We start from the raw sequence: 56538 nt of genomic DNA, 5'->3' as shown, positions 1-56538 counted from the left end.
TGGGATAATTGCCTTCTATATCCATTAGAATATAGAGCGCGTGAAAACAGGGGGCTATCAATGCGAAAATCAACCACAAGCACTTGTATCGCAGGCAGCCTGCACGCGCTGGCGATGGTGGTCTTCGTGCCCGCGAGCGAGGCCCAGGCCCAGGCCCAGGCAGACGGCGGCGGCGAGATCATCGTCAACGGCGTGCTTCCTTCCGAGGACGATACTTACCGCACTCGCAAGGTGGCAGTCGGTCCGCTGGGCGAGAAGTCCCCGCTCGACACACCCTATTCGATCAGCGTCGTCCCTGTGAACCTGGCCGAAAGCCAGCAACTCCAGAATGTGCGCGAACTCTTCCGCTACATCCCCTCGGTGCAGGGCGAGAACATCCGCCCGCAATCGCGCGGGATGCAGGCCGGCGTCGTCCAGAACACGCGCATCGACGGCCTCAACATCGCCGCGACCACGGACTATGCCATCGAGCAGTTCGACCGGATCGAAGTGCTGAACGGGCTCGCCGGTGCGCTTTACGGCCCGGCGAGCCCCGCTGGAACATTCAACTACGTGTTCAAGCGGCCTACCGACCAGTCCTTGAGCGCGTTCAAGCTAGGCTACACCAGCAGCGGAAACGTGCTGGCCCATGTCGATCTCAGCCGCCGGGCAGGCCCCGACGGGTTGTTCGGCGCACGCATTAATCTGCTTTCGCAGGAGGGCGAGACTTACGCCGACGCCAGCAACCTGCGCCGTAAGCTGGCCAGCGCCTCGTTCGACCTGCGCCCCGCGCCGGCCACCCGCATCGAGGTGAACACCAGCTATTACCGCTACACCGCAACGGGCTTTCCCGGCACGTTCTCGCTGGCGCGCGGGGTCAGCTTCGCCAGCATTCCACCCAATCCCAAACGCGCAGGCTATGGCTACAAGTGGGCCGGGGACGACAACGAGACATTTATCGCCAGTGGCCGCCTGTTCCAGAATCTGGGCAGTGACTGGCAACTGAGCGGCGGGGTCCTGTACATGACCAACGACCGTGCCTCGACAGTACCCACACTGACCATCCTCAACAGCGCGGGCGACTACCGCGCGACCACGGTGAACACCACATTCAGCCTCGACCGGGTGTTGAGCAACAACGCCACCCTGCGCGGCAAGCTGGACCTGGCCGGCATCCGCAATGAAGTGTTCGTCGGCACAACCGGTTTCCTGTGGAAGCGCTACACACCGTTCCAGACCGGCGCGATCACGCTGGGCAGCGGCAACCTGGCGAACCCTGCCAGCTTTGACCAGCCCGTGCTGCCGGACTTCAAGGACCGCTTCCACGCACAGACCACGCGGCAGCAGGCGATCACGTTCGGCGATACGATCAGCTTTAATGACACGGTATCGGTCCTGCTTGCCGCTAGCCAGAACTGGATCAGCGCGCGCAACATCAACCGTACCGGCACCGTCACATCGCGCTACAAGGACAACGGGCTGAGCCCCACCGCCAGTCTCATCGTCAAGCCGCGCGCCAACATGACCGCCTACGTCACCTATGCCAGCAGCCTGCAACAGGGTGATGCTGCCCCCGCTGCTGCCGCCAATGCCGGCGAGGGGCTTTCCCCCTATCGCAGCAAACAATGGGAGGCAGGCTACAAGCTCGACCTTGGCCGCCTGGCCCTGGCTCTGGCCGCCTACCAGATAGAGCGGCCCTATGCCTTCACGGGCCCGGACAACATCTACCGCGAGCAGGGCCGCCAGCGTAACCGCGGCGTGGAACTTACCGCAAACGGCCGCATCACCGACGACCTCAACCTGTTTGGAGGGGTATCCGTGCTCGATCCCAAGCTGTTCGACACCGGATCGGCGCTGACCAGCGATAAGCAAATCCTAGGCCTGCCCAAGCTGGCGTTCAACCTGCTGGGCGAATACCGCCTGCCGATGCTGCCGGAAGTGACGCTTAGCGCCGACGTTAGCCACGTCAGCGAGCGTCCCGGCAACTACAGCAATACCGATTTCGTCGATGGGTATACGCTGGTCGACCTTGGCATCCGTTACCAGACGCACATCAACGGGCAGGACCTCGCCCTGCGCCTGAGCGTCAACAACCTGTTCAACCAGCATTACTGGGCCAATATCACTCCCACCGGGCAGAACGGCTACAACAGCACTGACGATGGCACCGGCACGCTGGGCGCGCCGCGCTCGGTGCGCGTGCAGATGCAGGTGGCGCTGTGATGTCCGTCCGCATCGCAGCACTTGCGCTGATCGCGGTGGCAAGCACCATCCCGAACGTCGCGGTGGCGCAAAGCCCCGCGCCGGTCCTCACCGTCTATGCGGCCGGCAGCACCACCGGGGTTCTGGGCGCGATGCTGAGGCGCTTCGAGGCCGAGACCGGGCAGCATGTCGATCTCCAGACCGGCCCTGCCGGCCTGATGCGCGAGAAGATCGAGGCGGGTGAGCGCGCCGATCTGTTCGTTTCCGCCAACATGACTCATCCGCAACGCCTCCATGCCCAGGGCAAGGCGAGCGCGGCGGCGGTGTTCGCCCGCAACCGGCTGTGCGTCTACGCCTTGCCCGCCGTCGGCATGACGAGCGCCAACGTGCTCGACCGCCTTCTCGATCCAAAAGTGCGCATCGGCACATCCACGCCCAAGGCAGATCCCGGCGGCGACTATGCCCAAGAACTGTTCGATAAGGCCGACAGCGTTCGTCCCGGCGCCACTGCGGTGCTCAGGGCCAAGGCGCAGGCGGTCGTCGGCGGCACCGTTACCCCCGCGCCAAGCAAGGCGACCAGCCAGGGCGAGGCCATGCTGGAACGCGGCACCGACGTTTCGATCGGCTATTGCAGCTCGCGCAAGACCACCCCCGACCCCAGCGTGGACAAAGCGGAACTTCCGCCCGAATTAGCGATCAAGGCCGACTACGGCATGGTCGTGGTGACGACCTCGCACGATCCGCTGCGCGAGGCGGCGGCTGGCAAGCTGGCGCTGTATCTGCTATCCCCGGAAAGCCAGACCCTGCTTGCAGCATACGGCTTTGGCGCTCGCTAGGCGTTTAGTCCCAGCATCTGGCGGTTCGAGTTGACGGTGAACCGTTTGGTTTTTGCCGTTTAGATTTTGGTGAAGGGTGTGAGGCCGCCCAGTGTCTTGAGCCAGCGGGCAAAGTTCTAGACGGCCATGAAGTCGGCAAGATGCGTCCGAGGTTGGTCGTGGCTCTCGTAGTGGAAGCGCTTGACGGTCGCCTCTTTGATGGTCCGGTTCATCCGCTGAATTGAATCCTCCATGTTCAGCTGGTCTTGGCTCAAAACACGCACTCTGTCCTCTTGTAGCTCAGTCAGCGAGCGCAGCTTGTCGTTCCATTCTCGTTCCTATGTGGCGGCAACCAAGCGGTTGTTGGGATCGACCAGCATGAACCGGCGCTGCGCCAGTCCGGCATCGATCCCGGCACGCTCTACAGCGCGGAGCCGGAGGTCATCCGCTTCGCCGTTGCGATGCGCGATCTCTTTCCTGATATCTACCGCCAACTCCACGGGCGCCGGCGTCATTTCTGCCGCGATCGACTGACAGGGGGGCTCGCAGCGGGATGCGGAAGAGCGACTGCACAGATACCGAATTTCCACCTGGCCGCGCCGGTTGCACACCGGGCTCTCATATGGCTTCCGCAACGCCCGCATATAACCTGCCCTTGCACCAGGGCCGCGCCTTCGCGGGGGCGGTGAGGCGCACGCGGTCTGATAGGCTCGACCATCGGTTTCGAAGAGCCTTAGGTTGTGTTGAAATTGATCCCTACCGATGTCGCCGGGGTGGGCATCCGGGATGCAGGCAAGCCAATTCTTGGCGTCACGTTTGCGGAGCTGCTGCTTCCGATCGACGGACCGGCGGCAAAGATGCTGTCATAGGCATAAAACCTGCGGAGCAAGGATTGTGCAGAGTTCGCATGGTGGTCGGTACGGTCAGCGGTTGGAAGACCACCTGCTTGCTGCTGCGTACCCGACATGGGAAGAGGACGCCGATACGATCCTCAAAAACGTTTCGAAGAGGTGGGTGATCATCGCTTGAATTTGGGCGTCAGGATCGAGGATAACATCGCGTAACCGGGCCTTGATGAAATGCAACCCGGCTTCGCTCATGGTGACGAACCTGTCCCATAAAGCTTTTTTCTATTCTAACGAAAGGATCGCACCATCGAACCCTAGGGTCCGTTCACATACAGTAACAACGACCGATACTGCGGCAGACACGACAAGGTAAGCGGGACGCCGGCCTACAAGTCGATGCCGGTCGTGTGGCGGGCGTGTTGGCCAAAGCGGAATGAACGGTCAGCCGTGAACTCGCTGGGCGGCGAACCGTCGGGCCGTCCTTAGGGGAGCTCCGGTCCGAGTTCAGGGTCGGTTGCGAGAGCGTCGCAAACGAACTCCCCTTAAGGGGGCCCTCCAGCGACGTCACACGCCGATGGAGGGCAGCCGATCGGCAGCTCAGAGCTTGCGGGTCAGTTCCGGCACAATCTCGAAGAGGTCGCCGACGAGGCCCAGATCCGCGACCTGGAAGATGGGCGCATCCTCGTCCTTGTTGATGGCGACGATAATCTTCGAGTCCTTCATGCCGGCGAGGTGCTGGATGGCCCCCGAGATGCCAACCGCCACGTAGACCTCCGGAGCGACTATTTTGCCGGTCTGACCGACCTGAGAATCGTTCGGCACATATCCCGCATCGACGGCGGCCCGGCTGGCACCGACACCCGCGCCCAGCCTGTCGGCCAAAGGCTCAATCAGTTCCGCGAATTTCTCGCCGGAGCCAAGCGCACGCCCGCCCGCGACGATGACCCGCGCGCTCGTCAGTTCGGGACGGTTCGACGCGGCGATCTCCTGCCCGATGAACGAGGACAGTCCCTTGTCGCCGGACGTGGGAACAGCCTCGACCGCTCCACTACCGCCTTCGCGAGGAGCCTTCTCGAACGCGGTGGTGCGAACGGTGACGACCTTCTTCACGTCAGACGATCGGACGGTGGCAATGGCGTTGCCCGCGTAGATCGGCCGCGTGAACGTGTCCTGAGCCTCCACGGACAGGATGTCGCTGATCTGCATAACGTCCAGCAGGGCCGCCACGCGTGGTGCGATCGCCTTGCCCCCGGTGGTGGCCGGCGCGACGAAGGCGTCGTGACTGGCCATGAGCTGGACCACGAGCGGTGCGACGTTTTCCACCAGTTGATGAGCATAAGCCGCATCGTCGGCCATATGCACCTTATCGACGCCGAAGATCCCGGCCGCTTCCTGCGCAACGCCCTGGACGTCCTGACCGACCAGCAGCAGATGGACGTCGCCTAGTTTCGATGCGGCGGTAACCGCCGAAAGAGTGGCATCCTTGACGGAGTTGCCGTCGTGCTCGACCCAGACTAGCGTTTTCACTTCGCGACTCCCATAGCATGCAGCTTCATGACAAGTTCGTCGACGTCGGCGACCTTCACCCCGCTTGCGCGAGCTGGCGGTTCGACCACGCGAAGCGTCTCAAGGCGAGGCGAGAGATCCAGACCGAAATCGTCAGCGCTCCTCTGCGCCAGCGGCTTGGACTTGGCCTTCATGATATTGGGGAGGGAGGCGTACCGTGGCTCGTTTAGGCGCAGGTCGGCCGTTATGATCGCAGGCAGGCAATAGCGGTCCGTCTCAAGCCCGCCGTCGATCTCGCGTGTCACTGTCACGCAGTCGCCGGCGAGCTCGACATGCGACGCGGACGTCGCCTGCCCCCATCCGAGAAGTCCTGCCAGCATCTGCCCCGTCTGGCTGTTGTCGTCGTCGATCGCCTGTTTGCCGAGGATCACCAGCTGCGGCTGCTCCTCGTCGACGATCGCCCTCAGGACCTTCGCTACGCCAAGTGGTTCCACCTTCCGGTCGCTCGTGACCAGAATCGCTCGGTCCGCGCCCATGGCGAGCGCTGTGCGCAGCGTCTCCTGCGCCTTCACCTCGCCTACCGAAACGACAACCACCTCGGTCGCCAGCCCCTTCTCCTTTAGCCGGATCGCCTCCTCAACTGCGATCTCGTCGAACGGGTTCATGCTCATCTTGACGTTCGTGAGTTCAACCCCTGCTCCGTCAGCTTTGATGCGCGGTTTGACGTTGTAGTCAAGCACACGCTTGATCGGTACCAGCATCTTCATCAGCTTCCCTCCCGGTCGATCGGACATTCGCCTAACGAGTTACGACCGCGCTTAATTATACGCAAGAAGAATTAATGGTGGGTAGGTCCTATCGAAGAGCGAGGCGAAGGTCTGAGCTCTGTCTCAGTGAGAAGGCCCACCTTCGGTCAGCTCGCCGGGCGACGCATGGAGAATGCCGCCTCAGGTGCGATCTCAAAGTAGTTGGCGGCGTAGCCAGCCCGCAGCACGATGCCGGCTCCAGCCGTGTCGAACAGGCCGTTGTGCAGGAACGCGGAGTTGATGTGGACGCCCACGATCTCACCGATAGTGAGCCAGGCGCCCGCCGGCGCTCCCGACGAATCCGTGAGCGGATGCACGTCGATGAGGCGGCACTCCAGAGCCGCCGGCGCCTCCGCGACACGGGGACACTCGATGACCGTGCAGGCGGCCGCTTCGAGGCCCGCTACTTCGAACTCGTTTGTCGAAGGCGCCGCCGAGCGCGATGTCTCGTTCATTGCATCGGCGTGGCGGCGTGTGACCAGATTGCAGGCGAACACGCCCGTGTCTCGGATGTTGGCTAGGGTATCCTTTTCACCGATACTGGAGAAGCCTACGATCGGCGGTTTGTCGCCCAGCATGGAGAAGAAGCTGTAGGGCGCGAGGTTGGCCGCCCCTAAGGCCGATCGGGTAGATATCCACCCGATCGGCCTCGGTCCCAGAATCGCGCGCAACGGGTCCCTGGGGAGACCATGCCCTGCGCGAGGTTCATAGAAGTGCCAGTCGCTCATGTCGTTACGTCCTGCTTCGACCTGACTTTCATTTGGTCACGGAGCCGGGCTTCCGCCTCGCGGCGAGGATGTCGGTGAACCGCCGCCGGACGCCTAGGGCATAGAACGACGACTGCTCGCTCCTACTTCGCGCCCGTGCCTGCGAGATACGCGATGACCGCCCTACGGTCGCCATCCTTGGCAAGACCGCCGAACGCCATCGCCGTGCCCGGATACGCCGCCATCGGGTCCTTCAAGAAGGCGTCCAGCTTCTCGGGAGTCCAGCTGCCGTTCGCCTTCGCCAACGCTTCCGAGTAGGGATAACCCGCCACGCTTCCGATCTTGCGCCCCACCACCCCGGCGAGATTGGGTCCCGCCGGTGACGGCGCGCCGGTCTCGGCCGAATGGCAAACCGCACAGTTAGTGAAGATCTTCTTTCCAGCCTGGACCCGCATCGGGCTCTGCGCCAGTGCGGAATAGTCGGTGGACGTCGTTTGCGTCGCGGCGGAGCCGCCACCCTGTCCGCTCCCGCTTGCCGGCTGCTTCGAACAGGCTGCGAGCGCGGCGAGGCTCATAATAGCGAATACCGCCCACACGCCGGAGTTCGGCGAGGTGTCATCCATTTTTGTTCGTCTCCTTTTCGAGCATCGCGGTTAGTTCGCGACAGGCTCGGATGCCGCTTTCGACGGCTCCATCGATATAGGCGTGCCAGCCATCGGCAGTGCCAGAGCCGGCAAAGAATAGCCGCCCTTCCGGCTTCGCCATGTCCTTGTACTTGCGGAACCAGCCGGCGCGGTATGCTGGCCACGCTTGCTTTGAGAAGGGATCCTTAACCCAATTGTAGGGAGCGATGTCGGTGATCTCGACTCCGGGATGGATCTTGCGCAGTTCGGCGTTGACCGCATCCTGATCATTGATGTCGATGAGCGATTGGCGACCGAGCGTCGCCTTCAGAATCGTGCCAATCTCCGGGTCGGATTCCTCAGTCTGGATGGCACTGAGCGGGTTGGGATCGTCGCAGAAGGTGAAGGTGTTGCCAAGGTTCTGCTTGATCCGCATGTACATAGTTGCGCCGTCGCAAAGATCGCCGTTTTTGATGAACGCCTGCTTTTCCGCGGAGAGGCCCGGCTTGAACTCAATATCGGGATAGACCTGGGTTGGAAGCGTGAATATGGCCGCCTTGGCTTCGATTGACTGGCCGTCAGCCGTTCTCAGTGTCACGCCGCCCGCTGTCGTCTCCACCTGCTTTACGACCGTGCCGAGCCTGACATCAGCTTTGCTGTCGTCGAGTATCGCCTTGGCGAGGGCCGCAGTGCCGCCTCGGGCAATATGCCAGTGTTTCTCGGAGTCCGTGAAGGTATAGGGGTCCCACGCGGCCGCGGCAAACATCTTGACGTAGCTCATGTAGCTGAACGTGTTCGTGGAAGAGCCCGCGTACAGCACCAGTTCCGCATTCAGGGACGCGCGTTGGATTGGGTCTAGATCCAGCTTCGCCATTCGTTCGGCAGCCGATATTATGTCGAGCTTCGCCACTTCCGCGTTGGAGAACGGCGCGAAGGGTTGCGGAAAGAGCGTCTTGGCATCGGCGCAAAACTTGTCGAACGCGTCATTGTATCCAATGTCGAAGCGCTCGGGCGCAACATCGTGGACCTTTCCGTCGGCAGTCATGACGTATGCCTTGTCGAGATCGCGCAAGGGGACCTCCTCGAACCCGAAGCCATACCGCTGCATCTCGGCGAAAACGTGCGGCTGGACCCAATGGACCGAGGAGCCGCCGAGCTCGATCTGTCGCCCGAGGAAAGTGCTCGTAAACGTCCGTCCGCCGATCCGCGGACGCGCCTCCAACACCACCACCCGCCAGCCCTTGGCCGCCAACTCGCGCGCAGCCGTGATTCCAGCGTAGCCGGCCCCTACGACGGCGACGTCGTAGGGGCCTTTGTCCTTTCCGTCGCGCGCCTCCCGGTTCGGGTTTTCCTTGGCGCAGCTCGCCAAGGCGATAGCACCGGCGGCCGCGGCCCCGAACCTCATCAGCGAGCGCCGATTGATCCGGCCGCCCGTCGCCGTACCCTCATCCCCGTCCATCGTAATCGTCATAGTCATTCGTCTCCTCTCCGCCCCCGATCCCCCGTTGGGGATCACGCGGCGGGGTTAATCACCTGAAGCCGGGTGTACTCGTTCACGCCTTCGAGTCCTCCTTCCGACCCGAGACCGGACTGCTTGACGCCTCCGAACGGAATTTCGGGATGGATCGCGGTGTGCTGATTGATCCAGACGCTACCGGCCGTGATGCCACGGGCGAGTTCGCGTGCACGATCCAGATCACGGGTCCAGATGGACGCGCCCAGGCCGTACGCTCCAAGATTAGCGCGTGCGACCGCATCGGCCTCGTCGGTGAAGCGCAGGAGCGGAACGACCGGACCGAACTGCTCGTCAGTCACCAGAGGGGCGTTGTCCGCCAAATCGGCGATGACGGTCGGCTCGATGAAGTAGCCAGGCCGATTGGCTACATGGCCTCCAGTAAGCACTGTGCCGGATGCCGCCGCCTCCTCGATCATGCCGCGGACCTTATCGAATTGCATCTTGTTTTGCACCGGTCCGAGGGTCACGCCGTCCTCATCGCCGGCACCCATTTTAATCTCGCGTGTCGCAGCGACGAACCGGTCGCGAAAGTCGTCGTACACTTCGGCGGCTACATAGAGACGCTTGGGTGCAGCACAGACCTGACCGGCGTTCAGGAACACGGTAGCGGCCAGACCCCTCGCGGTAGCCTCCAGATCTGCGTCGGCAAGAACAATCGCCGGATCGTTGCCACCGAGTTCCAGCGTCACCCGCTTCATATCGTCGGCGGCGCTGCGCATCACTGCCTTCCCCGTATTAGTGGAGCCAGTGAACGACACCTTCGCTACATCCGGGTGGCCGGCTAGACGAGCACCAAGATCGTTGGCGTCGGCCACGATGTTGAAGACGCCGCGCGGAAAAACGTCAGCTGCCAGACGACCGAGTTCCAGTGTCGTCAGCGGAGTCGACGGCGCGGGCTTCAGCACCACCGTGTTACCGGTGATGAGGGCAGGCGCGTACTTGTTGCTCGCCAAGATCATCGGGAAGTTCCAGGGGGTGATCGCGGCCACCACTCCAAGCGGACGCCGCTCGACCTCGTAGGGTCCCGTGGGATGATCGCGAACTTCGGCCTGAAGCTCGACGTCCGCGTAGAACCGGATGCCACGCACAGTCGCATCGACCTCGTAGCGCGCCTCGCCCCATGGCTTGCCCTGCTCACGTACGAGCAGGCTCGCGAATGCGTCCGCTTCCTCGTCCAGTCGCCGTGCGAACTCGATCAGGCACTTGCGACGTTCGGACCAGGATGTTGCCGCCCATTCGGGGAAGGCGCTGACCGCGGCCTGCACCGCCTCGTCGATCTGCGCGCCGTCGGCCACGTAGACATCCGCGAACGGCTCTCCGGTCGATGGATCGATCACCGGGATCGTGCGGGGCCCTTCGACGAGCTGCCCGTCGATAAGCATCTTATAAGCGGTCATTGCTGATCCTGTCGCTCTATGTGGAATGGAGAAGTGGCGGATGCGGGCCTTCCCTTCGGGATGTGCGCCACGCATGTGACCTCGACGCGGATCGCCGCGCTGATGAAACCCGCGACCTGCACCCCTGCGACGGAAGGCCCGTCGCAATCGCGGTAGAACTCCTTCCGGTGCGGAAATAGGCGCTCGGAGTACTCTTCGCCTGTGCAGGAATAGTAGATGGTCTCGCTGACGACGTCCGCCGCCGATCCCCCGTGAGCAGCAAGTATCCTGCCCATTTGTTCGTAGACGACCTTGAACTGCAGCGCGGCATCGTCGTGGTGCAGTTCGTTACCCGATGCGTCCACTGCGGTGAGACCGCCTATGAACACGAGGTCGCCGGCGCGGACGGCGATCGACATGCAGTAATCGCGTTCCATCGCTGGCAGGAGGTGAAATGAGGTCGAAGGCATGTGCGGTTCGCTTCCGAGTTCAGTGGGCCGGGTGCGGCGGCGGCGACGCTACGCGGGCCTGACGGGTCGAGGACACTAGCAGTGCGGCGAGCAACGCCGGCAGCGGCGTGACGATAAAGACCGCAGTCAGTGACGCGCGCGCGAGCACCAGAGTGCCGATCGCAGGACCAACCGACTGGGCGGCCACGTTTACCACGTAGATCATCCGCGTGTAGCGATGGCTCGGATCGTTCTCCGCGGTCATCGACATGTAAAACGCCAGTCCCATGCACCACGCGGATGCGTAGATCGCGAAGGCGACGGTGAAGAAAGCGGTGGAGTGCGCGAGGTATATGCCAAGGATCGACGAAAGGAAGACGACCGTCGTTATACCTATCCATCGCAGATGGCGCCCGCTCTCCCCGAAGATCGTCGGAATCAGGCTGCCCAACCCCGAGAAGATGTAGCCGAACGCCATGGCGTTCGCAACGGATCCTTGATCGAGCCCGTTGGCGAGGCCGATCCGCTCTATGAAGGCGTAAATCACGTTGACGCTGACACCAAAGAGAAGAAGTCCCAGCAAGGCGACGCGGCCGGCATTGCGAGCACCGCCTTTCATCTGTGGCACGTCCTCCGGCAGGGCAGGCTCCGAAGGACCATCGAGGTCCAGCGGAAGCAGCAGGGCCAAAACGGCACCGAGACCGAGCCAAAGCGCTCCCGAACCCAAGGCCGCAGCATCTCCGAACTGCGCTCGCAGGGCCTCCAGCAGCCAGATCGCGACGGCTGAAAGCGTCATGCCAAGAGCCAGCCCGGCTCCGTAGGCCCGTACCGGGACAGCAGCCTGAGCGAGCACGCAGGCGGTAACCGTCGTGATAAGGACTACGCCGAAACCAGCGACGAAGCGTATGAAGCATAGGACAAGATAACCGTCGGCGAAGGCCGTCAATACGTTGCCGAGGGTGGCGACGAGCGACGCTGCGACGATGATTGTCCGCCACCGCGCTCGAGGCATGAGGAAGAAGCCGGCAATCGCACCAAGCACGCCCCCGGCTTGATCTACCGATTGCACGAGACCTGCCTGACTCAGGGTCAGGCCGAGATGATCGACGTACAGTCCGATAAAGAAAGGCGCGATGTCGATTAGGATGAGCGAGAAGCCATACAGCACGCAAGCGACGACGATGGCGCGCCCGGAAACCGCGCTGGCGGCTCGGGCGGAGGTCCCGCGAGGCGACTGGCTCACCGCCGCGCTCACGAAAGCGGTTTCAGCTCGAGGGCGCGATGCGCGGAACGGCGCCCAACTCGGCTCATCGCACCCGGACAAACGGATGCGGAGTTCGGCTTCAACGAAAATGAAACGAATCTCTCCAAGCTCATGCCCGTCCTCTTCATAGATGCGCGGCTTCGTAGTTGCTTGAGCCCCGAGCTCCAGTGCCGTCAGTGATGCGCACGGATCGCCATCGGGAGTCGCGCGGCGGCTACCTTGACCATAGTCCGGCCAGATCACTGAGCAACATATTTATTCGTCAGATGCACATTTTTCAACGGCGCTCTATCTTCTTCAAGCGGGCCGGTGCCAATTCTTCGGACGGCTTCTACTTTTTCTCCAATTGGACGGAGAGGGCTGCACCGCATTGGCACATCAAGGGAAATCTGGCGATTGCCGCCCCAGCCGCTTTCGAATCGAATAATTATACGTAATGATAATTGTTGACCAGTTTAAAAAGCTCTCATAGCACTGATCATCCGCCCGGATCGCAGCCGGCCTGGACAGCCCTGAGCGAAACATCGCGGGCTGTCGTGGAAGTTGGTGGTGACACCAGCTCCCAGGAAGCGGGAGGACGTCACAGGAACAATTTTAAGGGGAGAACTTTCCATGCATGTTCAATACACTCCGCGTCTTTCGCTGGCGGCGCTCGCGACCGCTCTATGCGCTGCTTGGCCGATCGCCGCGCAAGCCCAGAGCGCCTTACCGCCCGTTCCGGCAGCGCCAACGACCATGCCGGATGGCCAAGCTCCAATGGACGCCCAGACCGCCGATGCGGCTCAGCAACGCCCTGATGGCGCGGACAACGGCGACATCGTCGTCACGGCGACTCGGCGCGCGCAGCGTATCCAGGACGTGCCGATCGCGATCTCGGCGCTCGGAGCTGAAGCGATCCAGGAACGTCAGGTTACCCAAGTCTCGGATATCATCAAACTGTCACCCAACTCACAGGTGAGCTATCCCTACGGCGAGGGCGGGCCACCGAACTTCGTTATCCGCGGCATTTCGTCGACCGACTATTCCCCGAACCAGAGCAAGCCGATCGCGATCTACATCGACGAAGGCATCCGCAATCTGCAGGCCTTCGAGTCGATGCCGGTTTTCGACGTGGAACGGGTGGAGGTCCTTCGCGGTCCGCAGGGAACTCTTTACGGGAAGAATGCGACCGGTGGGGCCGTCAACATCGTGACGATTAAGCCCGGCTTCACATCAGAAGGCTACCTGACCGGAAGCTACGGCAACTTCGATCGGGTACGGCTGCAGGGCGCGGTCCAGACGCCCTTGATCAAAGACGTGCTTTCGTTGCGGGTCGCCGGGCTGTATGTCCACGACACCGGCACCTTCCGCAACCTCGCGCCTGGAGCCGGCGACCTCAATCAGACTGACCTCTTCGCGATTCGCGGCGCAGTGCAGTTCGAGCCCGCACCGGATTTCGAGGCGACGCTGCGCTACAACCACGTCAAGAGCGGGGGGCGGAACTACGCACCGATCGCCGCGAACATCGACTTTAACGACCCCGCCATCCTGTTCCCGGGCAACAATCTGGGTAGCCTGCCGGGTTCCAACAGAAACGGGCTCGGCTTCTTCGAGAACTCGCTCACCCGAACGCCGAAGCGCGACATCCGCATCGACGGGGTCAACCTCGTCATGAAGTGGGATGCCACGGACACCATCACGTTCAACTCCGTCACGACATACGACTGGGGCAAGTGGGTGGACGTCGTCGACTCGGACGGTCTTGAGATCGCCGTCGAGAGCCCCTTCGTCACGCGCGGCAAGAATCTGAAGCAGTTCGTTCAGGAACTCCGCGTCGCCACGTCGTTCGTTGGGCCGTTCAACGTTCAGGCGGGCGCGCTATACACGTGGGACAGCGCGGACGCTGGGTTCGACTTCCGTCTGTTCACCGATCCGGGATGCGGCGCGGCATGCAGCCTGGGGCTGACCCCGACGGGGCGGGGTCTCACCCAGACGAACGATTTCCTGCAGAAGCGCGACAGCTACTCGGCCTACGTCCGTGCCGAACTCAAGCTCGCCCGGACGGTCACCGTTACCGGTGGCGTACGGTTCAGCAGGGACAAGGTTGCGGTCAATCGCTACAACGCATTCTTGGGCGACACTGCCGATACCTTCGCCGTCAATACGATTGCGAACGTTTCCGACCGGCGGACCTTCAACAACACCAGCTTCGAGGCGGGCATCAATTGGAAGCCCTCAGAACAGGTCCTGCTCTACGCTTCGATGCGTGAGGGATACCGGACGGGCGCAGTGAACGCCCAAGCGTTCAGCGACCCCTCCGAGGTCAACTTCGCTCCGCCGGAAACGGCGCGGACGTTCGAGGCGGGCTTCAAATCGACTCTGCTCGATCGAGCTCTGACGGTCAACGGCTCGGTCTTCCAAACTGACTACAAGAATCAGCAGGTTATCGTGCCGGAAGGCCTGCTGCTTCCCCTCCGCTCGATTAGTAATGCGCGAGTCCGCGGGTTCGAAGGCGAGATCACTGCCAAACCGATCGACCGCGTCACGCTCGGCGTCGGCGTGGGCGTGCTCGACCCGACATACGGAGATGATGCGGTAGTCACTGGCACCAGCGGAGTCGTGGTCGCCGGAAACCAGATCGCGAACGCGGCGAAGTTCAGCCTTAACCTCAACGCCAACGTCGTGCTTCTTAAGCTGCAGGACGCGACCGTGGAGCTGAACGGCGACGGCGTCTACACGTCGCGTGTCTTCTACGACAATGCCGAAGCCCTGTCGCAGGGTGGCTATTGGCTGGCGAACGCCCGGGTTGCGTATAATGCCGATCGCTTCTCCGTAGGCGCTGGAGTTAAGAACCTGTTCAATGAGAAGTACGTCTCCTACGGGCTTCAGCTGAGAGCGCTGGGCTTCGACTTCCTTCAGAGGGGCGTTCCGCGGATGTACAGCGCCGATGTGACCTTCCGCTTCTAAAGGCCTTCATTCGATCCGGCATCCATGGCGCGGACCAGTAGCAATTGGTCCGCGCCTTTTTTTGAGCCCGCTCGATCGTCGGGAATCCGTGCCCTGATATCACAGCGGTTTTTCGCAGGCGGCTTGCGGAAGCGCAACGTCCTCGAAAGCCGGGCGGCGGATGGAATTGCCGATCCTCAATGCCGTTTGGACCTCGGCGCTATTTTTTTTGCAGCCTTTCCGAAGGTCATTTCTCGGGGGGAAAGCTTCCCGTCACGCGACGCGTCCAGCGTCTTGGGCGGTTTCGCAACCAGTTCCTTGAGGGTCACGAAGCCATCGTGATTTCGATCGAGCTTCCTGAAGTTCGCCATCGGCATGCTCTGCAGTCGCCACTCCGTACTGGAAATCCGCCCGTCCCGATCGGCGTCCATCTTCGCGAGGAGACTCTTTCCATTGATCGGTGACGGCGACGGCGGACCATTGGCGAACGCGCCGGTTTCGGTCGTCGCGCAGAGAAGCAGGCAGATCACCAGCCGACCTAGTGCTGAGATTTGAGTATTTGTCATGACTTCCGCTCCAGTTCTTTCTGCCTCAACGCTTCAGAAGCGCTTGCGGACCAAGGAAATTGATCGAACAAAAATCTACGATCGAGTGGGTCGTGGCTGAGAGTCCGAAGCGGACTCCTGAAGAATCGAGGCGCGCTCGATGATCTGGCTCGAAGTCGGCGGTCGCCTTCCGATCGGCGATCAACCATTACCGAGGATCCCTTCCCGCCATCTATTCTGCAATCGAATAATTCATTGACGCCTGCTGTGGCGCGTGCTCAAGATCGCATCCTAAAACTGCGAGAGAGCTGGGCAAAACAGCCGACTCTGGAGATGGAGATCGTTCACCACGCAACCGGTCTCATCGACGGTCAGAACGGCCACCGAAGCAGGCGATGCGCCGAACGCAACGACAGGAGACGGTTCGATGACGGGATTGATGGGATCGGACAAGGCGCTACGGCAACGCTCTGCCATGCCGTTTCTTATCTCCAACAGACGAATGGTCCGGTCGCTATGAAGGTGAATCTCAAGATCAATGGTGCGCTGACGACAGTCGAGGTCGATGACGACACTCCTCTGCTCTGGGTGCTGCGCGACACGCTCAAGATGAAGGGCACGAAGTACGGCTGCGGTATCGGCCAATGCGGTGCATGCACTGTGATCGCCGACTTCCAGGCGACCCGCTCCTGTTCCCTTGCTGCGTCAGCGGCCGTCGGACTCGACATCACGACGATCGAGGGCCTTTCCCGCGACGCTGACCAGTTCGTCCAGAAGGCCTGGCAGGATCTGCGGGTCCCACAGTGTGGGTACTGCCAGTCCGGCATGATCATGGCAGTGACCGCTCTCCTTTCGAAGTCAAGCGATCCGACCGACGACGAGATCGATCGGGAAATCACCAACATCTGTCGTTGCGGCACCTATGAACGCATACGTGCGGCGATCCATGCCGCGGCCAACAATCGGATCTGATGACGGCATGCAAACCGATCGGCGCAACTTGCTGAAGTCCATGGCGGCGGTCTCGGCCGGCGTCGTTTTTCCCGTGGCGATGTCGGGCTGTCGAGTGGCCGACTACGGCCCAGCCACCCCGGTTGAACTCATTTCCTGGGTCGTCATCGAGCCGAACAATACCGTTCGGATCCGGATACCTCAGAGCGACATCGGCCAAGGCGTCATCACAACGCTATCGCAGGTGCTCGCGGAGGAGATGGATCTCGACTGGTCGCTCGTCCGACCGGAATTCTTTGATCCGCTGACCAACCTGAAGCGCGGCAACGTCTATGTCTACACTTGCACCGAGAGCAGCTGGTCCGCGGACAGGCTGTTCGATCCGATGCGTATGGCGGGCGCGCAGATCCGGCAGATGATGCTGATCGCTGCCTCGCGCCGTTCGGGGATCGCGATCGAGGACCTGCGGACAGAAAACAGCGGCGTCGTTTTCCCAGGCGGTGCGCGCCATAGCTACGCGGAGCTCGCTCTCCTCGCCTCCCATACCACGCCACCCGAGCCGGCAAAGGTTAAGCTCAAGGCGGCGGCCGATTACCGTCTCATCGGCAAACCAGTCAAGCGTCTGGATCTGAAGCAGAAGACGAACGGCACGCTCCAGTACGGCATCGACGTCGATCTGCCAAGCATGCTCTACGCAGCCGTGCGGCAATCGCCGGTGTACGGAGGCAAACTCGTTTCTTGGGATGAGACCGCGATCGCCAAAATGCCTGGCGTTGTGAAGGTGGTACGCATAGCAGGCGGCTCGAGCGGACTGAACGGGCCGATCGCCGACGGCGGCGAGGACTACGGCATGGACGACGCGGTAGCGGTTGTTGCGGACAGCTTTTGGCGCGCCCGCAAGGCCCTGCTGGCCCTTCCCATCGAGTGGGATGAGGGCCCTTTTGCTAATGCAAGCAGCGAGGCCATCATGGCGGACCTCACGCGGCGCGTCGGTCAGACGCAGCCGGTGGTGCGCGAGGCCGGCGACTACGCTGCGGCCATCGGCCGGGCAGCTCAGGTGCTCGAGGCGGACTACTCCTACCCTTTCATGGACGCGATGCCGCTAGAGCCGATAAACTGCACCGCATGGCTGCGTCCGGAGGGGCTGCAGGTGTGGGCTTCCACGCAGTTCGCCCAGGACGCTCACCGCCTCGCCGCGGTCACGGCGGGGCTTCCTCCGGAGAGGGTCCAGTTCAACCTGCCGTACACCGGGGGAGCCTTCGGCCGACGGTGCCAGAACGAGTACGTTTCGCAAGGAGTGCAAATCGCCAAGGCGATCCCCGGCAGGCCGATCAAGCTCATCTGGACGCGGGAGGAGATGATGGCCCGTGGCTATCCGCCGCCGATTACGGTTTCGCGGTTCAAGGCGGGATTGGACGAGAATGGCAAGGTCATCGCGTGGTTCAACCGCGTCGTGAGCGGGACGGCTCCCGACCAGAGCTACGGCCCCGCCCGCCTACCGCACTACGTGCCGAACCTCCAGATAGAATATGCCCGGATCAAGACGCCGCAGCCGTTTGGCTGGATGCGTGGCGTGGCGTTCACCCAGCACGTCTGGATGAACCAAGGCTTCCAGGACGAACTGGCCGTGGCCGCTGGACGGGATCGGGTCGACCTCTACATGGAGCTACTCGACGAGACGACGGTTCCGGCCGACCTGAAGGATCGGGGCGTCGCCGTGAACCGCATCCGCAACATGAGGGACGCTTTGAACCGGGTCACAAAGATCGCGGGCTGGGGAGAGCGGTTGCCTCGGGGTCGCGGCCGCGGAATCTCCGTCAACGATTTCAGCTACTGGGTGACGTACCGGACCGGAACAGCGGCAGCGGTCGTCGACGTGACGCTTGACGGCAAGGGTGCATTAAGGGTGGATCGTGTTTTCGTGGTGCTGAACTGCGGACGGATTCTCAATCCGGAGGTCGTGCGGGGTCAGGTGGAGGGCAGTATCTTCTGGGCGATCACGACCGCCCTCTACGGTAAAATCACCCTGAAGGACGGCCGCGTGGTCGAGCGCAACTTCCAAGACCACAACGTGGCCCGGCTGGCGACCGCCTGCAGAAACATCCATATCGAGCTCGTCCAAAGCGACGAGCATCCCGCCGGTGTTGGCGAAGATGCGGTCCCGATCGTGATGACCGCGATGCTGAATGCAATCTTCGACGCTGGCGGGCCCCGGATACGCTCGCTACCACTCAGCGATCACGATCTTTCCTTCGTCTAGCGCGGATCGACATTCAGCGTAACCAGATCATTGCGGCGGCGAGGTGTATGAAACCGGCGAAGTGGATGGTGCGGCGGTCGTATCGGGTGGCGAAGCGGCGGAAATGTTTGAGGCGGCCGAAACATCGCTCGATGCGGTTGCGCAGTTTGTAGGTCATCGCGTCGTGGGGGATGGCAACCTTTCGGGAACGGTTCGAAGGGATGACCGCTTCGGCTCCCATCCCTGCGATAACAGCGCGTAAGGCGTTGCTATCATAGGCTTTGTCGGCAAGCACGGCATCGCCGTTCTGACCGAGGAGGAGGGCCGGTGCCTGGGTGATGTCGCCGGTCTGGCCGGGCGTGATGATGAAGCGCAGCGGCCGGCCGAGGGTGTCGGCCAGCATGTGGACCTTGGTCGTCAGTCCGCCTCGGGAACGCCCCAGCGCCTGATCGCACGCCCCCCTTTTCCGGTCGCCGCCTGCTGGTGCGCGCGAACGATCGTGCTGTCGATCATCAGATACTGGTTGTCGCGGTCCGCCGTCAGCGCATCGAACACCCGCTGCCAGACGCCGGCATGGCACCAACGGCTGAAGCGCCGATGCACCGTCTTCCACTTGCCATAGCGCTCCGGCAGGTCGCACCAATGCGCACCCGACCGCAGCACCCACAAACAACCGTTTACGAACAATCGGTTATCCGATCCCGTCCGGCCAGGATCGGCTGCCTTGCCCGGCAACAGGGGTGCAATCCTCCCCCACTGGGCGTCATTCAGTTCATACCGTTTGGCTGCCATCACCCGCTCCGCGCCTCAACACGGATGCCTATGAATCAGCGATCAGCCCGCTTGGGAATCCTGAATGTCGATCCGGCCTAGGGCTACGTACCTGTCAGCCTCGTCATAAGGTCCGAAGGCAAACGTATGCATGCTTAGTCAACGCGGCCCATTCGAAGATTCAGGCTGCTCGGACCACTAGCATGATCGGGACACATCGCCCGCTTCGTTCGTAAAGGGCGTCCGCCTCCGAACGGATAACCGGTGCGCTCCGACACCTCGCACCCTTCAGTCGACATTCGAGGCGACAAGGATCGCGGCCGCTCGGAGACCCTATCGACGATCGACAAGCCCGGCGCCGTCATGGCGGTAGCGTCCTTGTTGCTCTTCGCCGCTGTCAGAGCCAGCACCACAGGTGAGAGAGTATGCGCCAATTGGATGGCGTTTCAACGGCGGCTTCTACATTACCCTCTGCAAGAGCGGCGGAGATGCCTTTACGAGACTCTGGGGGCCCATGGTCGGTACGCGATCCGATTCCGGCTCGCTCGCGGTGAGAACCTCGTTGTAAGCAAGGGATGGCGGGCTGGCTCGGCAAACTGTCAAGTCGTTTACCGGGCCGAGAGATTCGAACCTGGAACGAACGGCTACCTGCAGTTGTACGGGTGGACGATTAATTCCTTGGTGGAAACCTACGTCATGGAAAGCTGGGCCAGGCAATTCACGCCGCAAAGGCGGCTCGGCAGAACCGCTCGGGACGGTGAAAAGCGATGGCGGCACCTACACGATCTATAGCACCCGAACTATCGAGCAGCCGCCCATCGATTGTACTGCGACCTTTCATCAGTACTGGAGCGTTCGGCAGCAGCGGCAGTTCTAACGTCGTCGTTCTCCTAATCCAACGCTTGCGCGGCCTGCTGGACGTAGCCACTCTCCAGGTCACGAAGTCGCTTCGAACGGAGTGGGTCATCGGCAGCGCGTTTGCAGACGCAGACCGGACAAAGACCCTCGCTCGTCAGGGGCCCAGGCACCACGCCGGCCCGCTGCCGGATTTTCTGCGGTCAGGCGCATGCGAACACGTGACGGCGGCGGGTCGGCGAGAACGAGTAGAAAGTGGTATTCAGAGTCTACGACACGCTGCGAATGGCCAGCGCTTCGGCCTTGCAGAATGCGTTCTTCGAAACGAGCCTGCCGTCTTCGAAGCGCAGGATGTCAAGACCGTCCACCGACGACACCGATCCGTCCGCTGCGGTCATGACCATCGTCCAGGTGACGAGGGCACGTTGGTCAGACTCGTCAAGGACGGTCGAGGACACGTCGTAGCTGACGCTGCCGAGCGAACCGTCGAAGATCGATTTCAGGGACGCTCCGATCTCGGCGACGCCACTGTGCTCAATGCCGTTCGGGTCAATATATACGGCCTCGGGTGACAAAAGGCTGAGCATTCGCTCAAACTCTCCGTCGTTGAAGGTGCTCATGAAGGCGGTGGTGCTATCGGCAAGACTCGACATCGGCATTTTCCTCTTTGGGGTTAGTGGAGTAATTTCCAGGCCATGATCGGGAGCATGCGCCCACCGCATGATCTGATGAAAGGTCAGGGTTCAGTCGATCCCGCTGGGTCGGGATTCAGTCCGAGCCCTGCGCGGAACATGCGCGGCGAGCAGCTGGCCCACCTCTTGAAGGCGATCCGAAAATTGCTCACGTCGGAATACCCTGCACGATCCGCGACGTCGCCGATGGTCAGTGATGCGTCGGCGAGGCATCCCTTAGCGAAGGCGAACCTCGCCTCTGCCAGCGTCTCGGCATACGTTGTCCCGAGCTCACGCAGCCTGCGGCGGAGGGTGCGTCCTGATAGACCCAGCTCACGCGCGATGTCCGCCTCCGCAGCATCGAAGCGGGGACCGTCCAGAACGGCGCTCTTGAGTCTTCTGACGAGTAGCGGGTCCCCCTCGGATCGGCGGGTGGGCCGAACGAACGATTGATCGGTGTGCAAACAGCGTTCGTTTCTCTCCACGGCATCTGCGGATGCGTGGGGGGCGCCGCATCGCGGCCGTCCGCGCCCATCCGCCCGGGGACGCCCGATCGCCGCGATGACGGGTGAGAAGAATTCGCTCTCGACGCCCGTCCAAGGAGCAGCCGCGCGCGGCTCCGCAGCGCCGGGACGAGTGCACAACTCGTCGCAACCCTCAAGATCCTTCTGATTCAGCCACCTCGCTGATATAAACGCCATGCTGCGGCCTTCTCTTTCCTCATCCTCCGACAGTCGCAAACTCGTTGCCCAGCGACGGGGCGAGATCGCGCGTCACACAGGTACGATCCCCTAGAAGAGATCGCTCGCGGCCATTGCGACAGCAGTCAATCGATCGGCTTGGCGGACCTGACGAGCATTGACGAGGTAACGTCATCAACCCGCCTACCATCAATTATACGGATGAAGAAATCAAGCGTTTTGATCAACCGCCGATTCATGCGTTCGCTACCCGATGGACTGCGCCTTCAGCGCGCCTCCGACCGAATTGAAGGTTGGCCGGTGGCGGGTGCGGAAACAGCCACGAAATACAGCTTGTATTTATGCAATAGCAGAATTACTGATCGATCAGTAGCAGAGGAGAAGGTGTTGAGAGCCTATCGTATAGGGCAGATCGTGCCGAGTTCGAACGTGACCATGGAGACGGAGATCCCCGCCCTTCTTCGAGCCCGCGAGTCCATCTCGCCGGAGCGGTTCACCTTCCATTCGGCCCGGATGCGGATGAAGCACGTCACGAAGGAGGAGCTGTCAAAGATGGACAGCGCCAGCGACACCTGCGCGGTAGAGCTCTCTGACGCGGCCGTCGACGTGATGGGCTATGCGTGCCTCGTTGCGATCATGTCGATGGGCAAGGGGTACCATCGCGAGTCTCAGGCGCGCTTGCATCAGGCGACGGTGGACAACGGCAATCCGGCTCCCGTCGTCTCGTCTGCCGGTGCGCTTGTGGATGGCATCAAGGCGATCGGGGCGAAGCGCGTGGCGATCGTCGCGCCATACATGAAGCCGCTCACCGAGCTGGTCGTGGAGTACATCCGAGCCGAGGGCATAGACGTCGTCGAATGGCGTGCGCTGGAGATCTCGGACAACCTCGCCGTCGCCGCGCACGATCCGACTCGCCTCCCCGGCATCGTGGCCTCGATGAAGCACGTCGGAGAGGTGGATGCGGTGGTGCTGTCGGCCTGCGTGCAAATGCCTTCGCTGCCGGCCGTGTCCATCGTGGAGGCGCAGGTTGGGAAGCCGGTGCTGACGGCCGCGATCTCTACCACGTGGGCGATGCTCAAAGCTCTAGACCTCGACACGCGCGTGCCCGGCGGCGGCACGCTGCTGTCAGGAGCCTACTGATGGCACCCGTCGGCTTCGGCTACAACGTGCATGCCAACGGCATACGAAATCATCTGGTGCGCCACGGCACTCCGGGATCCCCTGTCATGCTGCTGGTGCCCGGGATTACTTCCCCAGCGGTCACCTGGGACTTCGTCGCATCCCGGCTGGCGGACTCGTACGAGGTTCACGTCCTCGACGTTCGCGGCCGAGGCCTGAGTGAGGCAGGCGATCTGGACTACTCGCTCGACGCGATGGCGGATGACGTGATCGCGGTATCCCGCGAGCTCGGCTTCGAGCGACCGGTGATCCTAGGGCATTCTATGGGTGCCCGCACCGCGATCCGGGCGGCCCGCAGGGCACCGGGAGCGTTCGGCGGCCTCATCCTGGCCGATCCTCCGGTCAGCGGGCCCGGGCGGAGGCCGTACCCCTCCGCCTGGCCGTGGTACGAAGACTCCATCCTGCTTGCGCAGCGGGGATGCTCTGCTGAGGACATGCGGGCGTTCTGCCCGACCTGGACGCAGGATCAGCTCGCCCTGCGTGCGGAGTGGCTCCACACCTGCGAGCTGCGCGCCATAGACGCGGCGTACAAGGGCTTCCACTCCGACGACATCCATGCGGATCTGCCGCTACTGGACCTGCCGATGAGGCTCATCGTCGCTGGCGGATCGCCGGTGATCGAAGCCGACGACGTTGCCGAGATCGGCAGTCTCGCACCGGCGATCGAGATCGTGACCGTCGAGAAAGCCGGACATATGATCCCTTGGGACGATCTCGAGGGGTTCCTCAACGCAGTGGCGGATTTCCCGGCCAACATCGATGAGGCTCCAGCACATGGATAGGTCCAGCTTTACGGATATCTGTCTCCATCAGCTGAAGATGTCGGGAGTTCGGGCGGACGAGCGAGTTGTTGTTCTGACTCAAGGGGACGACCGACTAAACTATGCCGACGCGTTCCTTGCCGCCGGCCGCATGCTGAAGGCCAACATCTATCACATGCGCCTCCCCGCGCCGCCGCCGATGGGCGGCTGGGCCGTGGGCCAGACGCCTCTGTCGAGGATGCCCGAGGCGGTCGAGGCGCTCAAGAATGTCGACATGGTGATTGACTGCATCTTCCTTCTGTTCTCGCCGGAGCAGATGGCCATACAGGCGGCAGGTGCGCGCATCCTAACGGTCGTCGAGCCACCGGAGCTTCTCGCCCGGATGCTCCCGTCGAAGAAGCTGCGTGAGAGGGTCGAGACCGCGGGAGAGCTTCTGGGCCGCGCCAGAACGATGCATGTCACCTCGCCTCACGGGACCGACGTTACCTACAGAATTGGGCGCTATCCCACTGTGACCGAGTATGCGTGCACGGACGAGCCGGGTCGCTGGGACCACTGGCCATCCGGCTTCGTTTTCACGGGAGGCGACGACGATGGCGTCGATGGCCAGATCGTCGTGGCGCCCGGCGACGTCCTGCTGCCGCAGAACATCTACGTTCGCGAGCCGATCACCTATACGATCGAGAAGGGCATCGTCACCTCGATCCGAGGCGGCTTGGAGGCCGAGATTGTCAAGTCCTACATGGCCGACTTCGATGATCCGCGCGGCTTCGCGATGAGTCACATCGGCTGGGGCATGAATCCCGACGCGAAATGGCACCGCATGACGCCGGGCGAATTCCCAGGCGGAATGGGGATGGAGCCGCGAAGCTTCCTCGGCAACGTGCTGTTCTCGACTGGCCCCAACAACGAACTCGGCGGTGCGAACGACACCGACTGCCATCTCGACATCCCGTTGCGCGGCTGCTCGCTGTTCCTGGACGGCGAACCCGTGGTCCTCGATGGCCGCATTGCGGCCAAGGATCTTCTCGATGATAGCCGCGAGGTGTTCGATGTCGCAGGATGAGGTATACGACAAGGCGGGGTTCGGTCGCACGGTAGCCCGCGGTGAGCGCCCCGGGATCGTCGTCGTCGACTTCAGCTACGGGTTCACGGATACAAGCTACCCCACGGCCGCGGACATGCGGGATCAGATCGCTCAAACCCGGAAGATAACCGATCTCGCGCGCGACCGCGGCTTTCCTGTGATCTACACTACCATCGCGTACCAGCGGTGGGAGGCCGAGACGCTGCCATGGCTCCGGAAGGCGACGGGGATGAAGGCGCTCCTCGTCGGCACGAGGATGGTCGAAGTCGACGCGTCGACCGGCATCGTCGACGGCGATCCAGTCTTGGTGAAGCACGGAGCCTCGGCGTTCCATGGTACCAACCTCGCAGCGCTGCTCACGGCCGCCGGCGTGGACACGCTCGTCGTGACGGGCGCAACTACGAGCGGATGCGTGCGTGCCACTGTGGTCGACGCCGTACAGTCGGGCTTCACCGTCTTGGTGCCGCAGGACTGCTGTGCCGACCGGGCGACCGCTCCCCATGATGCGGCCCTGTATGATATCGGCCAGAAGTATGGAGACGTCACCGACGCGGCGGACGTCATCGAATGGCTGAAACGGATCTAGAAGCGACATTCACGGCGCGCAGCGCCGGAACCCAAGATGGAGACGGATGGAATGGCTAAACATGTGATCGTCGTCGGTGCAGGGCCGATTGGTCTTCTCACCGCCTTCGGGCTCGCCAAGGAGGGCACGCGCGTGACCATCCTCGAGGCGGAGGACAGGTTCAACGACAAGCCCCGCGCGCTCGTCTACCACTACCCTGTACTGCCGCACCTCGAGCGGCTCGGCCTGCTGCAGGACTGCGTCGCGGAGGGCTTCCTGCGGCAGAACTTCGGCTGGCACATACACAGCACCGGCGAGATGATCGAATGGAAATGGGTCCCCGAGGGCATGGGCGGCCACGCGCTGCACCTTCACCAAGGATTACTTTCGAAGATTCTGGCACGACACGCCTCCGCGCTACCGAACGTCGAGATCCTGCTCCGTACGAAACTGACCTCGTGTCGCCAGACCGACGGCGGCGTGATCGCTGAGGTCGAAGGGCCGGATGGCCCGTCGGTGCTCGAAGGCGACTACCTCATTGGCGCCGACGGAGCAAACAGCACCGTGCGCAGGCAGGTTCTGGATCTCCAGTTTCTAGGGACCACGTGGCCCGAGCGATACGTTGCCACCAACACGCGCATCGATTTGTCCTCACGCGGCTATCCTAAGTCGGTAATGCAGTTCGACCAGAAGCACGGCGCGATCATCTGCAAGATCGAAGAGCCGGACATCTGGCGCGTTACGTTCGTGGAGGATCCCGATCTGCCGATCGAGGGGATCGAAGGCCGAATCGACGCAATGTTCGCCGACCACCTGCCGGACCTGCCCTACGAAGTGGTGGCCTACTCCCCCTATCGCATGCACCAGCGCATCGCTGATCGCATGCGCGTAGGTCGCATACTACTCGTCGGAGACGCCGGCCACGTCACCAACCCGACCGGCGGCCTTGGCCTCACCGGTGGCATGTTCGACGCTTTCGCGCTTATCGAAGCCCTGAACCGCGTCATCCATGACGACGCGGGCGACGAGATCCTCGAGTTCTACGAACGCGACCGACGTCGGGTGTTCTCCGAGATTACCTCGCCCCGCGCCTCCGGGAACCTGCGCACTCTCTATCATCTCAAGGAAGGACAGGAGAAAGAGGACCGCATCCAGTTCCTTCGGACCGCCGCGGGCGACGAGCGGCTCCTCGAACGCGAGCTGAGCTTCACCAAGCAGATGGAGACGCAGTTCTGAACAACGAGCTGCCCTTCGAACTCGCCGACTTCGGCGGCACCTTCTTGACGTCGGCCCCCGTCCGGGACGGCGATCACGTTTCGCCCGGCATAAACGCCTACGTCCAGTGGTTCATTCCGGTCGGTCGCCGCCCCATGTCTTTGCTCTTGGTGCACGGCGGCGGCGGACAGGGTTCGGATTTCATCAGGACACCGGACGGGCGGCCAGGCTGGGTGCACAGCTTCCTGCGCGCTGGATACGCGACCTACGTCATCGATCGGCCGGGCCATGGTCGATCCCATTGGAACAATCGCGCCTTGGGCCCTACGGCGCCGGCCGCCGATTACGATGCTCTATACTCGCGATTCATTGAGCCGGAGAAGGAGCGCTTGTGGAGCGACGCCGTCGCTCATAACCGATGGCCCGCCGATCCGCTTGCCGGAGACCGCTTCATGGCGGGCCAGGGTCCGATGGCCGACAGCCTTGCATCCAGTCAGCGCCACGTGGAAGCCATTGCGGAACAGCTGTTCCGGATGACTGGTCCGACGATCATCGTGAGTCACTCGATGGGCGCGCCGTGCGGTTGGGCGCTGTCCGCTCTAGGTGGTGAGAACGTCGCTGCCGTGGTCGCGGCGGAACCATTCGGTTACCCCGGTATGGTCCATCCTCTGGGCGTCTTCGATAACGGGTTGGTCTCTACCTCCTACCAAGGGCACCATGATCCATTTGCCAGACCGATCGCGGTTGTCACCGGAGAGGCCACCTGGATGCGCGAGGCGAATGCCCGCGCGGCAGAATTCCTCCGCGCCCGCGCACCGGTCTTCGAGCACATCCGCCTTGAGCGGCACGGAATCACCGGCAACGGACACATGCTTATGAGCGAGAGCAATAGCGATGAGATCGCCGGACTGATGGTGCGTTGGCTTGACCTCAACATTCCTTCGTGAGGGAACACGGGAATGCGCGACAATAACATTCTCATCCTGTTTGTCGCGCTAGACACTTCCTAGCCAGCGCGTTCCCCGCTAACGCTGGTGAATAGCGATGATGTTGGAACGGGGCCGGATGGAAGCCGAAGTGATGGACGCCGAGGCGCCGCAGGAGAAGAGCGCAGTGAAGACGGCGCGCAAGCCGGGTCGCCCACGCAAGGACGGCAATCACCGCGAGACGATCTTGAACAAAGCCGAGATCGCGTTCGCGGAAGGTGGATACGCGGGTATCAGCATCCGCGACATCGCAGATCGCGCTGGTGTCAATCAGGGTCTGATCCGCTACTACTTCGAAAGCAAGCAGCAACTGTTCGACGAGGTGTATCGGCGACGCGGCGGCCTGCTGTCCGGCCATCGTCATGTGCTGCTAGACCGCCTCCTGGAAAGCGGCAAACCGTTGACGGTGAAATCCATCATCCGGGCATACTTGCAGCCGCAATGGGATCTCAAGTACAGCGGCGAGGCAGGCGCTGCGTTTGTGCGGCTGCAGGCTCGTCTCCACGCAGAGCCGGAGGAGCACGCGCTCCGTCTGCGACGCGAGGTATACGACGCTTCAGTGAAGCGCTACGTCGATGCCCTCAGCAAAGTTCTCCCCGCTATATCGAAGCATACCATCGGGCTTCGGATGGCCTTCCTCGTCGGCACATACCTCTTCATGCTGAACGATTTGGGCCGCATCGAAGATCTTACCGAGGGCAAGATACTGCAACTCTCCAAGGACGAAATGCTCGACCACATGGTCGAATTCCTCACCGCCGGCATCAAAGCTCCCAATCCTTGAAAAGGAAGGTCGGGCACAGCCCGGCCTTCCTGATCGATCACTCAGTCGTCGTTCCGAAGCGCATGCCCGCCTTCCTGCCGTCGTACGTCGCTTGGGCTATCTGCCCAGCACCAAGGCAGTCGCCAATCCGCTCGACCGAACGGATGAGGCCCGCTTCACGCTTCTCCACCAGCTGATGATACAGGCCTTCCTCGGACACTTGTCCCGTCACCAGCACGACCGCATCTGCGGCGATCTCGCTGTCTGCGCCGTCGAGCAGACGGTTCACTCTCACCGAGTCCTCCGAGATCGACACGATGGAGGTCCCCACAACGATCGAGATCCCCGCCTCGTTCATCGAATTGATCACGTGGACCATCTCGAGGGTGTTGTGCGTCCACGGTGACGGATCGCTTGCAGTCGTGACGTAGGTGACCTTGCATCCCGCCTTGGCCAGCCGATCGGCCACAACGGCGGCCATATAGTAGTAGTCCTCGTCGTAAACTACGACACTTCCTGACTTTGGAAGCCGATCGTCGAGGATGTCCTCTGGCGTGAGGACATGGGGGAGATCGTGACCGGGGATCGGTTCGTCATGATGGCGCCCGACGCCGCCGCCCCGCCACTTTGCACCCGTGGCGACTATCACGTGATCCGCCTCGAAACCGCCGACGTCGTCGGCGCCCAGCGGGCTGTCGAGGTACATGTTGACGTTCGGCATCGTCTGCAACTGACCGACCCGGTAGTCGACCACACGGCCCCAGGCGCTCAGCCGAGGCAGTCTACGCTCGCGCACGAGTCGACCGCCCCACTCCTTTCCCGCATCGGCGATCGACACCTGGTAGCCACGTTTGGCTAACGTATGAGCCGCCTCCAGGCCAGCCGGTCCGCCACCCACGACGAGGATCGATGCGTCCGGATCGTGCGCCGCAGGCACGTTCTCCGGATGCCAGCCGCTGACATGCTCCTCTCCCGCGGACGGATTCTGAGTACAACGGATCCGCGACGAGGTCATGACCTCGGCGGTGCACGCGTTACAGCCGATGCACTCGCGGATGTCGTCCTGGCGGCCCTCATTGATTTTGTTCGGAAGGAACGGATCCGAGATCGACGGCCGCGCCGCTCCGATCAGGTCGAGCACGCCCCGCTTGATCTGGCTCACCATGGCGTCGGGCGACGTGAAACGGCCGACCCCGACCACGGGTTTGCTGGTGACCTTCTTCACAAAGTCAATAAACGGCTCCTGCTGCCCCTCATCGAAGAAGCGGCTGCTTCCGCTGTCCCACGCCCAGTCGCTGACGTTCACGTCCCAGAGATCGGGAACGTCAGCCAGAGCCTCGACGACGCGTCGGCCGTCCTCGAGTGCCGTGATGCTCGAGGCTCGACGCCGCTCCTCCACCGCGAAGCGCACCGCCACCGCGCACGTGTCGCCGACCGCGTCCTTGACGTCCGACAGCGTTTCGTGAAGCAGGCGCACCCGATTCTCGAACACTCCTCCATATTCGTCGGTTCGCTTGTTCACACCGCTGTCGAGGAAGTCCTGGAGAAGCGACAGGTTGTGCGCGCAATACACATAGATGATGTCGAAGCCCGCCTTCTTCGCGCGGATCGCGGCGTCGCGGTACCACCGCCGGAAGTCCAGGATGTCCTGCCTATCGATCGACCTCGCGGCTATCGGGTTGTAGAAGTAGTGCGGATACTTCGTGCTGGGCGAAAGCGGATGCTCGCGGTGGTAGATCGCCGGCCCCGAGGCGCCCGCATGCGCGAGCTCGACGCCAGCGAGCGCACCATACTCCTTGACCGCTGACACGACCCGCGAGAGCGGTTCGATGTACTTGTCGTGGTACATGCGCGGATCCGGAAGGGGCGCGTGGTCGGAGGTCTCGTGGATCATCGTCTCCTCAAGGCAGACGACGCCCCATCCACCCTCGGCCCGAGCCTTGCGGAACGCGATCATCTCCTCGAGCGCCGTCATGCCCATCGCAGTCGCGTGGGGAACTACATAGAAACGGTTCTTCGTCCGGACGGGACCGATCTGCACTGGTTCGAAAAGGATGTCGTATCGGGGATCGCGCATCTATGACTCCGCCGGCGGCTCGCTTGGGATCAGTCGTCCGACGCTTGAAGTCGGCTGTGTGTCCATCCCCGCCGGAGTCGGATGGACCGAGGCAATCTAATGCAACGCGCGGGGAGCCGAGTATGGAAAGCGGCCAAAAACAAACCGCCTAGACGCCCGGCGCTCGCCAGACATTTCCACAGAGGGCCCGTTGACCGGAGGTCGCCGCCGCGCTCGGGAGGTACGGCGAAGCAAAAAAATCAAGTAGGGGCCGAACTCGGAGCGCCAGCCATTCGGATCGACGCGTGGAACGCCCATGTCCCTTGGATCGTAGCGCCGCATCCTCAAAATCATCTTCATGGCGTGGCTGTGCCGAGCCGCGTGAGGCACGCGGGCCTCGCTTCCATCCTGCGAGCGCGCCGTGACGGCGTTCCACCTACACAGAGCAAAAGGTGATGAGCCCGGCTGCTGACTCACTCGGAGGCAATGGATCAGCTTTGACGTTCAATGCCTCGGAAACGCCGCGGCGCTTCGCCATACTTTTTTGGAACCCGTCGAAGGCACGCGCCCGGCAGTCCAGCATCGTGAAAACCCAAAACCGCCTACCGGTTGAGACGCTCCTCGATCAACGCTTGCACTCTCATGAGCGCAGGACAGACGCTCCCCGAAGTCCTCGAGATAGGCTCGGTTACGCGCCGCCACCTGAGTCCAGATCACGAATCGACGGAGAGCAGCTGGTCGAGTGCGTGCTTCGCTAGGTCCATTCCCTCGACATCCATACCGGCCTCGTTCGGAAGAAGGCCGGCCCGTATCTCGATCGCATCGGCTTGACCTTCGACCCGTTCGGGGCTCCATTTGAGCACGCATGCGTTTGTCGCCGAGGCCCGCCCACAAGACGCGTCCTGCCGCATACTTGCGAAGCCAGTTCACCATGAGAATGCGGGGCAACCTCGCCGGATCAGATGCTGGCGCCACGCATACTCGCAGCCAGTGGGTGAAGTAGTAGGAGATAGGTCTCCGCTTGGCGGGCGCGGGCAGCGGCAATCAAGGACCATCCGTCAGGTGTTTCAAAGGAGAAGGAAGCGGTGATAGATTGTTCCTATCGTGAAAGGGATGGGTATGCATATTCGCTATCTGGAATATCTCATTGCGCTGGACCACGAACGTCATTTCGCGCGAGCAGCCGCTTCCTGCAACGTTTCCCAGCCAACGCTATCCGCAGGGCTGGTTTCGCTTGAGGCTCAACTTGGTAAGCGGTTAGTGGAGCGCGAGAGACGCTTCATCGGTTTTACGCCTGAGGGGGAAGCCGTTTTGCCCTGGGCACGGCAGGTTATCGCGGCTCACTCCAATCTGGTACTGGCGGCAGGGCGCGCTAACAAGCCCCTTAGCGGGGAGGTCCGTATCGGCTGCATTCCCGCAGCGATGCCCGTAATCGGATATCTCGCACAAGCACTCCAGGCGGCGCATGTCGAGGTTACCATCGCCTGTCATTCCATGACATCCGAGGCCGTTCTTCGCGGGATTCGCACATTCGAACTGGATGTCGGCATCACCTATGTCGATAAGGCGATGCCCCCGGACTTTCGGTTGCTCGGGCTCTATCGTGATCGATTTGTCCTTCTTACAGGCGCGACCGCCGGACTTCCCGACGGCACTCCCGTGCCTGTTCGACAAGCCATTGAACATCGTCTTTGTCTGTTGCCGCAAAGCATGCAAAATCGCCGTATTCTCGACGACCGTCTGGCGCAGCATGGGTGTTCGGCCCAGCCTGTTATCACTGCGGACAGCTTCGACGCCCTTTTTGCCATTGTCTCCGGGGGCGGCTACTCGGCCTTCATTCCGGAAAGCTATCGGTCGATGGTGCCAGAAAATCTAAGAGTTTTGCCGATTGTTCCGCCTTTAGCGTCAGCGACGATCGGGTTGGTGTTGCCGGGCGACAAGTTCCCTTCCGCTACGGCCGGCCCGATCCTCGCCATAGGTGAGAGCCTTGCTTTACCTGCTCAGTTTGACCCCGTATGATAGCCTTTGTCTATTGGAGTTGTAACATTCCGATTTGATCGATCTCTCTCAAAGCGCGATATCGCTCAATGTCGAGGAGATGATGATGGCCAAGGACAGTCCTAAGGGGATCCCCGCAGAAGAACAGGTCGCCGGTGTCGAGCCCTATGATGGGCCGGCAGGCGGCTGGGGTGCATTGAAAGCCGTTGCGCTCGCGGTTCGTGATCAGATGGGATCTTCAAAGGATACCCGCGCTCTCCTCAAGATGAATCAGCCGACCGGATTTGACTGTCCCGGCTGCGCCTGGCCCGATCCCAAGAAGACTTCGTCTTTCGAGTTCTGTGAAAACGGCGCAAAGGCGGTCACGTGGGAGGCCACGACGAAACGCTTGGATACGGATTTCTTCGCACAACATAGTGCAACCTCGCTGTGGCAGTGGAGTGATTACCAGCTTGAGGATGCCGGTCGATTGACCCACCCCCTGGCCTACGACCGCGATAGCGACCACTTCGTGCCTATCAGCTGGGATGAGGCATTCAATCGCATCGGTGCTGGCCTTCGCGCTCTCGACGATCCCAATCAGGCTGAATTCTATTGCTCAGGCCGTGCATCGAACGAAGCGGCCTTCCTCTACCAGCTGATGGTGCGCGCTTATGGTACCAACAACTTCCCGGACTGCTCGAACATGTGCCACGAAGGCACGAGCATGGGCCTTCCAAAGTCGATCGGCATTGGCAAAGGCACCGTTACGCTGGAGGATTTCGACGAAGCCGACGCTATATTCTGCATCGGCCACAATCCTGGTACGAACCACCCGCGTATGCTTTCGACGCTTAGCAACGCTGCACGGCGCGGCGTACCCATCGTCGTTGCCAATCCCATGAAGGAGCGGGGGCTTGAGCGGTTCAAGTCGCCGCAGCATCCTACCGAAATGCTTTCGCCGAACTCCACCCAGCTTGCCTCCGCCTATCATCAGGTTCGGGTCGGTGGTGACAGCGCCATGCTCAAGGGCATCATGAAGGCGCTGTTCGAAGCCGACGCAGCCGATCTGGCCCGAGGCGGCGCTGGCCTGCTCGATCGGCCATTCATCGCAGAGCACACCCTCGGGATTGATGAGCTTCGCGAAAGTATTGAAGCCCTCGATTGGGACACAATAGTCGCGCGCGCCGGCCTTTCGAAGGCGGCCATCGAAAGCATGGCGGAAACGTACTCGAAGGCAGAGCGGGTCATCGTGTGCTACGGCATGGGCATCACGCAGCACGCCAATGGCACCGCGAACGTCCAGGAACTTGCCAACCTGCTGCTCCTCCGCGGCAACATGGGCAAGCCGGGCGCGGGAATCTGTCCTCTGCGCGGCCACAGTAACGTGCAAGGCGACCGGACCGTAGGCATCACCGAACTACCCAGCGAACCGGTGCTGGCGCGTCTCGACGCTTACTTTGGTATTACCAGCCCGCGTGCGCACGGCCATGCGGCGGTCGAGGCGTTGCAGGCGATGCGCGAAGGCAAGTCGAAGGCCTGCATTTCGCTGGGCGGCAATCTTGCGGTTGCGATGCCCGATCCGGATGCCTGCTTCGAAGCCTTCCGCAAACTTGAGCTCTCGGTCAACATCCTGACCAAGTTCAATCGGACCTGTCTGCTTTTGGCCAAGGAGACGATCGTTTTACCTTGCCTTGGCCGAACCGAGCTGGATGAGCAGGCGGAAGGCCCCCAGTGGATCACGGTCGAGGATTCGATGTCGATGGTCCACGCCTCCCGCGGCTTTCTCAAGCCCGCTACCGTTGACCTCAGGTCTGAACCCGCAATTGTCGCCGGTATGGCAAAGGCGGCTTTGCCGGACATCGATATCCCTTGGGATTGGCTCGTGGCGGACTACGATCGCATACGAGATGCGATCGAGGCTGTGTTCCCTGATTTCAGGGACTTCAATGTCAGAGTGCGCCAGAAGGGTGGTTTCCGGCTGACCGTCGGTGCCTCCAAACGAGTCTGGAACACGCCGTCAGGCAAGGCCCATTTCATCGCGCATCCCCTGACTGGCGCTGTGAATGAGGGGGGGAGTCTCATTCTTACGACGATCCGAAGCCATGATCAGTACAACACCACGATTTACGGGATGAACGATCGATACCGCGGTATCACGGGCCGACGGGACGTGATTTTCGCGCATGTCGATGATCTTGCCGAACTCGGGATCGCGCATGGGGACATGGTCGATATCGAAGGAGCGCCGGGGCGGTCTCTCACCGGATATACGGTCGTCGCTCACGAGATCGCGCGCGGCTCCCTTGCGGCTTACTATCCTGAGGCAAATTGTCTGGTCCCCCTGGACGACCATGACCGGACCAGCGGCACCCCATCGTACAAATCTGTGCGTGTGAAGATGACCCGCAGTCGATTGACCGCGAATGCCGCCTGACGCGAACTTTCATCGTATCGAAGCCAGCGGGGCGGTGTCCGTGCACCCGAGAACGATCGCGCTAGAGGTTCCCATCGCTTTCGAACCGGGAGGTGTCGGATACGCCGTGCTGATGGCTACGCCGGAAAACCTTGAGGATTTCGCCTACGGGTTCGCCTGGAGCGAACGGTTGATCGACCGGCCCGATCAGATTGATGGTGTCATCAGCCATTCTACGGACGATGGCATCATTCTACGATTAGGTCTTGCGGTGAACGTGCTGGCACGTGTCCATGACCGCGTCAGGCACAGGGCATCGGAGTCCTCATGCGGCCTATGTGGTCTGGAGAATCTGGAGCAGGCGATGCGTCCACTTCCGCGTTTGCCGGATTCATCGGCTCTTTCAGAAAAAGCGGTATTTGCGGCGCTTGCTTCTTTGGGTGATCATCAGCCTCTCAATCGCGCAACCGGCGGCGTCCATGCTGCCGCATTCTGTTCGAGGGACGGCGCCATACAACTCGTGAGAGAAGATGTTGGGCGCCACAACGCTTTCGACAAGCTGATCGGGGCCATGCTGCGCGAAGGGATTGACTGGGATGGTGGCTTTGCGCTCCTGTCCTCACGGTGCTCCTATGAACTGGTTGAGAAGGCCGTTCTGGCGGGCTGTCCAACCTTAGTTACGATTTCCGCACCCACCGCGCTAGCGTTGCATCGAGCGCACGATGCCAATCTGCAGCTTTATGTCCTCGCTCGACCCGACAGCGTTCTTCGCGCACTATGACACAAGTTCTCGGAGCAGTTCTGGCAGGGGGGCGATCAAGGCGCTTCGGCAGCGACAAGGCGTTAGCAGTGGTCGGAAGCCAACCCCTGTTGTCGCACGCAATCGACACCTTGCGAGATGTAACTCAGGCGATCGTGGTTTGCGGTCGTGAATGGCCGAACGAGATTTCGCTGGAAGACCGCCCTGCGCCGGATATGGGGCCGTTGGGGGGGCTGAGTGCAGCGCTACATTATGGCCAGCAAAATGGCTTTGAATGGGTGCTGACGTTAGCGTGTGATACGCCCTTCGGTTCCTCGACAGTTTTGTCGGATCTGATAAGACGACAAGAAGCGGCCTTTGTCGATCGGCACCCTGTAATTGGATTGTGGCCTACCAAGGCTTGTGAGGCGCTTGATCAGCTTCTGGTAGCCGACGGCAAACATTCCTTGCGTGCCTTTGGCCGTTCCATCGCGGCCGCTCCGTTGCAGACTTCTACCAACATCGCAAACTTCAATTTCGAGATGGATTTACAGCGGTGGCTGGCCGGACCGGAGAGCATTTAAGTGAAACCGACGCGTATTGCTTTTGACGATGCTCTCCAGAAAGTCCGTGATCACGCTTATGCCGGACCGTGCGAGGTCTTGCCCGTCATAATGGCGAACGGTCGGATTCTGGCCCAACCGGTCGTGGCCCAACGCAATTGCCCTCCGTTCGATATGTCCGCAATGGATGGCTTCGCTATTCGCAAAGACACCCTAAAACTGCCTGGCGACCATTCCCTCTGGATCGGCGAAGCGCAGTTCGCCGGGGAGCCAATGCGGCCACTAAGCAAAAATGAAGCGCGCCCGATCTATACTGGAGCCGCAGTGCCATCTGGCACCGGCGCGGTTCTGGTTAAGGAAAAAGCGAATATCGCGGGAACCAGTCTCCTCCTTTCCGAGGCCCTCATGGCGGGCGCGAACATTCGCCTGACCGGTGAAGACGCTCGTCTCAACGAGACAGTTTTGGACAGGCCGATACGTCTCAACCCAGCGATGGTCGGGACGCTCTCAGCCTACGGAGTTACCAATGTAACGGTCCGCGCGAAACCGCGGGTCGCGATATTGGTCTTGGGCGACGAACTGGCAGGCAGCGAAGATGCTACTGCCGATCAGATCATCGATGCGAACGGGCCGATGGTACGGGCGCTGTTGGAAGATGCCGGGTGTAGCATCCTGCAGCATACCCGGATCAAAGATGACGCGCAGGCTATCTGCGAAGCTCTATGTTCTGCTCTGGATAACGGTGTGAATATGATCATTTCCACTGGTGGCGCCTCCGTAGGCGCCAAGGATCTGTTGCGCTCATCCGTTGAAGCGATTGGTGCCTTGATCTACTTCCACGGCGCTCATATGCGGCCAGGCAAGCCGGTTCTGTTCGCGACGAGCCGATCGGGTGTACCGATTTTCGGGCTTCCGGGTAACCCAGTCGCGGCGCTGGTCGGAGCACGTTTCTTCATTATGTCGGCCATCCGAGCCTGGTACGGAATGTCGGGTGAACAGCCCATTCTTCGTTGGTCCGACTGCCAGGATAGCGGCCAAACACGCATACTGAAGGCCTACGCCAAGCCTACTGAAGCAGGGTCAGCCGTCGTTGTCCTCCCCGGTCAACAGTCTCATATGATGAGATCGCTGTTGGCAGCCAACGCATGGATCGTCCAGGGCGGTGATCAGCCACGGCGGTTATTCCCCTTGTTTGATTTGCTAAACGACAGAGCTGACGAGTGAATGAGCGCGCGGATACGGGACGCGGCCTTTGGGCCATGCTCCGTCCCTTCGATGATCGCGATCCAGCGGAAGGCCGGAGGGTGCATTCCACGGCGTGGCCCCGACCAGCGCCAGATCGACCGGCCTCTCCATCATGGCCTGGACCGTCATGACATCATGATCGCGCACAACGCAGTTGAAGATATTGTTGGGAAAATCGCTGCAGTTTAAAGGTTTAGTCCAAGGTTCTTCTCCGGCAGGCCCGGAATTTGGCCGTCATCACGGCCAGGCATCGGCGGAATGCCGGTGAGGTCATCAATGGTGGTGTCGACGATGCCGAGCCCATCCCCCTCGAGGTGATCCAGCAGTGCTTGTCGGAGCGGATCGGCGTCTTCCTTGTCCTGCGCGGGGGCAGGGGGCTCATCAGCGCCGGGATCGTAGATCTGATCAGAATTGGCATCGAAAGTGGAATAGTCAGTTTCCGATGGTCCCATCGGCGGCAGGTCATCCAGATCCATTGAATCGGAACCAGACATGCCGTTCTGGCTCGTCTCGACTTCGCTACGGCCTGCGGCCGCGTTGTCGTTGCCATTGGCGCCAACTCCAGCGCTGCCGTCCTGTGCATCGGCTGCGGGCATTGGGGGCAGGTCGCCCAAATCAGCGGTGGCATCGCTGCCAGGGCCGTTCGGCGCGCCACCGGCACCGCTCTCAGCCTCGAGCGCATCGAATGCGGCGGTAAGTGCAGCGTCAGCCGCTTCCTGCTTGGCATCTACACCATCGATGTCGAGCTGCCCGGTGCTCTCGAGGGCGGCAGTCTTGTCGCCGGGGTTGGAGTTCAAACGCCATTCCAGCTTCTCGCGATCGTCGACGATCATGGTGAGCCCGTCACGAACGCGGGTAACGAGGACGTTGAAAAGACGGTGGTTCGAAAGGTTGTGCTCGTAAGAAAGCATCACGCCGATGCCCTTGTCGGTGGTGACACCCTGCGCCATGTGCATGTTGAGGGCATAGGCGAGGTCCATACGGCTCAGCATGGGATCGCCACGCTCAAGCGTGACCTGCTCCTTGTTGGCAGTCTCGAAAGTGACGCTGCCGTTTGCGATCGAGACGATTTTGGCGAGCGCGGAATTGTCGAGGCCGCGGTCCTTGTCGGTCGCGGTCCAGCGGATTGTATCGCCTTCGTGGATCTTCAAGGTCTGGAGTGTGGTCAACTCAAGCCGGTCGCGACGTATGGCGGGATCGATACGCTGAGGATCGAATCGAATGTTTCGCCCGTTGGGTCCGGTGATCTGAACCTTGCCGTTGTCGAAGATCCGACTAACCTGATACTGGCCGCGGCCGAGACCAACCTCCCGCACCTGGCCGGTGACGGTGAGCGTCTGGCCGACGGTATAATGATGGGCATAGCGCAGCTGCTCGCGCTCTTTGCTAACCCGGTCATGGACAGTGACATCGAGCCCGTCGCCCTTGAGCGTGCCCTCGCGCAGAAGCCCTTCCTGGATCGCGGAGTTGATTTCTGCGCGCGTCTCGCGGCCCGAGGCGAATACAGCGGTGGCGGCGCGGTCCTCTGCAGAAAGTGCCAGCCATGTCTCGGCTGCCTCGGCTGCCGGTTCCGAATGCTCGGTGACATTCTCGCCAAGCACCTTGAGCGCGGCGCCGGCCCGGCCGGTGTTGGCGAGGGCGGCAACGGTGAGAAGCTGCTTGTTCTCGGGATTGATGCGCACGTTCTGCTCCATGCGCTCCATGGTGATGCCGCCCGCCTGGACCATGGCGAAAGACTTGCCCCAATCGATCGAGGAGAGCTGCTGGCGGTCGCCAACGAAGGCTACGGTCTCGATGCCGAGAGCCTCGGAGATACGCATGAGTTTGAGCATATCCTCGCTCGAGACCATCGAGGTTTCGTCGACGACGACGATGGTGCCGGCCAGTTCGTTCCGCCTCTGCTGAGCACCAGGACTGCTCGGGTCGCTAAGGTATTTCTCGTTCTGCCATATGAATGATGCGATCGTCTGTGCCGAAACCCCGGCCTTTTCCATGTCCTCGGCCGTGAGGTGCTTGGGCACCATGCCCTCGCGCATGTCGCCGACCATCTTGTTCTGGAAGGCGAGGCCGAGGACTTGCTTGCCTTCATCGCGCGCGACTGCGGCGACAGCCTGCAGCATGGTGGACTTACCAGCGCCGGCGACGCCCTGGACGACGACGTAGCGATCCCCGCTCGAGACGATCATGGTGGCGGCCGCGAGCTGCCCCTGATTCAGTTCCCGGGCCGACGCGGCTTCCTGAAGCCGGGACGGCGCACTGGCAGCGTCAACGATCGAGGTGCCTTTACCTTTGCCGGCATCGACGTGATCAAGGATCGATTGCTCGATCTTCAACGCTTCGGGCGTAGTGACAGCATCGACCAAGCGGCCCTTGTGCCGGATCTGACCGGATACGAGGTCGCCATTCTTGATAAGCCGATCGATCCGCGCCTCGACGTTGTCGATCGTCACGCCCTTGAGGCCAAGATCGAGAGCCGTCTTGGAAACCTGATGGACTTGGAAAGCGGCTTCACGCTGACTGAGAATGCGGACGGCCGAGGCGACGGCCAGTTGCGCGCGCGCATCGCCCGGCGACCCGGCCAGACGCGCAATACCGGCATCGACCAGTGGTTCAGGGGATCGCAGAAGGCCGGATACAAACTCGCGCGCTGTGTTCACCACCTCGAGCATCGCCTTGTAGCCCCGCACGGCGAGGTTTTCCGGCTGTTCGCGAGAAGCCCGCAAAGCCGCGGCGAGGACGTCCTTACCGTCAAATCCGAGCGCTGCAGCTCGCTCGATCCAGCCTTTGACCATGCCTTCGCGCTCTTCAACATTCAGTTTGGCATCGCGGGTGTTGACGGTGACGATGTCGCGCCCTTTGGATGAGACGATCCCAAGCTGCTCAGACTTAATGAGGATTTCTTCGCGGCGGGTGCTGTTGGCGTCGATGACATCCTTGGGGACACCGACGACCTCGAACGTGCCGTGCTTGCCGTCCAACTGAACCTTGTAGCCCAGCTCCTCCATACGGGTCCGCAGGAAGGCGTGCTGGATCGAGCCGATGACTGTGTTGTTGGACCAAATCTTGTCAGCGTGAAGCGCCTGCCATTTGCCGTCGGGCATGCGCGTCATGTTGGCGACGATGGAATGAATGTGGAGTTGCGGATCGAGCGCCCGGCTCGTGTCGTGCTGGAACAAGGCGTAGACGAGATTGCCGGTCTGAACAGCCGTCGTCTTGCCATCGACGGTCTTGCGACCTTCGGCGAGGTTTTTCTCGACCCATGCCATGGTATCCTTGACCGAGAGCGCGAATGCCCCGTCAGGTCCAAGGATGCGCTTGTCGCCGGCTATGTAGGCCATGATCGATACTGATTTTGGAGCGGAGAAAGTCAGGTCGTAACCCGGTCTGCGGTTCTCTTTCGCCTCGATCTGCTCGCCAGTGGGTGTCTCGCCCAGCAGAACCTTTTCGAACGCCTCACGGGTGACGCTTGAACCTTCCGCGATCGGGCTGTCGGAGAGGCCGGCGCCGCTCCATTGGCTGACCTCTCCCGCCTGCTCATTTGTATAATAATCACCGGCAACGAAATCGTCGTTGGTGAAATACTTCGCGGCGCCACCAGCGGAGCGAACGGATGCGATGGAGTGCATCGGTCAGTCTCCGATGCCCATGTCTGAATCACCCAGATCGTGGTGATCGTGACTGTGGTTTTTTCCATCGCCCGTGCCGAAGCCATCGCGCGCTTCGCGCACACCCAGATCTTCCTCGGCAGGATCGATCGGTCCTTGAGGCGCCTCAACGCCGGCGTCCTTATCGGTTGATCGGGATGATACTTCCTGGCCGTCGCGTCGGGCGGTGGAATTTTCAGGCAGCGCAGCTTCACGCTCTGGAGTATCGATCCCGTTAGGGTCGGTGGAATTGTCCTGCGCCGTGTCACCAATCCCTGTCGCGGATTGTGCGGCGCCCGGGTCCATACGTTCAAGGGCCTCTCGCGCGTTTGGATCGCGACCCTCCTGCTCTTCGCGTTCCTGCTCTGAGGGTTGCGACAGGATATTGGACGCAAGAGCAATCGGGCCTTCGCCTGCCTTCTGTTCCTCTTCGCTGAGCGCGATCTCTTCACCTCGCCCGCCGTCATCACCACCCTTTGGCTTACCCCCACCTCCGCGAACCTTGCCATCTGGATCGTCCGGCTTGTTCGGTGGCCGCCGAATGAAACCTTCTGCGACCTGCGGGTATTGCTGCCACTGCAGACGGACGCGCGCAGCAGGGAAACCGTCAGGGAATTTCACGAAGCCGTGCATCGAAGGCAGGTTCATGATGTCGTCAGGGATGACGAGCGGTTCGATCTGCTTGCGAGGCGTCAGTGTCGATGCGTCGCGGGTGGAATTGTAGCCGTAGGAATAGCCCTCATCCATCTGGCGGATTTCGCGATTGCCGATGTAGCGGGCGCACTGCTCGGCCGTGTCGAGATCGGCCGCTGCGAGCATGAGCTTGGTACGCGCGAGCGATGACAGGTTGCGGGCGTTTTCCTCGCCGTAAACCTGCACCAGCTTGTCGAAGGAGTGGAGGCCAAGGATCATGGCGCCGCCAAAGTTTCGGGCAGTCTGGAGGCCGTCCTCGATGGCAGGGAGGCGGTGCAATGCGCCCAAGGGATCGTCACCGGAACGGCGGAGACCCGCAGGGGCTCCGGGAGCCGCAGGCGACTAGAGCCCGGTCTCGCCGCAGGCGAGAGGACCCCTAATTTCCTGCCTGAACGCCAAGAAGATAGTCGATTTCAAGGCATCAATGGTAGGAAGGCCATCGTTCTGATATTGCCTGTTTTATAGGCAACGCAGCCTCGTGATAGGAAGGTTATCGTGATAGACCAGGATGACCCACTCGCGGGGCGTTGGATTAAATCCGCGACGACCGAACAGCAAGGCAAGCCGGTCGGAGATAACCGATTCAGAGTTAATGTCTCCAAGAAGTTCTATATTGCGCAGCTCACCGGCGCTTTCTTAAATATATATGAAACTGCTGAGCGCGTCGTTCACAAGAAGGCCGGTTTATCGTTCGTTATTTTTGAAGGAAATCGTTACCAGTTAAGAGCGCCAGAGGATTTAGGCCGTATTCTAGACATGGCCTTATCCAAGGGTGTTCATGTTAATCTCGGCGGATTGGAGCTAGATAAATAATGGCGACGTAAGATCGAGCTATTTCCCTTCATCTACATAGTAACGAAAGCTGCCCTCAAAAATTTCCAGACTGAGTATGGTTCAGTGCGCCCTCCGCACCCCGGCCGAACAAAACGCAAGAGGAAGTGATTGAGGGTATCGTGATTTTATTGAGCGAGGCAGCGTGATAGAAAACACCCCGACATTGACGCGATCGGGTCTCGCGGATGCCTTGCACCGCAAGGTTGGCCTATCGAAGTCTGACGCTCTGCATATGGTCGAGCAAATCCTTGAGCGCATGACCGATGCTCTGGCGTCTGGCGAGAACGTGAAGATTTCGAAATTCGGCACGTTTCTGCTGAACGACAAGGACGCGCGTGTCGGCCGCAACCCCAAGACTGGCGAAGAGGCGACGGTTTCGGCGCGGCGGGTGGTGACGTTCCGGCCGAGCGAAGGGTTACGGATGCGGTTCGCCGGAGTTCGATGAAGGAGGTCCGGCAAAGCCGGTTTCTTCCTATCGAGGATGCGCTCCTGCATTTCGTTCCAGATCAGGAAGACGATCACGCCTGCAAATGTCCAACCGGCGAGCCCGACGACTGACCACTTGCGCCATTCGAGGTGGGACAGGCCGGTTGCCTCGGCAAAGATTGGGGCCAGGGCAATGCTAGCGATCAGAAGGATGATGACGCTTATCCATGGCGCCCAAAGTCGCCGATGACTCCAGGGCTGGACGAGCAGGAGCGCGAAACAGACCGGAGCGAGGATTATCATACCGAGGTTGGTCCAACTCGAGGCGGACAGATTGTCCTGTGCGAGGCGATAGCCGGCGAACGCGGCTACCAACGGTACGCAGATCCACGGCCAGTTGAGAAGCAGATAGCGGCGTAGCCGCTGGGATTTCGACGGCGGGGGTGCGTCGGGATGGGGAAGGGTGAAGGCGCCCGACATATGTGTCGTGACAGCGAGCAGCGCGAAGGGCGCCGCTACGCATATGATGATCAGCATGAAGTGTGTCATCAGGCACGTCCTTTTGGTCCGGGATCACGCAAAGAAGAGCGTATCCATGAGTGAGAGGCAAGTCGGGGTCGCCGAAATCCGCTGTGTTTTGAAATCCATCGCGTTCTGGCGTGCTGGATGCACAACCCGAGGCAGTGTATGTTGCGCTGCGATATGATCACGTCGATGGCAGGCCCTCTTCGGGGGCAAGCCACTAAACCTGAGGGTGAACCGTCGATGATACCGCAATCGATCCTGTGCCTGATAAATCGTCACAAGCCCGACCGGAATAAGGCCCGGTGGGATGGTTTTCATTACGTCGGCGCCTGCACGGCGTGCGGCCGCGAGGTCTATCGCCTCAAGTCAAAGACGTGGCGAGCGATCGGCAGCGGCTGAGTATGGGAGCCGATGAAGGTCATAGCTGATGCTCACCCGGTTCTATGCCGGTATAGGTTGCAAGTCCTATCCACGAGCCGTTACCGCCGCAGAACTGGCGGACAATGTCGCCACGATCCCAATGGCCGGTGAAGATTCCGCGCCGGTTGATGCCGCCAACGGGGCGGGTGCGCGCTGCGAGCAGACGGGCGCGTCGGGTGTCTCGATCAAGGTGGCGCAGAGGTTCCATGGTGGTGATCCTTTCTGCAGGCGATCGCAGCGGTTGGCGGCGGGTCGCCGGTCTGACAAGGATTTAGGTACAGGGGGTATCGGGGATGTCAGACCGGCGGGGAACAAGACTGCTACTCGATCGCCAAGCCAAAGTTTGAGTTTCAATTACTAACAAAGGGTTAACTCCGCCCTCCTTGGAAGTTCAACACGATCAAGACGTCCAGTCATTTGAACGACCGAACGGGCCTTGACTTGGGTGTTCACTTAATGTTCTAACCGCCTCATAGGTCTCACCGAAGGAGAAAAACCTATGCAGATGAAAGACGTATTGGAGGGCTACAATTACGATCTGCCCCTGATGGACGCAGTGAACGATGTCGAACTTCGACCTGTTCGTCGGTTGCTGGCGGGAGCCCTTATGGGTGAAAGCCTGGATGCCGGGTATTTCGCGACCCGCGAAATGGCGGATGCCTATTTCGACCTGTGGAACGACGCCCGCAAGGGCGTGAGCTATGGCGAGGGCTATGCGGCCTTCGAGGAAATCCTGAAGGATAAGAATCCACTGCAGATGAAGCTGTGGTATCTGACCTGCGAACGCGATCTGAACGAAACCGTGAGCGACATGCGCTGGCTGGCGATCCTCGCGAACCGGCGCGCCTACATGGCGCGGGCCGTGCGTGAATCGGGAGCAGAAGTGCTTCATGTTGCGGCACGCAACCTGGTCGCTGGGAAGACGCCCGCCGAACTAGTGGCGGATCAGAAGGTCTGGAATTGAGCGCTCAGGCTACGAGCGCAAGAATGGTTTCCGGCTCGCTCGGCTGATGCCGCGAGTCGCGGAAGGGTTGCAAGGGGTCGTCGGTGCGCACGACGAACTGGTCGGCGCCGGTGGTGTCGCGAAGCTGGCAAGCGACGGCATAACACCTCTCGAATGAGGTGAGATGGCGTCGTCGGGCTGAGAGAGACGAGATAATCATAAGTTTGTCCTTCGGGTGATGTCCTTCGGGTGATGTGCGCAGATGCGCGGGAACGGACCTTGCAGGTTCGTTCATGTTAAATTGACCCATTGCGATCTATCGTGCTTGCAGCCGGAATCGACGTTGAGGCGTTGCTACGGCTGATCCACAGTAATGCATGGGTCTCATTCAATCGACGGGGTCGAAGCCGCTGCTACGGTTTCGGCCCCGTTATTGCATCGAGGCGGCGTTGACGCTCGGCGCGCAGCTGCTCGACCAGGTGTGGATCGGCATGTGTCTGGATCAGGTGCAGAAGCGCAGCGTCGGGAAGACGCACGGGATCGAGGCGTGGTCCTTTCGCTTTGGGCTCCGTGCGGCCGAGGCCCAGCAACACGATGCGATTACGGACCTCGACGAGGAGTTCACCGCGCTCTACGCGGGTGAAAGCCCGATCGAGCCCATAGAGCCAACCGGAGTTGACCTGGACGAGCATAGCCTCGCACCGGGCGAGATCGTCGGCATGCCGGCAAAGCCGGATGTGCTCGACGGTGAGTTGGCGCGCGGTTCGCCGGACGCGCTCGTAGTGATCGGAGCTGGTGGTTTCGATCGCGAAGAGGCGATGCATGTGGCGCACCCATGATCCCATGCTTTCCCAGGCAAAGGCGTTAGCGCTGGACTTGAGGATTTTTCGGTAGGACCGGATCGGTGGCGATGTGCGGGGAGGTTGCTTGTCGCCGTGAAACAGGTCGGATTGCCGCGCGCTCATGTGATCGGCTCGATGTCGCGAACCTCGACCATCCGGATCTTGGCGGTGCGCTCTGCACCGACAGGGTCGAGGAAGACATAACAGTGGTCAGCGAAGGTGCCGTTGCACGATCTCCAGATGACGCCTTCGCGGCCGAGGAAAAGGTGCGGTCCATACGCGGGATCTACGGCTCCCGGAGCATCGACGATGCGGACCCGTTGTCGTACCTGGAGCCAGTTTGCGGCGCCCTGCAGAATCGCGGCTTTGTCGTCCCTTGAAAGATAGGCGGGGCGATCTGCCCGTTCCGGGCCGAAGGTGGCAAGGGGATCGTCCGCGATGCGATCGAGCTTTGCTTCGATCGTTTCCATGGCCGGTGTCTCGACCTCGGCCGCAGGCCGGTGCCGCCGGTAGTGGGTGATAGTTCGTCCGCTGAACAAGTCCGCCTGGGAGCCGAGGACGCGCTTGCTTTGCTGTTCGAGCTGATAGGCTCGGCGCCAGTGGTCATCAGGGGTGAGGGGGCGCGCTGGCGCAGGTTCGGAATAGACGATCGCCATAAGCTCAGCGAACTCTTCGGGAGAGACTGTGGCGAGTTTGCGATTGTATCGCATGCCCCCTACGCGAAGCTCTTTGCTAGCTTGGGTCATGGGTTGTGACCCCGAAATGGCTGGCCACCGCATTTAGATGTGCAGCGAGCGCCCGTTCAGCATCGGCCGGGTCGGGCAGCGAGGCGACCGGGAAAAGGCAGGGATACCGGAAATCCAAACGGGCATGGTAATCCGACAGATGACGGATCAGCCGTGATGCGTCGGCCGAGATCAGTTGGGAATCCGGGCACTGCCTGAGGTAGTACCGCTCTGCCCCATAAAGATCGTGATTGATGAAATGCATGAGGTCCATCTCGTCGAAGCCGTGCTTTTTGAGCAGCGATTTCAACGACAGCTCGAGGGCGTGACCCACGCTCTGCCAGAACGGTGCTTCACACTGGTTCCCGTCCAGCAATGTGCGGGTGGCACGGCCGTACTCGAGCGCCATTCGCAGATATCGGACGCCCAAATCTTCATCGCTGCGAGATTGCTCACGCATTGGTTTCTCCTCGAGGCTGATTGAAGTGCTGCCTTCGCGGCCAGGATTGACCTACAGCGGGTATGGCCCTAAAACGGTATTCGCCATAAGATGTTGATATTTAACATAATAGTTGTTATCGCGCCAAAGCTATGCCCATGTTGCAGGGGACGCGCGCGCGTGTGATGATCGCCCTGTCGATGCAGGAGCAACGCGGATGATGGACCCGAAACAGATGACCGACGAACAGTTGGTCGATGCATGGGATAAAGTCGAAGACGGTGAAAACCTTACTGATTTCGAAAAGGCCGTGCTCGACGAAATTGAGCGGCGCAACATCGACTTGTAGAACGTCGTTAGAGTTATGACGATTTGTGCATGTGCATCGCAGGCATCTTGAACGTGGACACGAGAATGCTAATGGCCGCGCCAGGTGCCGGGTAAACGCGACCGCCCGGCACCGCCTTCATTTTATTCGGCCTTGGACACGGCGCTCTCGATTGGATTGGCCAGGTCCGGATCGACGACAGGCTCGGCATTAGCAATGGCGCTGAATGCCGCTTCGCTCAGTTCCTCAGGAGCAAGGGCGATGTGATCGAGCCGTGCCAGGCGTTCGTATTCCTCAGCCGACAGCATGACGACACGCACGGCACCATCGCGCTCGACCGCGATCGGGTGGATCATGGCTTTATCGCAGTAGAAACCGAAGCGCCTCGAAACTTCGCTCGAGCGGAAGGTTTCCATAGACAACCTCACGGTCTGATCTCCTGCAATTGAGGCCAGCGGCTGTTATGGCGCCGGTGTGATCGCCTGTTGATTTGGCTGAAAGCTGATACGCAATCCAAGGGCATCGGCAATTTTGCCGATCGTCGCGAAGCTCGGATTCCCTTCACCGGACAGGGCTTTGTAAATGCCTTCACGGCTAAGGCCGGTATCGCGTGAGAGCTTGCTGAGATTGCGAGCGCGCACCACGTCGCCCAGAGCGGCGGCGATTACGGCGGTATCACCATCCTCAGCAGCGGCGTCCAGATAGGCCGCAATGTCCGCTTCGCTCTTGAGGAAGTCGGCGGGATCGTAACGGCTAAAAGTCACGTCCATGATTTCATTCCTTCCATGCGTTCGCGATTGACTTTGCCTGCGCGATGTCTCGTGCCTGGGTGCTCTTGTCACCGCCGCAAAGCAGGACAATCACGATGGGGCCGCGCTTCATGTAGTAAACGCGGTATCCCGGCCCATAATCAATGCGAAGCTCGGATATTCCATCCCCTACGGGCTTTACGTCGCCCGGATTTCCGAGGCTCAAGCGACGCAGGCGGATCTGTATCCGGGCTTTCGCATTTGAATCGCGCAAACCAGCCAACCATTGATTGAAGGCGTTAGACTGGATCATCTCGATCATGTGATAACCATAGTTGACACACCCCTTACTGTCAACCGTGGTTGGCAATCGGAGCATCGGCCCGCACCTTAGAGATCCTCGCGAACCATGATCGTCATGACCCTGCGCGTGACGCTGGCGTCGGTGGGATCGGGCGAACCCCATTTCAGGTTGGCGTCATAGGCGTCGATCTGGAAATAGACGGTCGTGCCCCGGTATTCGATCTGGCCCCGATCGCGCTCGGTTCTGTCGTCGTCAGGATAGGTGAACTTGCGCACCTCTGCGAGGATCTGGGCCTGGGCCACAACCTCGGCCACCGGATTGTTGGCAAAGGTGCCGAGGCAGGTGCGGGTGATAACGGTTCGCCCGGTACGGTCGAGGCCGTGTCGGCAACGATCGTTGAGACGGGCGATGATTTCGCGTTCGGACATACCGGCTGCGACGGTTGCGAGGGACATGGCAATTCTCCTGTGGGTCAGGCGGCGAGACGGGGGCGCTGCGATACGGGCACGGCAGCGTTGAAGCGTTCGATCCAGCTGCGCATGGTCGGGCGCTCGTCGACGGGGATCGAGGCCGCGACGTCCTGAAACTGGATCAGGTCGAGCGGGGCATCACTGATGATCCGGTCGATGTCGTCGGCGGGCAGCAGCCGTTCATGGCGGATGAAGTCCGTCATGCGTCCCGGTCTCGCGCGCGTGGATTTGCGCCAGAGACCTTCGACCGTATGGAGGCGCGGTGCGGCGCGCGCTTCGACAAGGACGATCAGGCGAAGGCACCATACGGGCAGATTGCGGACTTCTGGCGGGGTCATCCCGATGCAGAACCAGCAGCTCGATTTGGGCGGAACGGGCAGACCAGCAGCGGCAATGCGGCGTTCGCACGCTTCGCGGTCCATGCCCCATCCGCGCAGCGGATAGCGATAGTCGTAGAGTGGATCTTCGATCTTGGCGGCATGGGTGTAGCGGATCGTATCGCGCTTTCCGGCATCGAAACCGATCAGGCGCGTCACCTTCTGGCCCCTTGCCCATGCGTCGATCGCGGGCTGCCATGTTTTCAGGAAGGCGTCCTGTGGCGCTTTCTTATATTTCAAGCTGCAGCTCGAACCGCCGAGCGATTTGCTGGGCAGGGTCGCGTTGGTGAGCGCCATTTCGAGCAGGGAATAGTAGGGCGGCCAGTGCTTGAAGCGGCGCGGCTGATAGCGAACGATCTCGAAAGGGATGCCGCGTGCTGCCATCCATGGCCGGATCACGTCGAGGTACTCGTAAGTGGCCGGCTTCTCGACGCCGGTATCCGCCGTGATGACAAGGTCCGGCTTTTCGCCACGCGCTTCCAGTTCGACCAGGAGCGCGGTGGAATCGACACCCACGCCATAGGCGAGGACGTTCGGGGCGCGGGGCGGCAAGAGGAAGTCCGGAACGCGGGTTCCCGCGTCCACGACCTTGTGAGCGCTCTGCAGCTGCGTCGCGGGGAGGTGCCTGGAATGCGTCACCACTCGTATTCCGGCAGCTCGTCGATCTGCGGACCATCGCAGTCCCACATGATCCATGCGCAGTTTTCGCGCTTGGCGACGTGGATGGCCGAACGGATCTCGGCGGGGACGCCCTTGGCCTCGGTTATGCCGACGTCATCGCAGACGTGCATGAACCAGCCATAGTCGTCCTTGTCGAAGCAGGTCCAGGGACAGTGCGGCATCCAGTTTGCAGCCGTCGCGGGGCTCATATGCCTCGTGCTGAGGGCGAGCATTCTGGCGATCTCGAGCGGAGGCGGGACGTGGACGGCCTGGGCGAGAGCGACAGGAGTAACGACCGAGGCCCCCTCCCCAGCTTCGTTGGTGATGACGATCGGGGGAACAGCGAAATCGGCCTCGTCCAGATAAGCGTTCACCGCAGCGAGACTGCCGAGCGCCTCGATCTTCGCGCGATCGACGTATGGGGTGCCGTCTTCGCTGCAGGGATAAATGACCGGATCGCCCGTTCCGGTGAAGACGACCTTCTCCGGGCCCCACTGCCCGGTGAAACCGTAGGAGGAGCGCACGAACGGCACACCATGCGCCTCGCAGATCGGCTCCAGTTCCTTGAAGGTGCCGTTGGCGACTTCGTGCGCATAGAGGCGCAAGGGCTGGCCTTCGGTCAGGTCGCTGTCGTTGAAAGGCTCGCCGTCCCAATCGGTGGACAGAGCCTCGGCCGCGATCGCGACCGTGAGGCTCTTCCAGAGGGCGTGACTGATGGTGCCGCCGATCGTGATCGACGCGGAAACACGGTCTACCATGTCCGGGCCCTCAGCGCAGTTCTTCGAGGACATCCGCGCAAAGCTGCGCATCCTCGCGGGCAAGCCGTTCGACGCGCGGCATGTCGCCCATGTCGATGACCTCGTAATCGTCCGACATGAACGACCATTCGGCGGGATCGAACTCGTCGTGCCAGCACCAGGTTCCGTCAGGCCAGAGGACGATTTCATGACCTGCGTTCGGGTTCGGGGCGGCAGTCGGCTGAGTTTCAGGGCACATGCTGCATCTCCTGCTGGCGCGGATAATCCTTGCCTTCGCCTTCACCCCTCCCCCTTTCCTTTCGCGGCCTCGGGCAGATTCAGGATGTCAGCGAGGGTCGGGGGTTGTGGCCAGCGAGGGCGACGGCCGAAGACCAGGCCCTGTTTTCCGGCATATTTGTGAAGGGCACCCGTTTCGCGGCCGAGCGCTGCGGCAAGGTCGGCGAGGCTGATGCCACGCTCATGCGCGATCCGCAGCGCGGCCAGATGATCAGGCGTCCAGCGCTGGCGTCCTTCGTGTACGAGGCCAATGATGTTCGCGCGCGTGAAGATGGCTGCGCGGGTGCGGCCCATCTGGCGCGCCAGTTCGGGCGTCGGGATCTTGCCGTAGTCGCGGCGAAGCCATGCTTCGTCGGCCTCGGACCAGTCAGGACCAAGGCGCCAGCCTTTGGACCGGGCATGGGTGCCGCGAAGGTTCAGATATTCCGCGCGCCAGCGGATCGAGAAGACCGATCGGCCAAGCAGGTTGCGCAAGGGTGTCAGGCTGGCGTTGTCGCGGTAGGCTTTGATGAGAAGTTCATCCTCCTCGGGCATCCAGACGCGGCCCCAGCCCTTCCCCTGCCCGGTTCGCTGCATAAGCGCCTGAAGCGACGACTTGGTGCGGGTGGCGAAGCCTTCCGTGCCAAGAATTGTGCCGATCTGGGTGTAGGTATGACCGGCTTGGACGAGTTCGATGGCGCGCTCGATCTCGGCGTTGGTCCAGCCCTTGGGGGTGCTGGCGTGCTTGATGCCCAGCTTGCCGGCACGGCTGTAGACGCCGGCATGGGGTCTGCCGATGATGAGCGCGACCTGTGCTGTCGGAATATCGGCCGCAAAGCCGGCGCGCAGCTGCGCATCTTCCCATGGCGTCCATGCCGGTGCTGCCTCTTCGCTGAGGCCAAGGAAGGCGGCGCGGGTATAGACCGCACCGCAGGAGCGGCCGAGACGTGCGGCGATCGTGGCAGCAGGCTCCTGCCCGTAAGTCTGGATCAGTTCGTGATCTTCAAGCTCGCCCCACGGCCGCGTTGAATGGCGGCGCAGGCCAAGGGTGCAAACCTTGTCCCTGACACCTTGCAAGCCGCGGCCCAGGGCCTGGGAGATTTCTGGAAGTGGGGTGTCGTCGTTGAACAGCTGGCGCAGGGTGCGAACCTCCTGCGGGGTCCAGCTGTCGGGCCGATACACCATTTCGGCCAGCGGCGCCGATGGCGTGGGTACTGGTGCTGCGAGCGGCACCAGTTCGACGATGATGGGGGCGGTGTCGTCGGTCATGACAGGCCGACCACATGGACATCGCTGAGACGGGCGCGCAGGCGCGTATGGAGGCGCGCCATGCGGTCATCGGCGCGTGGCATGGTATCGACGGCTGAGAGCGCTGAGAGGACGTCCAGCGCCTGATCCACGGCCTCGCGCGTGATGCAAAGATGCTTGGCCAGTTCATTGGCGGTCGTGGCGTTGGGAGAAATGCTCTTCAAGGCCAGGCAGACTGCCGCTGCCGTTGGCGCGATCGGATCGAGCAGGAAGGCGTCGAGGGCGCGGCTGCCGCGCGCCTTCAGATTGTCGTCGCGTCGGCTTGGTGTTTCGCGAAGATGTTCGAGGTCGAGCAGCTTCTGGGCCTCGGCATGATCGAGGTCGGCCGCGCCGTGCAAGTCTGGGGTGGCGCCGAGATGTTCGGTGATGGTCTGGTCGATCTTGGCGAGCAGGGGTGTGCGGGTGAGCGCGGGGCCGAAGGCGTAGAACTCGCCGGCGCTCAGGGTGCGCAGCTTTTCGGCCTCGCTGCGGCTGAATCCCAGAATGTCGGCCGCGCGCAGGATGTCACGGTCGAAGACGTTGATGCCGATGAGGAAGTTCTGAAGCTCGGAGACGACGGAGCTGGAGAGCTTGGCGAGGCGCTGGGTCGCGATGATGGGTGCGATCCCGCGTTTGCGGCCTCGGGCGCACAAGTCGGTGAGCGTGGCGACGCCAAGGCGGCGAGTTTCCGCGTCCTGCGCAGAACCAGCCTGATGGGGCGCGAGCAGGTGTCCTTCGTCGATCGCGACAAGGACGGTGTGTTTCCAGTCCTCACGCGGCGCGCCGACAAGGCCGGCGAAGAAGGCCGATGCCTTGATGATGCGCTGTTCGGGATCGAGGTCGGTGAGATCCAGATGCAGGGCAATGCGGTGATGCCTCGCGCGGGTCGCAGCGGCGGTCAGGCCATCGGCGGCGATTTCAGCGGCCTTGATCGTGGTGGCGCCGATATGCGCGGCAAGATTGCCGAACTCGCCCTCGGGATCGACGATCATGGTCTGCACATAGTCGAAGGCTTCTTCGACTATGCGGCGCATGGTCTGGCTCTTGCCAGCACCGGACCCGCCCTGGACCAGCATGCGACCGGCAAGGACGCGGGCTAGATCCAGTTCGAGGGGGCCATTGCAGGTTTTGCCGATGGGAACCGCGCAGCGCGGGGGCGCTGGCGGTCCCGGAAGTTTCACGACGTTGGACATGGGGCGGCTCCTTTCGGGTTGCTCGCCTGTCCCCTTCCCCCTTCCCTCAAGTGAGCATCGGCGTCTCGATCAGCCTGCGGCCTCGGGCTGTAGGGTGAACTCGGAGGCAGCATAGGCCCGCCAGAGGTGCCCCTCGGCCTCGATCTGGTTTTCGAAGGTGCGGATCGAATTTCCGATGGTGACGATGAGGCCCTTTTCCTCATCCAGTTCGATATGGCCGGGCTCGTAGACGCGACCAGGCCGGATGTATGGGTCATTGTCGCCCATTTCGCAGCCTGCGGCCGAAAGGTCTGGTACGGTGAGCCCGCTGCAGCGCCAGAGGTCGAAGCGCTCGCCTTCGGCGCTGGAGGTAATGTAGCGCTCTCTGGCGATCGCCCAAGCCGCGTTGACGTGATCGAGGTCATCGCCAATGCCGGTGATCGCTCCTCGGGCGATCAGCTGCTCGCCGCGATAGGTCAGCCACACGGCCAGCATGACCATGTTGGCATCAAGGAAGTCATGTGACGCGCAGCATCCCGGCGTGATCGTCTGGTTGTTGATCCGCATGGTCTGCCATTCGTCAGGCGTCATTTCATGGGCGAGCGCCTTGGCGAATGCGCAGGCAAGGGCCTCGCGGTTGGCATGCTCCATGGCCTTGGCGTAATCCTCGCCGGTGTAGATGGCCTCAAGCTCGTCTTCGGCATTGCGGCGGTAGAGCCCAAAGCGCGGCTCGCTCGCAATTTCGCGCAGCGCGGCTTCGGGATAGTCGATCCACATTTCGACGGGCTCGCCCATCGGCCCGGTGCAGACTTCGAAGCTGGGCTTGGTGTCGTTGCGCCAGCTCTTGTCCGTCCAGTCTCCCGGAATGGGCGGCATGCAGGCAATCGGATAGTCGGGGAATTGCAGAGCCCACCGCGTTTCGACTTCCTGCGTTGTGTAGCCGAAGGCGAGCGATACATACCCGGCCTTGGGCTTCAGAGCGTTCACCGACGCGATCAGCTTGCGGTCGCCATCGGCGCTCGAAAGAAGTTCTGCGCGAACATGCGGCCAGGTGGCTTCGTCGACGGTGATGTTGAGAAAGCCGTTCCACTCGCTGTCGTTCGTGTAGCCGGGGAAGATCGGGCCTTCCCCGAAGCTCCACGAAACCTCGCGGCGTCCCCCAACGGTGCGCGCCTTCGCGCGCGGCGACGGCTTGGCCTCGTTTCCGGCCTTGTCGAGCATGAGCACGAGAATGGAGGGGCGATCGGCTTCATCGAGCGGGCGGGAGTCGAGGATATGGCGTCCGCCGCGTCCGATGCCGAAGGCGTTGAAGGTCGGCGAATGCCCGCCGTTGGCGTTCGGGATGGACGTGCCGGCATCGTGGTACTGGATGTCGACAAACCCGGCAGGGCTGCGTTCCCTATCGGGCAGGAAACAGAAGGTGACGCGGCGACCGTCGCTCGTTCTGGCGGTGATGGTGTATTCGCCATCGGGGACGTCGATCGGCTTGTGCGGCACGTCGTTGAAGCCGGCGAAGCCGAGCGCAACGGCTTCGGCCTGGGACATGATGGGATGCTCTGTGGAAGCGGTCATGACAGTATCCTTTCGCGATGGGTCAGGCGCTGCGGCGCTGGTCGATGAGGTCGGCAAAGCGGTCCCGCACGGCGCGGGCTGTCGGGAAGCGGTTGGCGAGCTGGTGGCGTGCGAGGATCGGCGCGCGGGCCCTGGCTATGGCCGCGGCCTCGGAGAGGGTCGGCAAGCGCGGTGGCCAGCCTTTCACGTAGCGCAGGCCCTTGGGCATCGCGCCCTCGGCCTCGCGCCGCTGGTGGGCGTCGATCTTGGCGGCCGCGATGCGGATCTGCAGGTCGCGTGGGAGAAGATCGGGAGCCGTATCGGCAAGCCAGCGTGCGGGCTGAAACGAGAAGGTGGACTGCGCCTCAAGACCGCATAGGTGGATCAGCGCATCGCGGTTCGCAGGAGCGCTGGCTGAAGCGCGGGCATCGGCGATCGACTGCAGGACGCAGAACCGGCAGGAAAGCCGCGAACTGGAGTAGCAGGTATAGGCTTCGTGGAGCGGGATACCGAGATGGGCATGGGCCGCGAAGACTTCGGCCGTCGTCCATTCGACGATGGGATGCCAGAGCATCATGCGCGTGCCATGGGCATTGTCTGCACTGGCGTAGCGCGTGTCGGCTTTCCATTCGGGCGTCTTCGATCGCGCGGTGCTTTCGTCGCGGCGGATGCCGAGCACGTTGATGATGGTTTCGCCGCGCAGGGTGCGCGCCAGGTGCGGGCCGATCACATGGGCCTTGGCCTCGGAGGTACAGAAGCGCAGCGAGGCCGAAGACCACGGCCCGATCAGGTTGTAGGTTTCAAGGGCTTCGTAGCGGCGCTTGCCGTTTTCGAAGCGCTGCGCCCAGCGGTCGAAGAGGTCGCCGGCATTACGGCGCACGACGCAGAGCGGAAGATCCGCAAGTGCTGCGAGCCGTTCCACCATGGCGGGCGTGCTTTCCCATTCGGCGCGGCCGAGGTCGGCATGGATGACAAGGCGGCGGTTTCTGGGGTGGCCGAGCTGATCGAGCACGATCGAGACGGCGAACATGGCGGCGGAGGAATCTTTGCCCCCCGAGACGTTGAAGACGATCCAGGCCCCGGCCTTGATCGCGGCGCGGATCTCGGCAGGCAGGGCGAGCGAAGGCAGTCCTGCCGGCGTGGCGCCGGCAGGCTGCAGATGCTGGTGCAGCATGGGGTCAGTGCGTGTTCAGATGGGCGGTGATCGCGGCTTCCTCGACGACGGGAAGCCTGCTGGCCATGTCACGCGCGATCGCTTCGCGATAGGCGACTGCCATCCACACCTCGCGCGGGTGTCCTCGATATTCCTTCCCGGCCAGCTCGATCTTGTCGCCATACTGCTCGATGCGCTGACCGTTGTAGCAGACCAGGATTTCCCATTGGGTATGGCTGAAGCGCTTCTGCTCGATGGAGACGAGCGCCGGATCGAATAGCGGCTTGGGGGTTTCGGAGGGACCGGCGCCGGTGCCGAGTACGCGCCCGATGATCCCGGTCGTGCTGTGAAAATCGATTCCGGCATCGGTGATGATGACGCAGCCTCCGCCGAACTCGTCGGGCCGCAGGGCATCGCAGGTATGGGCCCAGGAGAAGGCGCAAGGGAGCGCGGACTTGCAGGCGGCGAAAATCAGGTTCGCCACCTGATCGACGCCAAACTGGTTGCCGCTGAAGCTGACTTTGCACTGCCCCTCGGCATCGGGTTCGCTGATGACGATGCTGCAGTCGAACGTCGGGAAGTCGGGATCGTCGAAGAGGTCGAGAAAGCTCCCGAAATCGTCATCGTCCTTGGGCGGGAAGAGTGCGGCGAAGCGCGGCCCAAGGTCGGCGTATGCGAGGTC

The 56538-nt window shown here is 61.7% G+C and carries 55 protein-coding genes and 4 pseudogenes (1 of these 59 cut by a window edge); 24 read left to right on the top strand and 35 right to left on the bottom strand.

The window, feature by feature from the left end:
* Positions 1–60: 60 nt before the first annotated feature.
* Together A8V01_RS08205 and modA are read left to right on the top strand one after the other, a co-directional pair.
* The gene (locus tag A8V01_RS08205) at positions 61–2202 is read left to right on the top strand and encodes a TonB-dependent receptor (RefSeq protein ID WP_103095431.1); all 2142 of its coding nucleotides are present in this window, start codon (positions 61–63) and stop codon (positions 2200–2202) included.
* Positions 2202–3017 (top strand): molybdate ABC transporter substrate-binding protein, encoded by an 816-nt coding sequence (gene modA, locus A8V01_RS08200; RefSeq protein WP_103095430.1) that lies wholly within the window; start codon positions 2202–2204, stop codon positions 3015–3017. Before A8V01_RS08205 ends, modA begins: the two co-directional genes overlap by 1 nt.
* A 119-nt stretch (positions 3018–3136) precedes the next feature.
* Here the strand turns inward: modA and A8V01_RS29180 are convergent.
* From A8V01_RS29180 to A8V01_RS08155, 10 genes and pseudogenes are all read right to left on the bottom strand, one after another.
* Positions 3137–3238: pseudogene (locus tag A8V01_RS29180) on the bottom strand (IS481 family transposase); the annotation flags it as partial.
* Between the two features lie 96 nt (positions 3239–3334).
* Complete coding sequence (locus A8V01_RS28545) at positions 3335–3511, bottom strand: hypothetical protein (RefSeq protein WP_170065879.1); 177 nt, start codon at positions 3509–3511, stop codon at positions 3335–3337.
* Positions 3512–4441: 930 nt separating this feature from the next.
* Positions 4442–5371, bottom strand: coding sequence for an electron transfer flavoprotein subunit alpha/FixB family protein (locus A8V01_RS08190; RefSeq protein ID WP_103095429.1), 930 nt, complete (start codon positions 5369–5371; stop codon positions 4442–4444).
* Positions 5368–6117 carry an electron transfer flavoprotein subunit beta/FixA family protein gene (locus A8V01_RS08185; RefSeq protein WP_103095428.1) on the bottom strand — a complete coding sequence of 250 codons (750 nt, stop codon included), beginning with the start codon at positions 6115–6117 and terminating at the stop codon, positions 5368–5370. The genes A8V01_RS08190 and A8V01_RS08185 overlap by 4 nt, the downstream gene beginning before the upstream one ends.
* Before the next feature lie 146 nt (positions 6118–6263).
* Positions 6264–6884 (bottom strand): flavin reductase family protein, encoded by a 621-nt coding sequence (locus tag A8V01_RS08180; protein WP_103095427.1) that lies wholly within the window; start codon positions 6882–6884, stop codon positions 6264–6266.
* Between the two features lie 122 nt (positions 6885–7006).
* Complete coding sequence (locus tag A8V01_RS08175; RefSeq protein ID WP_103095426.1) at positions 7007–7486, bottom strand: c-type cytochrome; 480 nt, start codon at positions 7484–7486, stop codon at positions 7007–7009.
* On the bottom strand, positions 7479–8957 hold the full coding sequence (gene ndpB, locus A8V01_RS08170) for a (S)-6-hydroxynicotine oxidase NdpB (RefSeq protein ID WP_425437287.1): 1479 nt from the start codon (positions 8955–8957) through the stop codon (positions 7479–7481). The genes A8V01_RS08175 and ndpB overlap by 8 nt, the downstream gene beginning before the upstream one ends.
* Before the next feature lie 41 nt (positions 8958–8998).
* Positions 8999–10399: an aldehyde dehydrogenase family protein gene (locus A8V01_RS08165; RefSeq protein ID WP_103095424.1), complete on the bottom strand. Its 1401-nt coding sequence runs from the start codon at positions 10397–10399 to the stop codon at positions 8999–9001.
* Positions 10396–10797 (bottom strand): RidA family protein, encoded by a 402-nt coding sequence (locus A8V01_RS08160; RefSeq protein WP_170065878.1) that lies wholly within the window; start codon positions 10795–10797, stop codon positions 10396–10398. The genes A8V01_RS08165 and A8V01_RS08160 overlap by 4 nt, the downstream gene beginning before the upstream one ends.
* A gap of 70 nt (positions 10798–10867) precedes the next feature.
* Positions 10868–12334: an MFS transporter gene (locus A8V01_RS08155; RefSeq protein ID WP_103095422.1), complete on the bottom strand. Its 1467-nt coding sequence runs from the start codon at positions 12332–12334 to the stop codon at positions 10868–10870.
* A 513-nt stretch (positions 12335–12847) separates the two neighbouring features.
* On the opposite strand from A8V01_RS08155, the gene A8V01_RS08150 reads away from it, so the two are divergent.
* Positions 12848–15037: a TonB-dependent receptor gene (locus tag A8V01_RS08150; RefSeq protein WP_170065877.1), complete on the top strand. Its 2190-nt coding sequence runs from the start codon at positions 12848–12850 to the stop codon at positions 15035–15037.
* Between the two features lie 176 nt (positions 15038–15213).
* Here A8V01_RS08150 and A8V01_RS08145 read toward each other — a convergent pair whose 3' ends face one another.
* Positions 15214–15582, bottom strand: coding sequence for an EF-hand domain-containing protein (locus A8V01_RS08145; protein ID WP_103095420.1), 369 nt, complete (start codon positions 15580–15582; stop codon positions 15214–15216).
* A gap of 495 nt (positions 15583–16077) precedes the next feature.
* Between A8V01_RS08145 and A8V01_RS08140 the strand changes: the two genes are divergently transcribed.
* Both A8V01_RS08140 and A8V01_RS08135 read left to right on the top strand, forming a co-directional pair.
* Entirely contained in the window at positions 16078–16533 is a 456-nt protein-coding gene (locus tag A8V01_RS08140; RefSeq protein ID WP_103095419.1) for a nicotine dehydrogenase subunit S, read from the top strand.
* Positions 16534–16573: 40 nt separating this feature from the next.
* Positions 16574–18772, top strand: a complete 2199-nt coding sequence (locus tag A8V01_RS08135) for a nicotine dehydrogenase subunit L (RefSeq protein ID WP_103095443.1) — start codon at positions 16574–16576, stop codon at positions 18770–18772.
* A gap of 13 nt (positions 18773–18785) precedes the next feature.
* On the opposite strand, the pseudogene A8V01_RS08130 reads toward A8V01_RS08135, so the two are convergent.
* Positions 18786–19543, bottom strand: a pseudogene (locus A8V01_RS08130) (IS5 family transposase).
* 342 nt (positions 19544–19885) lie between these two features.
* Between A8V01_RS08130 and A8V01_RS29750 the strand changes: the two are divergent.
* Positions 19886–20314: a glycoside hydrolase family 11 protein gene (locus A8V01_RS29750; protein WP_425437290.1), complete on the top strand. Its 429-nt coding sequence runs from the start codon at positions 19886–19888 to the stop codon at positions 20312–20314.
* Positions 20280–20399 (top strand): glycoside hydrolase family 11 protein, encoded by a 120-nt coding sequence (locus A8V01_RS29745; protein ID WP_170065876.1) that lies wholly within the window; start codon positions 20280–20282, stop codon positions 20397–20399. Before A8V01_RS29750 ends, A8V01_RS29745 begins: the two co-directional genes overlap by 35 nt.
* A 247-nt stretch (positions 20400–20646) precedes the next feature.
* Here the strand turns inward: A8V01_RS29745 and A8V01_RS08120 are convergent, their stop codons facing one another.
* The gene (locus A8V01_RS08120) at positions 20647–21030 is read right to left on the bottom strand and encodes a nuclear transport factor 2 family protein (protein ID WP_170065875.1); all 384 of its coding nucleotides are present in this window, start codon (positions 21028–21030) and stop codon (positions 20647–20649) included.
* An 83-nt stretch (positions 21031–21113) separates the two neighbouring features.
* Complete coding sequence (locus A8V01_RS29740; protein ID WP_146037227.1) at positions 21114–21749, bottom strand: helix-turn-helix domain-containing protein; 636 nt, start codon at positions 21747–21749, stop codon at positions 21114–21116.
* 387 nt (positions 21750–22136) lie between these two features.
* Here A8V01_RS29740 and ndpH point away from each other — a divergent pair, with 387 nt between their 5' ends.
* The 7 genes from ndpH to A8V01_RS08080 all read left to right on the top strand — a co-directional run bounded on the left by ndpH (position 22137) and on the right by A8V01_RS08080 (position 28326).
* A complete protein-coding gene (gene ndpH, locus A8V01_RS08110) occupies positions 22137–22889 on the top strand; it encodes a maleate isomerase (protein ID WP_483869996.1) in 753 nt (250 codons plus the stop codon).
* Positions 22889–23710, top strand: a complete 822-nt coding sequence (locus A8V01_RS08105) for an alpha/beta fold hydrolase (RefSeq protein ID WP_103095413.1) — start codon at positions 22889–22891, stop codon at positions 23708–23710. The genes ndpH and A8V01_RS08105 overlap by 1 nt, the downstream gene beginning before the upstream one ends.
* On the top strand, positions 23703–24755 hold the full coding sequence (gene ndpE, locus A8V01_RS08100) for a 2,5-dihydroxypyridine 5,6-dioxygenase (protein WP_103095412.1): 1053 nt from the start codon (positions 23703–23705) through the stop codon (positions 24753–24755). Before A8V01_RS08105 ends, ndpE begins: the two co-directional genes overlap by 8 nt.
* Complete coding sequence (ndpG, locus tag A8V01_RS08095; protein ID WP_103095411.1) at positions 24742–25362, top strand: maleamate amidohydrolase; 621 nt, start codon at positions 24742–24744, stop codon at positions 25360–25362. Before ndpE ends, ndpG begins: the two co-directional genes overlap by 14 nt.
* A gap of 51 nt (positions 25363–25413) precedes the next feature.
* On the top strand, positions 25414–26577 hold the full coding sequence (ndpD, locus tag A8V01_RS08090) for a 6-hydroxy-3-succinoylpyridine 3-monooxygenase NdpD (protein ID WP_103095442.1): 1164 nt from the start codon (positions 25414–25416) through the stop codon (positions 26575–26577).
* 134 nt (positions 26578–26711) lie between these two features.
* Positions 26712–27503 carry an alpha/beta fold hydrolase gene (locus tag A8V01_RS08085; protein ID WP_245892385.1) on the top strand — a complete coding sequence of 264 codons (792 nt, stop codon included), beginning with the start codon at positions 26712–26714 and terminating at the stop codon, positions 27501–27503.
* Positions 27504–27621: 118 nt separating this feature from the next.
* A complete protein-coding gene (locus tag A8V01_RS08080; protein ID WP_103095440.1) occupies positions 27622–28326 on the top strand; it encodes a TetR/AcrR family transcriptional regulator in 705 nt (234 codons plus the stop codon).
* 37 nt (positions 28327–28363) lie between these two features.
* Here A8V01_RS08080 and ndpC read toward each other — a convergent pair whose 3' ends face one another.
* The 3 genes and pseudogenes from ndpC to A8V01_RS29730 all read right to left on the bottom strand — a co-directional run.
* Complete coding sequence (gene ndpC, locus A8V01_RS08075) at positions 28364–30382, bottom strand: 6-hydroxypseudooxynicotine oxidase (protein WP_103095410.1); 2019 nt, start codon at positions 30380–30382, stop codon at positions 28364–28366.
* A 692-nt stretch (positions 30383–31074) separates the two neighbouring features.
* Positions 31075–31272, bottom strand: coding sequence for a phosphoenolpyruvate carboxykinase domain-containing protein (locus A8V01_RS29735; protein WP_103095409.1), 198 nt, complete (start codon positions 31270–31272; stop codon positions 31075–31077).
* Positions 31250–31405: pseudogene (locus A8V01_RS29730) on the bottom strand (phosphoenolpyruvate carboxykinase domain-containing protein); the annotation flags it as partial. The pseudogene A8V01_RS29730 and the gene A8V01_RS29735, both read right to left, overlap by 23 nt.
* Before the next feature lie 75 nt (positions 31406–31480).
* On the opposite strand from A8V01_RS29730, the gene A8V01_RS08065 reads away from it, so the two are divergent.
* The 5 genes from A8V01_RS08065 (at position 31481) to A8V01_RS08045 (ending at position 37280) form a co-directional block, all read left to right on the top strand.
* Complete coding sequence (locus A8V01_RS08065; RefSeq protein WP_170065873.1) at positions 31481–32380, top strand: LysR family transcriptional regulator; 900 nt, start codon at positions 31481–31483, stop codon at positions 32378–32380.
* Positions 32381–32462: 82 nt separating this feature from the next.
* Positions 32463–34775 (top strand): FdhF/YdeP family oxidoreductase, encoded by a 2313-nt coding sequence (locus A8V01_RS08060; RefSeq protein WP_425437289.1) that lies wholly within the window; start codon positions 32463–32465, stop codon positions 34773–34775.
* On the top strand, positions 34765–35535 hold the full coding sequence (fdhD, locus tag A8V01_RS08055; protein ID WP_103095407.1) for a formate dehydrogenase accessory sulfurtransferase FdhD: 771 nt from the start codon (positions 34765–34767) through the stop codon (positions 35533–35535). Before A8V01_RS08060 ends, fdhD begins: the two co-directional genes overlap by 11 nt.
* Positions 35532–36077 (top strand): molybdenum cofactor guanylyltransferase, encoded by a 546-nt coding sequence (gene mobA / locus A8V01_RS08050; RefSeq protein ID WP_103095406.1) that lies wholly within the window; start codon positions 35532–35534, stop codon positions 36075–36077. The genes fdhD and mobA overlap by 4 nt, the downstream gene beginning before the upstream one ends.
* Complete coding sequence (locus A8V01_RS08045) at positions 36078–37280, top strand: molybdopterin molybdotransferase MoeA (RefSeq protein ID WP_103095405.1); 1203 nt, start codon at positions 36078–36080, stop codon at positions 37278–37280.
* A 206-nt stretch (positions 37281–37486) separates the two neighbouring features.
* On the opposite strand, the gene mobF is transcribed toward A8V01_RS08045, so the two are convergent.
* Together mobF and A8V01_RS08030 are read right to left on the bottom strand one after the other, a co-directional pair.
* Positions 37487–40927 carry a MobF family relaxase gene (gene mobF / locus A8V01_RS08035; RefSeq protein WP_103095403.1) on the bottom strand — a complete coding sequence of 1147 codons (3441 nt, stop codon included), beginning with the start codon at positions 40925–40927 and terminating at the stop codon, positions 37487–37489.
* Between the two features lie 3 nt (positions 40928–40930).
* Positions 40931–41932: pseudogene (locus A8V01_RS08030) on the bottom strand (type IV secretion system DNA-binding domain-containing protein); the annotation flags it as partial.
* Between the two features lie 201 nt (positions 41933–42133).
* On the opposite strand from A8V01_RS08030, the gene A8V01_RS08025 reads away from it, so the two are divergent.
* Entirely contained in the window at positions 42134–42451 is a 318-nt protein-coding gene (locus tag A8V01_RS08025) for a hypothetical protein (protein WP_103095402.1), read from the top strand.
* Positions 42452–42617: 166 nt separating this feature from the next.
* The gene (locus tag A8V01_RS08020; protein WP_103095438.1) at positions 42618–42917 is read left to right on the top strand and encodes an integration host factor subunit alpha; all 300 of its coding nucleotides are present in this window, start codon (positions 42618–42620) and stop codon (positions 42915–42917) included.
* A 924-nt stretch (positions 42918–43841) separates the two neighbouring features.
* Here A8V01_RS08020 and A8V01_RS08015 read toward each other — a convergent pair.
* Positions 43842–44051 carry a hypothetical protein gene (locus A8V01_RS08015; protein ID WP_103095401.1) on the bottom strand — a complete coding sequence of 70 codons (210 nt, stop codon included), beginning with the start codon at positions 44049–44051 and terminating at the stop codon, positions 43842–43844.
* A gap of 291 nt (positions 44052–44342) precedes the next feature.
* Here A8V01_RS08015 and A8V01_RS08010 point away from each other — a divergent pair, with 291 nt between their 5' ends.
* Positions 44343–44807 carry a hypothetical protein gene (locus tag A8V01_RS08010; protein ID WP_103095400.1) on the top strand — a complete coding sequence of 155 codons (465 nt, stop codon included), beginning with the start codon at positions 44343–44345 and terminating at the stop codon, positions 44805–44807.
* Positions 44808–44811: 4 nt separating this feature from the next.
* On the opposite strand, the gene A8V01_RS08005 is transcribed toward A8V01_RS08010, so the two are convergent.
* The gene (locus A8V01_RS08005; RefSeq protein WP_245892380.1) at positions 44812–45081 is read right to left on the bottom strand and encodes a hypothetical protein; all 270 of its coding nucleotides are present in this window, start codon (positions 45079–45081) and stop codon (positions 44812–44814) included.
* Between the two features lie 154 nt (positions 45082–45235).
* Between A8V01_RS08005 and A8V01_RS08000 the strand changes: the two genes are divergently transcribed.
* Positions 45236–45625 (top strand): hypothetical protein, encoded by a 390-nt coding sequence (locus A8V01_RS08000; protein WP_146037224.1) that lies wholly within the window; start codon positions 45236–45238, stop codon positions 45623–45625.
* 122 nt (positions 45626–45747) lie between these two features.
* On the opposite strand, the gene A8V01_RS07995 is transcribed toward A8V01_RS08000, so the two are convergent.
* Together A8V01_RS07995 and A8V01_RS07990 are read right to left on the bottom strand one after the other, a co-directional pair.
* Positions 45748–46284, bottom strand: a complete 537-nt coding sequence (locus A8V01_RS07995; RefSeq protein WP_103095397.1) for a hypothetical protein — start codon at positions 46282–46284, stop codon at positions 45748–45750.
* Positions 46285–46360: 76 nt separating this feature from the next.
* A complete protein-coding gene (locus tag A8V01_RS07990) occupies positions 46361–46813 on the bottom strand; it encodes a hypothetical protein (RefSeq protein WP_146037223.1) in 453 nt (150 codons plus the stop codon).
* A gap of 196 nt (positions 46814–47009) precedes the next feature.
* Between A8V01_RS07990 and A8V01_RS29540 the strand changes: the two genes are divergently transcribed.
* Positions 47010–47141, top strand: coding sequence for a hypothetical protein (locus tag A8V01_RS29540; protein WP_281256481.1), 132 nt, complete (start codon positions 47010–47012; stop codon positions 47139–47141).
* 122 nt (positions 47142–47263) lie between these two features.
* Here the strand turns inward: A8V01_RS29540 and A8V01_RS07985 are convergent, their stop codons facing one another.
* From A8V01_RS07985 to A8V01_RS07930, 12 genes are all read right to left on the bottom strand, one after another.
* The gene (locus A8V01_RS07985; protein ID WP_202408366.1) at positions 47264–47536 is read right to left on the bottom strand and encodes a type II toxin-antitoxin system Phd/YefM family antitoxin; all 273 of its coding nucleotides are present in this window, start codon (positions 47534–47536) and stop codon (positions 47264–47266) included.
* Positions 47537–47581: 45 nt separating this feature from the next.
* On the bottom strand, positions 47582–47890 hold the full coding sequence (locus tag A8V01_RS07980; protein ID WP_103095394.1) for an addiction module antidote protein: 309 nt from the start codon (positions 47888–47890) through the stop codon (positions 47582–47584).
* 4 nt (positions 47891–47894) lie between these two features.
* Positions 47895–48191: a type II toxin-antitoxin system RelE/ParE family toxin gene (locus A8V01_RS07975; protein ID WP_103095437.1), complete on the bottom strand. Its 297-nt coding sequence runs from the start codon at positions 48189–48191 to the stop codon at positions 47895–47897.
* Between the two features lie 68 nt (positions 48192–48259).
* Positions 48260–48628, bottom strand: a complete 369-nt coding sequence (locus A8V01_RS07970; RefSeq protein ID WP_103095393.1) for a DUF3768 domain-containing protein — start codon at positions 48626–48628, stop codon at positions 48260–48262.
* 17 nt (positions 48629–48645) lie between these two features.
* Positions 48646–49605, bottom strand: coding sequence for an adenine nucleotide alpha hydrolase family protein (locus tag A8V01_RS07965; protein WP_103095436.1), 960 nt, complete (start codon positions 49603–49605; stop codon positions 48646–48648).
* Positions 49606–49655: 50 nt separating this feature from the next.
* A complete protein-coding gene (locus A8V01_RS28915) occupies positions 49656–50438 on the bottom strand; it encodes a DUF5983 family protein (RefSeq protein ID WP_211294985.1) in 783 nt (260 codons plus the stop codon).
* A 10-nt stretch (positions 50439–50448) separates the two neighbouring features.
* The gene (locus A8V01_RS07955; RefSeq protein ID WP_103095392.1) at positions 50449–50676 is read right to left on the bottom strand and encodes a hypothetical protein; all 228 of its coding nucleotides are present in this window, start codon (positions 50674–50676) and stop codon (positions 50449–50451) included.
* Between the two features lie 41 nt (positions 50677–50717).
* Positions 50718–51962 (bottom strand): hypothetical protein, encoded by a 1245-nt coding sequence (locus A8V01_RS07950; RefSeq protein WP_103095391.1) that lies wholly within the window; start codon positions 51960–51962, stop codon positions 50718–50720.
* Positions 51959–53173 (bottom strand): helicase HerA domain-containing protein, encoded by a 1215-nt coding sequence (locus tag A8V01_RS07945; protein WP_103095390.1) that lies wholly within the window; start codon positions 53171–53173, stop codon positions 51959–51961. The genes A8V01_RS07950 and A8V01_RS07945 overlap by 4 nt, the downstream gene beginning before the upstream one ends.
* A gap of 69 nt (positions 53174–53242) precedes the next feature.
* Positions 53243–54724: a hypothetical protein gene (locus A8V01_RS28910; RefSeq protein WP_211294984.1), complete on the bottom strand. Its 1482-nt coding sequence runs from the start codon at positions 54722–54724 to the stop codon at positions 53243–53245.
* A gap of 22 nt (positions 54725–54746) precedes the next feature.
* Positions 54747–55877: a phosphoadenosine phosphosulfate reductase domain-containing protein gene (locus A8V01_RS07935; protein ID WP_103095389.1), complete on the bottom strand. Its 1131-nt coding sequence runs from the start codon at positions 55875–55877 to the stop codon at positions 54747–54749.
* Between the two features lie 4 nt (positions 55878–55881).
* On the bottom strand, positions 55882–56538 hold the 3' portion of the coding sequence (locus tag A8V01_RS07930; RefSeq protein WP_103095388.1) for a hypothetical protein. It continues 126 nt past the right edge of the window; the window shows 657 of its 783 coding nt (coding positions 127–783); the start codon falls outside the window, past its right edge; its stop codon occupies positions 55882–55884.

This window comes from Novosphingobium guangzhouense (assembly GCF_002896965.1).
Lineage (GTDB): Bacteria > Pseudomonadota > Alphaproteobacteria > Sphingomonadales > Sphingomonadaceae > Novosphingobium > Novosphingobium guangzhouense.
This window is presented reverse-complemented; position numbering and strand designations above follow the sequence as displayed.

Bases quoted from the DNA above. Each gene is read 5' to 3' on its own strand.
- A8V01_RS08205 (WP_103095431.1), top strand. From the start codon at position 61: ATGCGAAAATCAACCACAAGCACTTGTATCGCAGGCAGCCTGCACGCG.
- modA (WP_103095430.1), top strand. From the start codon at position 2,202: ATGTCCGTCCGCATCGCAGCACTTGCGCTGATCGCGGTGGCAAGCACC.
- A8V01_RS28545 (WP_170065879.1), bottom strand. From the start codon at position 3,511: ATGACGCCGGCGCCCGTGGAGTTGGCGGTAGATATCAGGAAAGAGATC.
- A8V01_RS08185 (WP_103095428.1), bottom strand. From the start codon at position 6,117: ATGAAGATGCTGGTACCGATCAAGCGTGTGCTTGACTACAACGTCAAA.
- A8V01_RS08180 (WP_103095427.1), bottom strand. From the start codon at position 6,884: ATGAGCGACTGGCACTTCTATGAACCTCGCGCAGGGCATGGTCTCCCC.
- A8V01_RS08175 (WP_103095426.1), bottom strand. From the start codon at position 7,486: ATGGATGACACCTCGCCGAACTCCGGCGTGTGGGCGGTATTCGCTATT.
- ndpB (WP_425437287.1), bottom strand. From the start codon at position 8,957: ATGACGATTACGATGGACGGGGATGAGGGTACGGCGACGGGCGGCCGG.
- A8V01_RS08165 (WP_103095424.1), bottom strand. From the start codon at position 10,399: ATGACCGCTTATAAGATGCTTATCGACGGGCAGCTCGTCGAAGGGCCC.
- A8V01_RS08160 (WP_170065878.1), bottom strand. From the start codon at position 10,797: ATGTCGATCGCCGTCCGCGCCGGCGACCTCGTGTTCATAGGCGGTCTC.
- A8V01_RS08150 (WP_170065877.1), top strand. From the start codon at position 12,848: ATGGACGCCCAGACCGCCGATGCGGCTCAGCAACGCCCTGATGGCGCG.
- A8V01_RS08145 (WP_103095420.1), bottom strand. From the start codon at position 15,582: ATGACAAATACTCAAATCTCAGCACTAGGTCGGCTGGTGATCTGCCTG.
- A8V01_RS08140 (WP_103095419.1), top strand. From the start codon at position 16,078: ATGAAGGTGAATCTCAAGATCAATGGTGCGCTGACGACAGTCGAGGTC.
- A8V01_RS08135 (WP_103095443.1), top strand. From the start codon at position 16,574: ATGGCGGCGGTCTCGGCCGGCGTCGTTTTTCCCGTGGCGATGTCGGGC.
- A8V01_RS29750 (WP_425437290.1), top strand. From the start codon at position 19,886: ATGGCGGTAGCGTCCTTGTTGCTCTTCGCCGCTGTCAGAGCCAGCACC.
- A8V01_RS08120 (WP_170065875.1), bottom strand. From the start codon at position 21,030: ATGTCGAGTCTTGCCGATAGCACCACCGCCTTCATGAGCACCTTCAAC.
- A8V01_RS29740 (WP_146037227.1), bottom strand. From the start codon at position 21,749: ATGGCGTTTATATCAGCGAGGTGGCTGAATCAGAAGGATCTTGAGGGT.
- A8V01_RS08105 (WP_103095413.1), top strand. From the start codon at position 22,889: ATGGCACCCGTCGGCTTCGGCTACAACGTGCATGCCAACGGCATACGA.
- ndpE (WP_103095412.1), top strand. From the start codon at position 23,703: ATGGATAGGTCCAGCTTTACGGATATCTGTCTCCATCAGCTGAAGATG.
- ndpG (WP_103095411.1), top strand. From the start codon at position 24,742: ATGTCGCAGGATGAGGTATACGACAAGGCGGGGTTCGGTCGCACGGTA.
- ndpD (WP_103095442.1), top strand. From the start codon at position 25,414: ATGGCTAAACATGTGATCGTCGTCGGTGCAGGGCCGATTGGTCTTCTC.
- A8V01_RS08085 (WP_245892385.1), top strand. From the start codon at position 26,712: ATGTCTTTGCTCTTGGTGCACGGCGGCGGCGGACAGGGTTCGGATTTC.
- A8V01_RS08080 (WP_103095440.1), top strand. From the start codon at position 27,622: ATGGAAGCCGAAGTGATGGACGCCGAGGCGCCGCAGGAGAAGAGCGCA.
- ndpC (WP_103095410.1), bottom strand. From the start codon at position 30,382: ATGCGCGATCCCCGATACGACATCCTTTTCGAACCAGTGCAGATCGGT.
- A8V01_RS29735 (WP_103095409.1), bottom strand. From the start codon at position 31,272: ATGCGGCAGGACGCGTCTTGTGGGCGGGCCTCGGCGACAAACGCATGC.
- A8V01_RS08065 (WP_170065873.1), top strand. From the start codon at position 31,481: ATGCATATTCGCTATCTGGAATATCTCATTGCGCTGGACCACGAACGT.
- A8V01_RS08060 (WP_425437289.1), top strand. From the start codon at position 32,463: ATGATGGCCAAGGACAGTCCTAAGGGGATCCCCGCAGAAGAACAGGTC.
- fdhD (WP_103095407.1), top strand. From the start codon at position 34,765: ATGCCGCCTGACGCGAACTTTCATCGTATCGAAGCCAGCGGGGCGGTG.
- mobA (WP_103095406.1), top strand. From the start codon at position 35,532: ATGACACAAGTTCTCGGAGCAGTTCTGGCAGGGGGGCGATCAAGGCGC.
- mobF (WP_103095403.1), bottom strand. From the start codon at position 40,927: ATGCACTCCATCGCATCCGTTCGCTCCGCTGGTGGCGCCGCGAAGTAT.
- A8V01_RS08015 (WP_103095401.1), bottom strand. From the start codon at position 44,051: ATGGAACCTCTGCGCCACCTTGATCGAGACACCCGACGCGCCCGTCTG.
- A8V01_RS08010 (WP_103095400.1), top strand. From the start codon at position 44,343: ATGCAGATGAAAGACGTATTGGAGGGCTACAATTACGATCTGCCCCTG.
- A8V01_RS08005 (WP_245892380.1), bottom strand. From the start codon at position 45,081: ATGAACGAACCTGCAAGGTCCGTTCCCGCGCATCTGCGCACATCACCC.
- A8V01_RS07995 (WP_103095397.1), bottom strand. From the start codon at position 46,284: ATGGCGATCGTCTATTCCGAACCTGCGCCAGCGCGCCCCCTCACCCCT.
- A8V01_RS07990 (WP_146037223.1), bottom strand. From the start codon at position 46,813: ATGCGTGAGCAATCTCGCAGCGATGAAGATTTGGGCGTCCGATATCTG.
- A8V01_RS29540 (WP_281256481.1), top strand. From the start codon at position 47,010: ATGATGGACCCGAAACAGATGACCGACGAACAGTTGGTCGATGCATGG.
- A8V01_RS07985 (WP_202408366.1), bottom strand. From the start codon at position 47,536: ATGGAAACCTTCCGCTCGAGCGAAGTTTCGAGGCGCTTCGGTTTCTAC.
- A8V01_RS07980 (WP_103095394.1), bottom strand. From the start codon at position 47,890: ATGGACGTGACTTTTAGCCGTTACGATCCCGCCGACTTCCTCAAGAGC.
- A8V01_RS07975 (WP_103095437.1), bottom strand. From the start codon at position 48,191: ATGATCGAGATGATCCAGTCTAACGCCTTCAATCAATGGTTGGCTGGT.
- A8V01_RS07970 (WP_103095393.1), bottom strand. From the start codon at position 48,628: ATGTCCCTCGCAACCGTCGCAGCCGGTATGTCCGAACGCGAAATCATC.
- A8V01_RS28915 (WP_211294985.1), bottom strand. From the start codon at position 50,438: ATGGTAGACCGTGTTTCCGCGTCGATCACGATCGGCGGCACCATCAGT.
- A8V01_RS07955 (WP_103095392.1), bottom strand. From the start codon at position 50,676: ATGTGCCCTGAAACTCAGCCGACTGCCGCCCCGAACCCGAACGCAGGT.
- A8V01_RS07950 (WP_103095391.1), bottom strand. From the start codon at position 51,962: ATGACCGACGACACCGCCCCCATCATCGTCGAACTGGTGCCGCTCGCA.
- A8V01_RS07945 (WP_103095390.1), bottom strand. From the start codon at position 53,173: ATGTCCAACGTCGTGAAACTTCCGGGACCGCCAGCGCCCCCGCGCTGC.
- A8V01_RS28910 (WP_211294984.1), bottom strand. From the start codon at position 54,724: ATGACCGCTTCCACAGAGCATCCCATCATGTCCCAGGCCGAAGCCGTT.
- A8V01_RS07935 (WP_103095389.1), bottom strand. From the start codon at position 55,877: ATGCTGCACCAGCATCTGCAGCCTGCCGGCGCCACGCCGGCAGGACTG.